Origin of the sequence: Planococcus sp. MSAK28401 (assembly GCF_018283455.1) — a bacterium.
GTDB classification, from domain to species: domain Bacteria; phylum Bacillota; class Bacilli; order Bacillales_A; family Planococcaceae; genus Planococcus; species Planococcus alpniumensis.
Genome location: NZ_JAAMTH010000001.1, coordinates 3056595 through 3114265 on the forward strand (window position 1 = coordinate 3056595; position 57671 = coordinate 3114265).

General features: G+C 46.9%; 52 protein-coding genes and 1 riboswitch (1 of these 53 only partly in view). Of the genes, 15 read left to right on the forward strand and 37 right to left on the reverse strand.

What is annotated here, in order from left to right; all coding sequences use genetic code 11:
- Positions 1 to 59: 59 nt before the first annotated feature.
- From G3255_RS15440 to G3255_RS15465, 6 genes are all read right to left on the reverse strand, one after another.
- A complete protein-coding gene (locus G3255_RS15440; protein WP_249222346.1) occupies positions 60 to 1412 on the reverse strand; it encodes a DHA2 family efflux MFS transporter permease subunit in 1353 nt (450 codons plus the stop codon).
- A 171-nt stretch (positions 1413 to 1583) separates the two neighbouring features.
- Positions 1584 to 4658, reverse strand: coding sequence for an efflux RND transporter permease subunit (locus G3255_RS15445; protein ID WP_211655282.1), 3075 nt, complete (start codon positions 4656 to 4658; stop codon positions 1584 to 1586).
- A 106-nt stretch (positions 4659 to 4764) separates the two neighbouring features.
- Complete coding sequence (locus tag G3255_RS15450) at positions 4765 to 5010, reverse strand: hypothetical protein (protein ID WP_211655283.1); 246 nt, start codon at positions 5008 to 5010, stop codon at positions 4765 to 4767.
- 151 nt (positions 5011 to 5161) lie between these two features.
- Positions 5162 to 6328, reverse strand: coding sequence for a TraB/GumN family protein (locus tag G3255_RS15455; protein ID WP_211655957.1), 1167 nt, complete (start codon positions 6326 to 6328; stop codon positions 5162 to 5164).
- A gap of 129 nt (positions 6329 to 6457) precedes the next feature.
- On the reverse strand, positions 6458 to 7300 hold the full coding sequence (gene ypfJ, locus G3255_RS15460; protein WP_211655284.1) for a KPN_02809 family neutral zinc metallopeptidase: 843 nt from the start codon (positions 7298 to 7300) through the stop codon (positions 6458 to 6460).
- 59 nt (positions 7301 to 7359) lie between these two features.
- Positions 7360 to 7956 carry an SAM-dependent methyltransferase gene (locus G3255_RS15465; protein ID WP_211655285.1) on the reverse strand — a complete coding sequence of 199 codons (597 nt, stop codon included), beginning with the start codon at positions 7954 to 7956 and terminating at the stop codon, positions 7360 to 7362.
- Positions 7957 to 8106: 150 nt separating this feature from the next.
- Positions 8107 to 8285, forward strand: a riboswitch (Lysine riboswitch).
- 126 nt (positions 8286 to 8411) lie between these two features.
- Between G3255_RS15465 and dapA the strand changes: the two genes are divergently transcribed.
- Positions 8412 to 9302, forward strand: coding sequence for a 4-hydroxy-tetrahydrodipicolinate synthase (gene dapA, locus G3255_RS15470; RefSeq protein WP_211655286.1), 891 nt, complete (start codon positions 8412 to 8414; stop codon positions 9300 to 9302).
- Between the two features lie 42 nt (positions 9303 to 9344).
- Here dapA and G3255_RS15475 read toward each other — a convergent pair whose 3' ends face one another.
- Both G3255_RS15475 and G3255_RS15480 read right to left on the reverse strand, forming a co-directional pair.
- Positions 9345 to 10181: an STAS domain-containing protein gene (locus G3255_RS15475; protein WP_211655287.1), complete on the reverse strand. Its 837-nt coding sequence runs from the start codon at positions 10179 to 10181 to the stop codon at positions 9345 to 9347.
- Positions 10182 to 10312: 131 nt separating this feature from the next.
- On the reverse strand, positions 10313 to 11320 hold the full coding sequence (locus G3255_RS15480; protein ID WP_211655288.1) for a cell wall-binding repeat-containing protein: 1008 nt from the start codon (positions 11318 to 11320) through the stop codon (positions 10313 to 10315).
- Between the two features lie 299 nt (positions 11321 to 11619).
- Here G3255_RS15480 and G3255_RS15485 point away from each other — a divergent pair, with 299 nt between their 5' ends.
- Positions 11620 to 12450: a DUF2382 domain-containing protein gene (locus G3255_RS15485; protein ID WP_211655289.1), complete on the forward strand. Its 831-nt coding sequence runs from the start codon at positions 11620 to 11622 to the stop codon at positions 12448 to 12450.
- A 55-nt stretch (positions 12451 to 12505) separates the two neighbouring features.
- Here G3255_RS15485 and G3255_RS15490 read toward each other — a convergent pair whose 3' ends face one another.
- From G3255_RS15490 to G3255_RS15510, 5 genes are all read right to left on the reverse strand, one after another.
- Positions 12506 to 13144, reverse strand: coding sequence for a Yip1 family protein (locus tag G3255_RS15490; RefSeq protein ID WP_211655290.1), 639 nt, complete (start codon positions 13142 to 13144; stop codon positions 12506 to 12508).
- Positions 13145 to 13293: 149 nt separating this feature from the next.
- Entirely contained in the window at positions 13294 to 14181 is an 888-nt protein-coding gene (locus G3255_RS15495) for an SDR family NAD(P)-dependent oxidoreductase (RefSeq protein WP_211655291.1), read from the reverse strand.
- Between the two features lie 17 nt (positions 14182 to 14198).
- Positions 14199 to 15107, reverse strand: a complete 909-nt coding sequence (locus G3255_RS15500; RefSeq protein WP_211655292.1) for an SDR family NAD(P)-dependent oxidoreductase — start codon at positions 15105 to 15107, stop codon at positions 14199 to 14201.
- A gap of 240 nt (positions 15108 to 15347) precedes the next feature.
- Positions 15348 to 16097, reverse strand: coding sequence for an anti-sigma factor (locus G3255_RS15505; protein ID WP_211655293.1), 750 nt, complete (start codon positions 16095 to 16097; stop codon positions 15348 to 15350).
- Complete coding sequence (locus G3255_RS15510; RefSeq protein ID WP_211655294.1) at positions 16078 to 16656, reverse strand: RNA polymerase sigma factor; 579 nt, start codon at positions 16654 to 16656, stop codon at positions 16078 to 16080. The genes G3255_RS15505 and G3255_RS15510 overlap by 20 nt, the downstream gene beginning before the upstream one ends.
- A 387-nt stretch (positions 16657 to 17043) precedes the next feature.
- Here G3255_RS15510 and G3255_RS15515 point away from each other — a divergent pair, with 387 nt between their 5' ends.
- On the forward strand, positions 17044 to 18030 hold the full coding sequence (locus G3255_RS15515; protein WP_211655295.1) for a class F sortase: 987 nt from the start codon (positions 17044 to 17046) through the stop codon (positions 18028 to 18030).
- A 1564-nt stretch (positions 18031 to 19594) separates the two neighbouring features.
- Here G3255_RS15515 and G3255_RS15520 read toward each other — a convergent pair.
- Together G3255_RS15520 and G3255_RS15525 are read right to left on the reverse strand one after the other, a co-directional pair.
- Entirely contained in the window at positions 19595 to 20464 is an 870-nt protein-coding gene (locus tag G3255_RS15520) for a DMT family transporter (protein ID WP_211655296.1), read from the reverse strand.
- A gap of 219 nt (positions 20465 to 20683) precedes the next feature.
- A complete protein-coding gene (locus tag G3255_RS15525; RefSeq protein WP_211655297.1) occupies positions 20684 to 22045 on the reverse strand; it encodes a copper amine oxidase in 1362 nt (453 codons plus the stop codon).
- A gap of 130 nt (positions 22046 to 22175) precedes the next feature.
- Between G3255_RS15525 and G3255_RS15530 the strand changes: the two genes are divergently transcribed.
- From G3255_RS15530 to G3255_RS15540, 3 genes are all read left to right on the forward strand, one after another.
- A complete protein-coding gene (locus G3255_RS15530) occupies positions 22176 to 22682 on the forward strand; it encodes a DinB family protein (protein WP_211655298.1) in 507 nt (168 codons plus the stop codon).
- 96 nt (positions 22683 to 22778) lie between these two features.
- Positions 22779 to 23078: a hypothetical protein gene (locus G3255_RS15535; RefSeq protein WP_211655299.1), complete on the forward strand. Its 300-nt coding sequence runs from the start codon at positions 22779 to 22781 to the stop codon at positions 23076 to 23078.
- A gap of 159 nt (positions 23079 to 23237) precedes the next feature.
- A complete protein-coding gene (locus G3255_RS15540; RefSeq protein WP_211655300.1) occupies positions 23238 to 26411 on the forward strand; it encodes a bifunctional diguanylate cyclase/phosphodiesterase in 3174 nt (1057 codons plus the stop codon).
- A gap of 48 nt (positions 26412 to 26459) precedes the next feature.
- Here G3255_RS15540 and G3255_RS15545 read toward each other — a convergent pair whose 3' ends face one another.
- Positions 26460 to 27518: an LLM class flavin-dependent oxidoreductase gene (locus G3255_RS15545; RefSeq protein WP_211655301.1), complete on the reverse strand. Its 1059-nt coding sequence runs from the start codon at positions 27516 to 27518 to the stop codon at positions 26460 to 26462.
- A gap of 158 nt (positions 27519 to 27676) precedes the next feature.
- Between G3255_RS15545 and G3255_RS15550 the strand changes: the two genes are divergently transcribed.
- Positions 27677 to 28957 (forward strand): alpha/beta hydrolase, encoded by a 1281-nt coding sequence (locus tag G3255_RS15550; protein WP_211655302.1) that lies wholly within the window; start codon positions 27677 to 27679, stop codon positions 28955 to 28957.
- Between the two features lie 37 nt (positions 28958 to 28994).
- Here the strand turns inward: G3255_RS15550 and G3255_RS15555 are convergent, their stop codons facing one another.
- A complete protein-coding gene (locus G3255_RS15555) occupies positions 28995 to 29381 on the reverse strand; it encodes an RDD family protein (protein ID WP_211655303.1) in 387 nt (128 codons plus the stop codon).
- 115 nt (positions 29382 to 29496) lie between these two features.
- Here G3255_RS15555 and G3255_RS15560 point away from each other — a divergent pair, with 115 nt between their 5' ends.
- The gene (locus G3255_RS15560) at positions 29497 to 30108 is read left to right on the forward strand and encodes a hypothetical protein (protein WP_211655304.1); all 612 of its coding nucleotides are present in this window, start codon (positions 29497 to 29499) and stop codon (positions 30106 to 30108) included.
- 39 nt (positions 30109 to 30147) lie between these two features.
- Here G3255_RS15560 and G3255_RS15565 read toward each other — a convergent pair whose 3' ends face one another.
- The 6 genes from G3255_RS15565 to G3255_RS15585 all read right to left on the reverse strand — a co-directional run bounded on the left by G3255_RS15565 (position 30148) and on the right by G3255_RS15585 (position 36133).
- Positions 30148 to 31362, reverse strand: coding sequence for a DUF418 domain-containing protein (locus tag G3255_RS15565; RefSeq protein ID WP_211655305.1), 1215 nt, complete (start codon positions 31360 to 31362; stop codon positions 30148 to 30150).
- 184 nt (positions 31363 to 31546) lie between these two features.
- A complete protein-coding gene (gene abc-f / locus G3255_RS15570; RefSeq protein WP_211655306.1) occupies positions 31547 to 33169 on the reverse strand; it encodes a ribosomal protection-like ABC-F family protein in 1623 nt (540 codons plus the stop codon).
- 94 nt (positions 33170 to 33263) lie between these two features.
- Positions 33264 to 33398, reverse strand: a complete 135-nt coding sequence (locus tag G3255_RS20245) for a hypothetical protein (RefSeq protein ID WP_257721097.1) — start codon at positions 33396 to 33398, stop codon at positions 33264 to 33266.
- Positions 33399 to 33484: 86 nt separating this feature from the next.
- Positions 33485 to 34147: an HAD family hydrolase gene (locus tag G3255_RS15575; protein ID WP_211655307.1), complete on the reverse strand. Its 663-nt coding sequence runs from the start codon at positions 34145 to 34147 to the stop codon at positions 33485 to 33487.
- A 195-nt stretch (positions 34148 to 34342) separates the two neighbouring features.
- On the reverse strand, positions 34343 to 35413 hold the full coding sequence (locus G3255_RS15580; protein ID WP_211655308.1) for an aldo/keto reductase: 1071 nt from the start codon (positions 35411 to 35413) through the stop codon (positions 34343 to 34345).
- Positions 35414 to 35521: 108 nt separating this feature from the next.
- Entirely contained in the window at positions 35522 to 36133 is a 612-nt protein-coding gene (locus G3255_RS15585) for a TetR/AcrR family transcriptional regulator (protein ID WP_211655309.1), read from the reverse strand.
- 224 nt (positions 36134 to 36357) lie between these two features.
- On the opposite strand from G3255_RS15585, the gene G3255_RS15590 reads away from it, so the two are divergent.
- Together G3255_RS15590 and G3255_RS15595 are read left to right on the forward strand one after the other, a co-directional pair.
- Positions 36358 to 37080 (forward strand): ABC transporter ATP-binding protein, encoded by a 723-nt coding sequence (locus G3255_RS15590; protein ID WP_211655310.1) that lies wholly within the window; start codon positions 36358 to 36360, stop codon positions 37078 to 37080.
- Positions 37077 to 38105 carry an ABC transporter permease gene (locus tag G3255_RS15595; protein WP_211655311.1) on the forward strand — a complete coding sequence of 343 codons (1029 nt, stop codon included), beginning with the start codon at positions 37077 to 37079 and terminating at the stop codon, positions 38103 to 38105. Before G3255_RS15590 ends, G3255_RS15595 begins: the two co-directional genes overlap by 4 nt.
- A 52-nt stretch (positions 38106 to 38157) precedes the next feature.
- Here the strand turns inward: G3255_RS15595 and G3255_RS15600 are convergent, their stop codons facing one another.
- Positions 38158 to 38514 carry a hypothetical protein gene (locus G3255_RS15600; RefSeq protein ID WP_211655312.1) on the reverse strand — a complete coding sequence of 119 codons (357 nt, stop codon included), beginning with the start codon at positions 38512 to 38514 and terminating at the stop codon, positions 38158 to 38160.
- Between the two features lie 75 nt (positions 38515 to 38589).
- Positions 38590 to 39702 carry an MBL fold metallo-hydrolase gene (locus G3255_RS15605; protein WP_211655313.1) on the reverse strand — a complete coding sequence of 371 codons (1113 nt, stop codon included), beginning with the start codon at positions 39700 to 39702 and terminating at the stop codon, positions 38590 to 38592.
- Between the two features lie 541 nt (positions 39703 to 40243).
- Between G3255_RS15605 and G3255_RS15610 the strand changes: the two genes are divergently transcribed.
- The 3 genes from G3255_RS15610 (at position 40244) to G3255_RS15620 (ending at position 42845) form a co-directional block, all read left to right on the forward strand.
- Positions 40244 to 40789: a plastocyanin/azurin family copper-binding protein gene (locus tag G3255_RS15610; RefSeq protein WP_211655314.1), complete on the forward strand. Its 546-nt coding sequence runs from the start codon at positions 40244 to 40246 to the stop codon at positions 40787 to 40789.
- Positions 40790 to 41066: 277 nt separating this feature from the next.
- A complete protein-coding gene (locus G3255_RS15615) occupies positions 41067 to 42080 on the forward strand; it encodes a DNA/RNA non-specific endonuclease (RefSeq protein ID WP_249222143.1) in 1014 nt (337 codons plus the stop codon).
- Positions 42081 to 42278: 198 nt separating this feature from the next.
- Positions 42279 to 42845, forward strand: a complete 567-nt coding sequence (locus G3255_RS15620; RefSeq protein ID WP_211655315.1) for an aspartyl-tRNA synthetase — start codon at positions 42279 to 42281, stop codon at positions 42843 to 42845.
- Positions 42846 to 42991: 146 nt separating this feature from the next.
- On the opposite strand, the gene G3255_RS15625 is transcribed toward G3255_RS15620, so the two are convergent.
- The 6 genes from G3255_RS15625 to G3255_RS15650 form a co-directional block, all read right to left on the reverse strand.
- Entirely contained in the window at positions 42992 to 43426 is a 435-nt protein-coding gene (locus tag G3255_RS15625; protein WP_211655316.1) for a DUF4357 domain-containing protein, read from the reverse strand.
- Positions 43427 to 43537: 111 nt separating this feature from the next.
- A complete protein-coding gene (locus G3255_RS15630) occupies positions 43538 to 43774 on the reverse strand; it encodes a glutaredoxin family protein (protein ID WP_211655317.1) in 237 nt (78 codons plus the stop codon).
- Positions 43775 to 43994: 220 nt separating this feature from the next.
- On the reverse strand, positions 43995 to 46415 hold the full coding sequence (locus tag G3255_RS15635) for a DEAD/DEAH box helicase family protein (protein ID WP_211655318.1): 2421 nt from the start codon (positions 46413 to 46415) through the stop codon (positions 43995 to 43997).
- On the reverse strand, positions 46408 to 46734 hold the full coding sequence (locus G3255_RS15640) for a nucleoside triphosphate pyrophosphohydrolase (RefSeq protein ID WP_211655319.1): 327 nt from the start codon (positions 46732 to 46734) through the stop codon (positions 46408 to 46410). The genes G3255_RS15635 and G3255_RS15640 overlap by 8 nt, the downstream gene beginning before the upstream one ends.
- 65 nt (positions 46735 to 46799) lie before the next feature.
- Complete coding sequence (locus tag G3255_RS15645; protein ID WP_211655320.1) at positions 46800 to 47132, reverse strand: hypothetical protein; 333 nt, start codon at positions 47130 to 47132, stop codon at positions 46800 to 46802.
- 231 nt (positions 47133 to 47363) lie between these two features.
- On the reverse strand, positions 47364 to 48533 hold the full coding sequence (locus G3255_RS15650) for a DNA cytosine methyltransferase (RefSeq protein WP_211655321.1): 1170 nt from the start codon (positions 48531 to 48533) through the stop codon (positions 47364 to 47366).
- 188 nt (positions 48534 to 48721) lie between these two features.
- Between G3255_RS15650 and G3255_RS15655 the strand changes: the two genes are divergently transcribed.
- Positions 48722 to 49159: a very short patch repair endonuclease gene (locus G3255_RS15655; RefSeq protein ID WP_211655322.1), complete on the forward strand. Its 438-nt coding sequence runs from the start codon at positions 48722 to 48724 to the stop codon at positions 49157 to 49159.
- Between the two features lie 346 nt (positions 49160 to 49505).
- Positions 49506 to 50672 (forward strand): hypothetical protein, encoded by a 1167-nt coding sequence (locus G3255_RS15660; protein ID WP_211655323.1) that lies wholly within the window; start codon positions 49506 to 49508, stop codon positions 50670 to 50672.
- A gap of 302 nt (positions 50673 to 50974) precedes the next feature.
- Here the strand turns inward: G3255_RS15660 and G3255_RS15665 are convergent, their stop codons facing one another.
- The 6 genes in view from G3255_RS15665 to G3255_RS15690 are tightly spaced (at most 4 nt apart) and all read right to left on the reverse strand, a layout consistent with a single transcriptional unit that may run on beyond the window.
- Positions 50975 to 51895, reverse strand: coding sequence for a PD-(D/E)XK motif protein (locus tag G3255_RS15665; RefSeq protein ID WP_211655324.1), 921 nt, complete (start codon positions 51893 to 51895; stop codon positions 50975 to 50977).
- A 4-nt stretch (positions 51896 to 51899) separates the two neighbouring features.
- Entirely contained in the window at positions 51900 to 53258 is a 1359-nt protein-coding gene (locus G3255_RS15670) for a DNA cytosine methyltransferase (RefSeq protein ID WP_249222144.1), read from the reverse strand.
- Entirely contained in the window at positions 53251 to 53925 is a 675-nt protein-coding gene (locus G3255_RS15675) for a DUF6339 family protein (protein ID WP_211655325.1), read from the reverse strand. The genes G3255_RS15670 and G3255_RS15675 overlap by 8 nt, the downstream gene beginning before the upstream one ends.
- The gene (locus G3255_RS15680; RefSeq protein WP_211655326.1) at positions 53922 to 54887 is read right to left on the reverse strand and encodes a hypothetical protein; all 966 of its coding nucleotides are present in this window, start codon (positions 54885 to 54887) and stop codon (positions 53922 to 53924) included. Before G3255_RS15680 ends, G3255_RS15675 begins: the two co-directional genes overlap by 4 nt.
- Positions 54884 to 56938 carry a hypothetical protein gene (locus G3255_RS15685; protein WP_211655327.1) on the reverse strand — a complete coding sequence of 685 codons (2055 nt, stop codon included), beginning with the start codon at positions 56936 to 56938 and terminating at the stop codon, positions 54884 to 54886. The genes G3255_RS15680 and G3255_RS15685 overlap by 4 nt, the downstream gene beginning before the upstream one ends.
- A protein-coding gene (locus G3255_RS15690; protein ID WP_211655328.1) for a Z1 domain-containing protein crosses the window boundary here: on the reverse strand, positions 56928 to 57671 show its end. The gene runs 2079 nt beyond the window's last position; only the last 744 of its 2823 coding nucleotides appear in the window; its start codon lies beyond the right edge, outside the window — the gene reads right to left on this strand; its stop codon occupies positions 56928 to 56930. The genes G3255_RS15685 and G3255_RS15690 overlap by 11 nt, the downstream gene beginning before the upstream one ends.

Below are 57671 nucleotides of genomic sequence, written 5' to 3' on the forward strand. Positions count from 1 at the left end.
TCAGACATCTTACCAAATCTAATAGGATAAGTAAATACACATATTGTGACAGCTTCTTATCATCCTTCGCTATGCTCCTGGTGTTTTGGGTTTTTCATAAAGAATGCCAATACAATACCGATTGCACTCAATACCCCGGTCACCATAAACGAAATGTTAACGCCGCGGATCAGCCCTTCTACGCCGTAGCGATCCGGATCGAGCGCGGCGCTGGTCATAATGGTTACCAGCAGCGCCGTACCGATTGAACCCGATACTTGGCGCATCGTATTGCTCATGGCCGTGCCGTGCGGAATGAGGTGGTCCGGCAATTGATTGAGCCCCGCTGTCGTCACAGGCATCATGACGAGTGCGACGCCGAACATACGGATAGCGTGCATGACGGTCAGATAGACAAACGCCGTCTCGGCCGTCAGCACCGTAAACTGGAAGGTCGAGCCGGTGACGATCGACAGTCCGGCCACCGCCAGCCATTTGCCGCCGACTTTATCGAAAATACGGCCCGCAATCGGGTTCATGAGCCCCATGATGATGGCACCTGGCAGCAGCATGAGCCCGGATTCAAGAGCAGTAAACCCGTGCATGTCCTGCATATAGATCGGCAAGATCGTCGCACTGCCGATCATCGTCACGAAGACGATGATGCTGAGAATCGTCGACAATGTAAACAAGCCGTATTTAAAGACACGGAATTCCAAGATCGGCTGCTTGAGCCTGCCCTGCCGGCGGATGAAGAACCCTAAAGCGACAGCCCCGATGCCGATCGATGCGATGACTGAAACGCTGCCCCAGCCCGCTGCCCCCGCACTCGAAAAGCCGTAAAGCAAGCCGCCGAACCCTAGGGTCGACAGCATGATCGACAAAATATCGATTTTCGGGAAAGTTCGTTCCGTTACATTGCGCAGGAAGAAATACGCCAACGCCAAATCAATGAGTGCGATCGGGATGACGATATAGAACAACGAACGCCACGGGTATTGCCCGACCAAATATCCGGATAAAGTCGGCCCGATTGCCGGTGCGAAGGAAATGATCAAGCCGAACATGCCCATTGCCTGCCCTCGCTTTTCAATGGGGAAGATGACGAACAATACAGTCTGTGCGAGCGGCATCATGATGCCGGCCCCCGAGGCCTGGACGATCCGCCCAATCATTAAAGTGCTGAAGCCAGGTGCGAGTGCACAGATGATTGTCCCGGTGGCGAACAAGCCCATAGCGACAAAAAACAAATGGCGGGTCGTGTATTTATTGATTAAAAAAGCAGTGATCGGAATCATGACGCCATTGACGAGCATGAACACTGTGGTCAGCCATTGCGCCGTGTTGGCGGTGATATCGAGATCTTCCATTATATGCGGCAAAGCGGTGGCGAGCAGCGTCTGATTGAGTATCGCCACAAAAACGCCGGCCATTAATACCGCGAGCAACGGTTTCCTATATTTTTCTTCTAACTCCAAAGTCCCCAAGCGCATCGCCCCCTTTTTCAAAAATTGCCCTTTCTCTCCTGCTTACCCCATCAGGCAAGCTTTACTCTGCCCACAAAAACAAAAAGCCGCAAAGTCCGAAGACCTTGCAGCTTTCCATCAGGCAGCTTGTTTCTTGCTCTTACGGTTGAACAAGTAATACAAGGCTGGAATCATGACTAGTGTGAAAATTCCCGAGAACATGAGACCCGCAATGATCGTCACAGCCAGTGGTTCAAACAACGGGTCGCCGGAAAATGCGACCGGCAAGAGTGCCACAATCGAGGTCAAGGATGTCAGCACGATTGGTTTGATGCGTGCATATCCCGATTCGATAATCGCTTCTTCGATATTGAAGTCTCCCGTCAGACGGCGCGTTTCCACGAAGTCGATGAGTACGACCGCATTCCGCACGACGATCCCCGTCAAGGAGACGATCCCCATGACACCAAGGAAGCTGAGCGGCGTCTGCGTCAAGAATAATCCGAGGATGGCACCCGAGATGCCGAGGTAAACGGCAATCAACACAAGGAACGGCAATCCAAACGATTTGAACTGGAACGCGATGACCAAATAGACCAGCAAGAGCACGACTAGGAACAAGATGCCGATTTCAGCGAAGAACGCTTCTTGATCGGAGTTCTCGCCGCCAGTGGATAGTTCATAGCCCGCTGGCAAATCAGCGCGTGCATTGTCGACGACATCGAGCATCTGCGCTTCGAAATCATCCGCTTCACCGAACGCACGGAGCGTGATGGCGCGGTCTCCTGATCTATGCGGAATCTGTGCAAGTGCCGTCGTTTCCTGTGCCGTCAATAGCTCGTCCAGCCCGATCAATTCAGGCGGTCCTGGCTGGGCAGCAGGCGGCCCTGCTTCGCCGCTTGCAGCTGAACTGGAAGCCGGCAAACTAAAGTCAGCAAGGTCGATCGGTTCGCCTTCTGTGATGCCTGCTTGCTTCAAGACGACATCGTAAGGCGTTTGCCCTTCATACAATGTATAAAGCGGGACGCCTTGTGTCAGAAGCTGCAATTGATTGGTGACCGTCGATAAGGCGATGCCATTGTCTTCAAGTGTTTCCCGTTCCGGCACATACTCAATGGCCGGTACGGCTGCACCGAGGTTATCGGTGACGACGGTCGCACCGTTTGCGAGCATCTCTTCTTGGAGCGTGTCACGCAGTGCAGCGAGTTCATCGATATCTGCGCCCGTCACCGTCACGGTTACCGGTGCACCGACTGGCGGCCCTTGGACAATCGTATCTAGGAAAATCTCCGCATCCGGGTAGCGTTCGCGAAGTTCCGGCTGCCATTTATCGATAAACGCGGAAGCGGAAGTCGCTTCGCGGTCGATGCGGAATGCCACTTGGCCCGTATTGGCACCCGTGTTGTCCATGGATGAAGCAAAGAGGTTCGGAAGGCCTTCACCCGTGAAGATAGTCGTTTCGTTGACATCCTCGTCTTCTGCAGCGACTTCTTGTGTCACTTCCTGGATAAATGCATCGGTTTCTTCGATGGTCGTGCCTTCCGCAAGACGCACATTCATCGTTACTTCTTCACGGTCTGCTGCCGGGAAAAATTCAAACGGTGTGAACAAAGCCAGTGACAGCAAGGCAGTCGAAATAACCAATCCACCGATTCCTGTCAGCCAAGGGTGTTTCAGAACACCTTTCAGTACTTTTCCGGAATACACCTGTGCAAGCTTTTCAAGCGGCTTGCCGAGGAAGCCCGGCGTATCGGAAACCTTGCGTTTTTTGCGTTTCGTGCGCAAATATTGCATCATCGGCACGAGTGTAATCGACAACACTGTCGAAGCCAAGATGGTCGTGATCAAAATACTCGGCAGTGCTTTAATGAACGCACCGTTTCCGCCTGATAACAGCAAGAGCGGAGAAAACGTTACGACAATCGCCAAACTGGACGACACGATCGACGGATAGACTTCTTTGACACCATTGATGGCTCCTGTCATTGCATTATCGCCCAGCTTGTAGCGCCGCTGGATATTATCGTTGACGACAATGCTGTCATCGACCAATATCCCGATGGCGATAATCAAGCCGATAACTGAGATCTGGTTTAAATCGACGCCAAGCGACGGAATCGGGATGAGCCCGATCAAGACGGATGCAAGTACCGTCAGTGCGACAGCAAACGCCCCGAAAAGTGTCAATCCGGCGGTCGTAACAATTAATACTGCCAGTACCGCAATCAACAGAGAGACATAAAGCGAGCTGAAGATTTCATTAACATTCTCAGCTTGAGATACATAGCGTTCTGCCGAAATGCCAGCAGGCAAGTCTTCATTAAAGCTATCGATCACGTCGCTGACACGATCATCGACAGACGGCACATCCTGACCAGTCTGCAAGAAGACCGTATAGGAAATCGCCGGCTCTCCTTCGAACGTGACGATGTCTTCGGCTGGAGTTTCAGCCAATTCGACCGATGCGACATCAGCTAGCGGGACGGCTGCTTGGCCGACTTGCAGCTCACGCAATTTTTCAATGCCTTCGCCTTGCTGCACAGTCAAAACGAATTGCTGCTCGCCGTCGCTGTGGGTGCCAAGAGACAGCGGCTGGTTCGCTTGCTGAAGGCTTTGCAGCACTTCAAAAGGCTGCAATTGATTTTCTGCGAGCGCATCCCCATCGAGTTCGATGACAACCTGCTCGCCGTTCAATCCTTTAATTTGCGTACCGGCCACACCGGACACCGCTTCCACTTCATCCGACAAGTCGGCAAGCGGTTCTTCAAGTTCGGCAAGTTCCGCTTCGTCTCCGTGGAATAAATAGGAAACCAACGGGAAAGTCAGGTCCAACTTCTCGACGCTGATATCCTGTGCTTGATCCGGAAAGCTGCCGGATGCGCGCTGTGCCTGCTGCTGAATCGTATTGATTAAGCCATCAGGTTCGACCCCGTCTTCGATTTCCAGTGTAATGATGGAAGCCGAATTCGCCGAGATGGAATTCATCGAAGCAATGCCATTGATGCTTTGCAACTGCCTTTCAATCGGATTCGTGATGCTCGTTTCCACTTCTTCAGGCTCTGCACCGGGCAAAATAGTGGAAATCAACACAAGCCCGGGAGGCGTTTCGGGAACTTCACGCTGAGGCAAGGTCAAGAAAGTGTAAACCCCGACCAGCATGAGGATCAAAATCAAAAAGATGAATAACTTACTGCGTTCGAGTATATACTGCATAAGGATTTGCCCCCTCCGATTATTGTATAACTATTGTATAACTACTAATCAGAAAGCACCACTTAAAACACTCGAAAACCGGCCGAAAATTTCGGCCGGTTCTCAGTTAAATTTTTTCAGGGCGACGCTGTTTTAGCAGGTATGCCCCGATAAACATTAAGAGAGGCGGCAAGATGCTTAATTTGAACACCCAGCTGTCATCCCCCATGAAGATGAGGCCCATCGGCAAAAGTGATGCAAGCCCTCCCCAAAACAACGCTTTCCACGATCTTTTCCAAACTCCGTACAATCCGAGCAGCAGTGCAGCAATCACCAGCGACCACAATAAGATCCCCATCAACAGGAAATCCATCTCCATGCGCCTCCGTTCGGTTTTATACTTTAGTTATACTCCTTTTTCTGATAAAAATCATTCATTTTCGATATTTTTCGCACATTTTATTATGTGGAATTACTAATAAAAAGCTTCCGCGGAATTCCCCGCAGAAGCTTCACAACACGATTTATAAGTTTTCGAAAAACAGCCGCAGAACGTCCGCGCCGCCGATGAATGTGCCGAGCGAACTGCCGAGATTGGTCAATACGATGACCAGCAAGACACGTGTCACTTTATTGTCCCAAAAGCCTTTAACCGTGAACACATCCTTCGATAAGGTATCGAAATCGCCCACATTCGGGCGCCGGACAAAGGCTTGTGTGAGCCCTGAAAACCAGCCAGCCGCAACGAGCGGATTGAGCGAGGAAATCGGTGCAGCAACAAAGGCGGTGAGAATCGCAAGCGGATGGCCGAATGCCACAGCAGCTCCGATAGCGGCAAGCGTGCCGTTCCAAAGAATCCAGCTGATTGCCTGGTCAAAACCAGCCGCTGGGTTTGCATAAAACGTATACCCAATGATCGACAAGATGAGCAGCGGGATGGCCCAGCCGATGATTTTCGGCCAGCTCGATTTCTTCGGCACTTCATTAAGCGCCTTCAAATCCTGCTCTTGATGAATTTCACGCGTGATGCCCGGGATGTGCGCGGCACCGAGCACCGCGACGACCTTGTTCCCAGGAGCTTCTTTGATTTTCTGCGCCAAATACTGGTCCCGTTCGTCGATGAGCGGCTTTTTGATACGCGGAAAGGCTTTGGTGAAATCATCCATTACAGCATTCAAGGTGTCTTGCTGCTTCATTTTTTCGAGTTCTTCTTCGGAAATGGATTCCTTGCTGAAGATGCTGAAGAACACAGACGAAATCAACTGGACCTTGCCCATCAAACCGATATTGCCCCAGATGCGTGAAAACGTTACTTGGATATTGCGATCGGCAAGGACCAGCTCTGCTCCGGTCTCTTCTGCTGAACGGATGCCTTGGATCATTTCCGAGCCGGGTTTGATGCCGAACTGGTCGGCCAAACGGTTTTGGAACGAAGAAATCGCCAAGTTCATCAATAACAGGCTTGCCTTCTTGTCTTTGATGATCTTAAAAATATCGGTTTCTTTCCATTTTTTGTCCTGCATGACCGATTCATAGCGCTGGGCATCAAGTTCGATGCACACCGAATCCGGCCGTTCGCGTTCGACGACTTCCTTGACTTGCTCTGCGCTCAGTTTGGAGACATGTGCGGTGCCGATTAAAATCACTTGTTTGCCGCCCACTTCCAGCCGGGTAATATTGTCTTCTGTCATTATCTCTTGTGTCATGAGTGTACTTCCTTCATAGAATAGGATTTCTTCTTCATTTTTCATTGCGATGAAAAAGACTGTCTATTCTTTATAATGAATCACCAAGCGCAAAATATCAATCTTTTCGAAAGCTTATAATTCCGTGGCGTCGAAGGTATTGCCGCTATTCAAATCACCGGCGCGGAAGCCTTTGTAGAACCATTCCTTGCGCTGTTCGGATGTGCCATGGGTAAAGCTTTCCGGAACGGCGTAGCCGCGCGTGCGCTTCTGGATCGTATCGTCGCCGACCGCGCTAGCCGCAGTCAAAGCTTCTTCCAGGTCGCCTTCTTCCAAATAGCCCATGCCTTGAGCATGATGCGCCCAGACACCCGATAAATAATCTGCCTGCAATTCCAAGCGCACTTGCAATTGATTGTATTCGGTCTCGCTCAGTTGATTGCGCGCTTGCTGGACATCTCCAAGCACGCCAAGCAAGTTCTGCACGTGATGGCCGACTTCATGCGCGACGACATACGCCATCGCAAAGTCACCGGGTGCATTGAACTGGCGCTCGAGTTCATCGTAAAAGCTCAAATCGATATACAGCTTGGAATCCGCCGGGCAATAAAACGGCCCCGTTGCAGAACCGGCCATGCCGCACGCTGACTGGACGCTTCCAGAAAACAGCACCAAAGTCGGCTCGACATACTCCATGCCTTCTTCAGCGAACACTTCCGCCCACACCTCTTCCGTATCTGCGAGGACAACCGATACGAAATCGGCCAGTTCTTCTTCCCGCTCACTTGCCACATACGGCTCCGAAGTAGAAGCTCCTCCGCCATCTCCGAGTATCGCTCCCGGGTCGCCCCCGAGAAACGCGATTAACAGAACGATCAGCAAGCCGCCGATTCCGCCGCCGGCAAGCACCGGCCCGCCGACACCGCGCCCTCTCCTGTCTTCTACATTCCTGCTGCCCGCTCGCCCTTTCCATTTCATAACCGAAACCCTCTTTCTGCATTCACTTTTATAAAGTTATACCCATTTCACCGGAAACCTTAATCCCATCTCGGCAAGCGGTAGACTAAAAATCGTTCGCGCGGATCGTCCGCCTCTACCGGCAGCTCAATGTCGCTGATCAATTCAAAAGCGGTGCGCCGTTCGAGGAAATCGGTGTATTCGATTGCCGGATAAAATAAAATTACTTCGATTTCCCGCGGGTTCTCAGCAGCAGAGGCCAAAATCCGATCCACCACAGTCATGAACACCGGATCGGAAAACGGATTGAAAAAATAAAACCAGCGGTCATCCGGCTGGATTTCATAATCCTGCGCGTAGCCGTTGATGAACTTGATGTCCGCCTTCCCCTTAAAGCGCTTTAAATTCCGCAGCGAGGCCTCATGAAGCGACGGATCAACTTCCACTCCTGCAGACGCCGTCCCGAATATATGATGCGCAAAGAAATTCAAGCGCCCTTTGCCGCTCCCGAAATCGACCAGCCTGCCGCTGCCCTTCAGCGGATGCGCCTTGAACAATCTATCCAGCCACGCATAGGGCGTCACTTCGAACCGGTGCTCATGCATCGAGGCATTAAAGCCCATCTGCTCGCCATCCGTTTGGATATTCAATTGCCGGTCCATTTGTTGATCGTCCATGTGATTGCCTCCTTTGATCTATTGAGAGCAGTTCAAGCCGTAGCTTTGTATTCCCACATTTTGCAAAATAAAAAACGCTTTTTCTCTTGCCATTCCTATTTCTTTCTGTTATATTACAGCTAATTCAATAATTTCTTGCTTCCTTAGTGGAGCGAGGATAGAGGCGCAAAAACCATCAGTACGCAATCCGAGGAGTATGAGCTCTTAGGACGATTGCCGAAAGGGGGATTTGCCGAAGCGGCAGGATGCTCATATTCCTGTGCGCTGGTTCTGCACTGAAGAAGTGCCGGACTGTCATATAGGAAACTATATGGAGGGCTATCTGACGAACAGGAACGATTGGTAAACATTGTTTCTAACGGCAGCAACGGGCCCCCGTTGCTGCCTTTTTGTTTACTCCGGACCGGCCCCCACCTCTAACTTTTGAAAAAAACTTAGAAAAGGGTGTGTTCTCTATGAAATTCGGTCAAGTGATCACTGCGATGGCAACGCCATTCGACTCAGACGGTGAAATCGATTTTCAGGCAACAACAAATCTCGTGGAATATCTAATCAATAACGGTTCGGACGGCATCGTTGTCGCCGGGACGACCGGTGAATCGCCGACTTTGTCGACAGATGAAAAAGTGGCGCTGTTCGTCCATGTCGTCACCGTGGCAGACGGGCGCGCGAAAATCATCGCAGGCACCGGCTCGAACAACACGCGCGCATCGGTCGCCTTGACCCAGCAAGCAGAGCAAGCAGGCGTCGACGGCATCATGCTCGTCACTCCTTACTATAACAAACCCTCACAAGAAGGCATGTACCGTCATTTTGAAGCGATCGCAAACGCGACGGCGCTTCCGGTCATGCTCTATAACATCCCGGGCCGCAGTGTCGTCAATCTATCGGTCGATACGATCGTCCGCTTATCGCTTATCGACAATATTACCTGCGTGAAAGAAGCAAGCGGAGATTTGGACGCCGCTTCTGAAATCATCGAACGCACAAGCAGTGACTTTGCCGTCTACAGCGGCGATGACAGTTTGACTTTGCCGATGCTTTCTATCGGCGGAACGGGCATCGTCTCGGTCGCATCGCATATTATCGGCAATGACATGCAGGAGATGGTCAAATTGTTCCGCACGGGCGATACAGCGGGAGCTGCGGCGCTTCACCGAAAATTGCTGCCAACGATGAAGGCCTTGTTTGCAGCACCGAGCCCGAGCCCGGTCAAAGCCGCATTGAACCTATCGGGTGTCCCGGTCGGCGGCGTGCGCTTGCCGATGCTCGCGCTAACAGAAGAAGAAACCGTCACTTTGCAGCAATTCCTGCCGTCCGCTAAACAGGACGCGGTCACCAATTAAAAAAAACTTCGCAGATCCGTTTCAGGGTCCGCGAAGTTTTTTTCAGTTATAGACGTGTTCCATGGCCCGCTTCAAGCTGCCGCCAATATTCAAGGTCCGCACATCCACGCCGAGTGTGGTCAAGGATTGCGCCGTTTCCGGCCGGATTCCCGTCAACACCGCTTCGACGCCGATCAGCCCGAGCGATTGGATGATTTTGATGACTTGTTCGGCCACCATCGTATCAACACGGATTACTCCAGACAAATCAATGATCAAGGTGCTGATTTTCAATTCACTTGCCGATAAGAGCGTGCGCTCCAAAATATAATGCGCCCGGTCGATTTCGATGCTGCCGACAAGCGGCAAGATAGCAACCGAATCACTGATTGGAACGACAGGCGCCGACAATTCCAGAAACTCCTGGCGTGCTGTCGCCAAATTGCGTTGATAGGAAGTCGTATACGCATGTGTATAGGAATACGTTGCATGATCCAGAAGCGCATGCAATAATTCTGCCGCGTCATACGTTATTCCCGGGGAAATAGCCAAGCGTCGGCCTTCGCTTTTGATCAAAGTCGCAATGTGCTTCCGGTACAATGCCGTTTCAGCAAGCGCCACATCCAAGGTCATGCCCTGCTCCAGAAAAAAGTTCCCGGTGGCGGTTCCCCACCGTGCCATATCCGCCATGATTTCTTCCTGGCGGCAGCTGTTCTGCATCGATTTTCCGAGCAGCTCGATGAAACGCGCCCGTTCCTTCAATACCACCTCTGACAACTCCCGGTTACTTTCCAGAACTTCTTTTGCCACAGCCGCATGCCGTTCTTCCTGAATCAATTCCGCAATCATATATTTTTCTTCTTCCACTCGTTTACCGAATAACACCATTTCTTTTTCCATTGGTACCTCCGTCAATTGCTGCATTGTTCATTTCTTGCAACGGATTCATTATACCTAATCTTCTATACAAGAAATAGCCTTTTGCTTTTAATCAGAAAAAATGCCCGCCGAGTGGCAGGCATTTTCAGGCATTAGTTTGCGAAAAGCTGTTTCAGAGTTGCAGAAGAAACGGCTCCTTCGCCACCAAAGATTGTGTAGAAGGAATCTGGCGTTTCGAAATTCTTGATTTGCTGTTTAGACGCTTCAGATGGCGTTTTTGCCGTTAGAACTAATGGTCCAAAGTACGAAGCGGCCAAAGAACTTCCTGACAACGCATCCGGATAATTGGCGCCAGTTGCGATGAAGATCTCGCTTTCATCTAGCAACAACCCATTTTCCAGTGCAAATTCGTTAAATTCCTTGTTTGTCTCATAGCGGGTTGCACCTGCGAGACGAATCGGTTCTTCCATGAACAATTCTTCAACTGTCGGCTTGACTGCACCTTCGCCACCAACAATGATCGGCAATTCCGGCTGGTTTGCTTCAATATAATCTGCAACAACTGTCGGGACAGTGCCATTTGCTGGGACAAGGATAATTGGATCAGCAGAAAGTGCTGCTGCTGGGGAAACCGATAATGAGTCAGCAAAGTTTGCGCCTGTTGCTACATATAGAGTGTCGCCCATGCCTACTTCTTCAGCAATGTTAACAGCCGTTTCATAACGGGTTTTTCCGCTGATACGCTCAACTTTTACCCCAAGGTCTGCGATTTGTTTTTTAACATTTTCAGAGATAGCGCCTGTACCGCCAACCAAGACAACGTTTTCTGCGCCCAAACGCTTCAATTCAGCCGCGAATCCTGCAGGCAGTGAGTCTCTTTTCGTCAAAAGCAGAGGAGAATAGTGGAAACCTGCTAGCGGTGCTGCAGCTAACGCATCCGGAAAATCAGCGCCAGTGGCTACTACAACTGTCTCAACACTGTCATCTTCCCAACCATACAAAGAAACTTCCAAGCTTGTCTGGTAGCGGTCGCTGCCGGAAATGCGATCTGAATTGCCTTCTGTCAATGTTGCTGCAGAAGCAGCGCCAGTCGGTAAAACTGCTCCAAGAGCCAAAGCTGCAGTCAATGCTGCAGTCGTCAAAACTTTGCTGTAACTCATTATTAATCGTTTCCCCATTCTGTAATGTATTCATTTCTTTTCCAATTATATGATATTTTACGAACATTACAATAGGTTTACAAAAATATTTTTTATTAGGCATAAATACTTTTTCACCATTCAGATTTAAATAATATTTTTGCAACTCCCTATATTCTTCTTTAAGTTTTGGCCCATTGCTCCCATGTACTTCTCAGCACGCCGGAAACAATGCTTTAGGTTTATGACCTCTCGCTTTCCGGGTACATAAGCCATAACGCAAACACGGCAAAACATTGACCTTACAGGAGGATGCTATTATGCAAAAACATGGCCATAAATTAATCGGCACATTCGATGTGCAGGCGGAAGTAATCCATGAAATCGGCGAATTAAAAACACAGGGATATAAAGAAGAGGATATTTACGTCGTCGCTTTGAACGGCCAGCAACTGCAAATGGTACAAGGGCAGACGGATGTCCATTTGAATACGGATGAGGGCGATTTCATGGACAAGTTCAAATCGTTCATTTCCGGGGAAGACCCGACAAAAGATGCGCTCAAGCAGATGGGCCTCTCGGATTCTGAAGCGGACGAATATTACAACCAAATCCAAAGCGGCAAGATCATACTTTACGTCGACAGTGAATACGGCATGAATTACCAGAACTTCGATGCCGCCGCAGCCAGCTTATCTGGAGATGGTTATGCAGAGGAAAATCATAAAAAAACCGAAACGCCCGATTTGAGTGACGAACAACAGATGAAACTTCACGAAGAACGCCTGGCGGTCGATAAGAAATGGGTCGAATCCGGAAGCGTCGACATCCATAAGAACACGGTCGAAGAACGACAGACACTTGATGTTCCGTACGAACGGGAAGAAGTCGAAGTCGAACGCCGTCCAATCAATCAAGAGTTGTCCGAATATGAAGCGAACGGCCGCTCCGCCGAGACATACGAAAAAGACGGCCTTTGGCACATTCCCGTCATTGAAGAACGCCTGGAAGTGCGCAAAGTAAAATACGTCAGCGAGGAAATCATCGTCCATAAACGCAAAGTACAGGAAACAAAGCATATCAGCGAAACAGTGCAGCGTGAGACAGTTGATATTGATGAGAACAACGTCCAGCGCTACGAAAAACCGTAAACAAAAGAGCTGTCGCTTCTGCGCGACGGCTCTTTTGTTTAGTTATTATTAATGTTTAAAATGCGGCAAACAGGAACATCGCTAAAAAGGTAATGATGACAACTGTGAACAGCACGGATGGAATCACTATTACGAAAAATCCTTTCCACGCTGAAAATCGCTGTGCTTCTCCCACGCCTTTACACTGGATTACGAAGGTCCAGATGCCGATGACAACTGTGACAGCCAGCAGCACCAGGCCAATTACCATGCCAAGTCCAGTATCCGGTTCCGCTACACTAGGTTCGATTTCCGTATAGAATGTCGAAGGCGATGTGAGCAGCCAAATCAGCCACATCGGCAATAGCCAAATTTGTGGAATACTCGAAGTGACGACTGCACGGAACATTTCAGAATACGTTCCGACACCGCCGAATAGTTTTCCGAGCAAAATATAGATGCCCGAGACGATCCCGATCCCTGCGGTTACAGCAAGTGGCCCAAGCAATAAAGACCCGAAGATTACTGCCACTGCTGGAAATATTTGCTCCTCGCTCGACGCACCGGAAAGCCCACCTGTGAAACCAGTCAAAATAAGAAGTATTACAATAAAGCTCGTCGGCTTTTCTTCAATCACATAGCGCACCGTCTCGCGGGGGCGCGTCCATATGGCCGTAAACGGATTCAATTCAGTATACGCAGTTGGTTCATTCATACCACAACCCACCTTGTTTTCCTTTTTCTGTATACTTCATAAACTATTCCCCCTTTTATTTCCATCTAATCACATTCTCCTACACTTGTAAATGACTGGAAGGAGGATAGCTAGCTAATGCCAATAAAAAAAGCCTAAGCAACTGCGGCTTAAGCTTTCGGATTTTCGTCATCACGTTCTTTTATTTCCTCTTCCGGCTCATGAAGTATTCCGCTATGCGGTGCTTCAAGCGGTGTTTTCTCTAAATTCAGCTTGATAAATCTTGCCGAACGCTTCTCCAACATCTTCGGCGCAATCCGCGTCAATAAACGAACGGTTTTCATCTTCCGTCCGACTTCAACGACTTCTTTCGGTTCATCGATCAAATCGATGATGACCTTGACCGCCTGCATCGGATCGTCCATCGGTTTCATGTCGACCACAAGGCCCGAGTAGTTTCCAGTGTGTTCGAACCACGGCGTGTCGGTCGCCCACGGGAGCACGGAACACACGTGGATGTCGTGATACCCTTCCAGTTTCATTTCTTCATTGAGCGCCGAACTGAACCCAAGCACTGCATGTTTGCTTGCGCTATAGCCAGTGAAATAAGGAAATGCGACATCGCTCGCTACCGACCCGATATTGATCAAGGTGCCGCTGCCGATTTCCTTGAAATGGCGCAGCGCAAAATGGCTGCCGTTGACTGTGCCTTTGACATTCACTTCCACCATGCGCGCAAGGTCTTCAAGTGGGATATCCGTGAACGGGCCGATCACACCGACGCCAGCGTTATTGATCCACACATCGATTTTCCCGAAACTGGTCAGTGCTTCCTCGAATAGCCAAGCGACGTCCGCTTCACGGCTGACATCCATCGTGACCGCAATGGCGTTCGGACCGAGTTCACTTGCAAGCGCTTCGATTAAGCCGGTGCTCCTTGCCGCTAAGACCAAATTTGCGCCTTCCCTTGCCAATTGCCGTGCCACTTCTTTGCCAAGTCCGCTGGAGGCGCCGGTGATGACGATCGTTTTGCCGCGCCGTGATTTTTCCTGTGCCATGCCGCCTCCCCCTTTCTTCACTGTTCTTCTTGTTGTTCAAAACGTTCGCGTAAATCTCCTGATACTGCACGCCCATCTTCAACTGGCTCATGCAAGCTGCCGGAAGTTAATTCCGCAGCCGGTGCTGATTCAATCATCTCTTTGAGTTCCTGTCCGCCGAGCCCCTTCGCCACTGCCGGCAAGAACTGGCCGAAAATGGCCGCCGCTTTCCCCTTGCCGCCAACTTCCTGGTTTTTTCTCGGTTCATCGATCAAACCGAGAATGGCATCGATCACTTTGGCTGGATCGTCCGGCGGCCCGACCAGGATTTCATGACCCGAATAATTGGCTGCGTGTTCTGTCCACGGCGTGTCAGTGACCCACGGGTCGATCGAGCAGATATGGACATCCGGGTAGTCTTCCAGCCGGAGCTCTTCGTACAACCCGTTAGATAATCCGCTGACACCGAATTTACTGCCGGTATAGGCCGCTCCATAAGGCATCGGAACCTTGCTGGCGAATGACGAGACATTGATCAGAATGCCGTGCTTCTGCTCTTTGAAGCGGCGCAGCGCGAAATGGCTGCCATAAATCGTGCCGAGCATGTTCACTTCCACCGTCCGGTTCAAATCGCGCAGCGGCGTATCGATAAACGGCCCGTACACGCCGATTCCTGCGTTATTGATCCACACATCGATACGCCCGAAATTATGCATCGCGGCCCGGTGCAGGCTCTCAACATCCTTCACACGGCTAACATCGGCTGTTACCGGGATAACTAATGGACCGAGCGAATTCGCGAGCTCCTCAATCAGCCGTGTCCGGCGGGCAGCAATGACCAATTTCACTTGTTCGTGCGCCAACCGTTCCGCCAGGCCACGGCCGATTCCGCTTGATGCTCCTGTAATGACGACGACTTTGCCTTGATTTGAATGCTTTGCCCCCACAGTGCTCGCCTCCTTCTTAAAAAAGCGCAGAATTTTGTAGATTTATACCCCTTTTAAACATCCAAAAAACAATTTAATACAGCACCGGCAAAAAACAATTCCAAAGCTCTGTTTTTTTTCCACCTTCATCCAAACTCCGAAGTCAAAACAAAGAGCGGCACAGGTTCTTGCCACACAAAAAGAGCGGCACCGGATAAGTGCCGCTCTTAATAAATATTCTACATTCAAGCGGAAACGCTTTTACGCTTCCGGATCAATCGCTGCGCTCAGAACGATTTCGCCCTGTGGCGCCGTATTTCCACGGTTGGGTTCCAATGTGACGGCGATGGTATCCCAGCCTTCGGTATTTTCATCGAGACTGAAGAATACCGCGCCTTCGTTTTCCTGACTCGGCGTGAATGCACCGGTTGGAATCGGCTGGCCATCTTTCAACAGCCATACTTGATAGACTTGGTCTCCGCTCGTCGGTTCCAGCTGGTTTGCCTGAACTAGGAGGTTCAATGCCCCTTCTTCATGGACCAATGCAGCTGTTCCTGTTCCCTCAAATGTTTCGCTTGCCTGCAAATCCACTGTTTCAAAAGCGACTTCAGGTGTCGTTGGTGCGTCTGGCTGATCGCTTAGCTCGTAAAACGCGTAGGCGTTTCCAAGCAGCGAGACGAGCAGCGCCGCCGCGACGAGCGGTGTCCACTTTGATGTTCTGAATCCCCGCTTTGCCATAGTGGCAGGAGGCGTCGGTCTATCACGCTTTTTCGGCTCGTCTGCCAAAGGCGCTTGCTGCTCTCCCTCATCAAAGACCGCGTCTAAAATCCGCGCCTTCATGCCGGCATCCGGTGCTACCGGATCTGCAAGGTAAGGGAGTTCTCCTGTCGCATCCACAATGTCACGACATTCCGGACACTCCGCTAAATGTGCTTCAAACTGTTTTTGCTCTTCTTCATTCAACGTGCCATTCAAATAATCGATCAATTGGTCACAATTCACGTTTGTCATCCAGAACTCCCCCTTCCTGCACCATTTGCAAGGATGTCTTCAATTTCTTTAATGCTAAGCGGATCCTGCTCTTTACGGTTCCGAGCGGAATACCGCATTTTTCTGCGATGGTTTCATGCGTATAGCCTTTGAAATAAAATAGATGTACCATTTTCTGCTGTTCCTCCGATAAATGCCGGACGGCTTGATGGATCTGTTCGCTCTTCTCTTGCCATTCGGCCGTTTCTTCAACCGAAGAGTCGGTGCTTTCCACTTCCGCAATTTCATCCAACGGAACGGATGGTTTTTTCTGTTTGCGAATCAAATCCACTGCCGCGTTGCGCGACATCGTCACCAGCCAGGCAACAAACTTTCCTTTTCCTTCGTCATAGCTGCCAACCCCGCGCCACACTTTAACGAATACTTCCTGCAGCGCTTCCTCTGCCAAATCACGGTCTCCCGTCATTTTGCATAGATAGGAAAATAGCATCTTTTCATAGCGGTCATACAATTCTTCGAGCGCGTCCTTATCCTTGCCCCTGACGCGCTCATAAAGCAATGCGTCTGAAATTTTTTCCATGCCGTGTCCCCTTTGTTACAGATTTCGTATTCTTAGCTTACTATATTCCGCGGCATTTCGCTTAATTGACTTTGTTTGCTTGTTATCTATTCAACGCAGAAGAGGTCCAATTAGTTCACTTTCCCTTTAATTTTATTCCAATTATCGAACCTAGTGATTACACAAAAGGCTTACATGCAGCGATCGCGAATTTTTGAAAACATTCTATATATTGAAGTGATCCAAATTGCCGGATTCTGCGTTATATCTTTATAAGCGTTATACTAATGGAAGTGATGCAGCTAAGCGCTTTACAAAAGCTCACGAGCTTTCGATTGTGCAGCTGCCTGAAATGACTCCTTAATAATGAAGCAATCAATCGTCGGACAACGAAAGGTGGATGTGCAGATGAGACAATATTTAATCATGGGATTGGCCACAGCGCTTTGTATCACCTTATTTTTCATTTTAGATCCACTGAATGGAAATAATAATCCCGCAAAACCCGAAAGCAAACAGCAAGACACCGTCCAAACGGCAGCTAAACCAGCAGAACAGAAAACACCGAGCGAACGGCTAGACACACAATACAAAGACAAGATCGCTGAATTCCCGGTCCGTCCGGAACAGCAGGAAAAATTATCGGAACTGCGCCAAGAGCGGATGGACAATCTTCAAGGCATGAAGCCGGTGCGCATTTCGATTCCTTCCATCGGCATCGATGCAGCGATTGAAGAAACCGGCGTGTTGGACAACGGCGAAATGGGCGTGCCGGAAGACGTCAATCAAGTTGGCTGGTTCGAACCTGGTTTTAAAGCCGGGGCAGAAGGAAACGCTGTACTGGCAGGACATGTCGACAGCCTTACCGGTCCCGCTGTCTTCTATGAATTAGATCAACTGGAAAAAGGCGATCAATTCACACTGACAGATGCAGACGGGCGCGAAATGGTGTTCGAAGTCCGCGGCACCTCGAGCTACATCACGGACGAAGCGCCAGTTGAAGAAATTTTCGGCCGCTCGGACCAGCGCATGGTCAACCTGATTACCTGTACCGGTGATTTTAACCGCGACATCGGCTCGCACGAAGAACGCCTCGTTGTATCAGCTGAACTCATCTCCGATTCTGCGATGAAACAGCAGGCACCCGGTGCTCCTGACAACCTGAAACTTACTGCCACTGCCTTGTCATGGCATGCCGTGCGCGATGATGCCGTCATCGGCTACCGCGTCTACGAGGAAGACCTCGAGAGCGGCGAATCCAATCAAATTGCTACCGTATCATTATTCGAACGCAAAAGCATCCCGCTCGAAGCGGACGAATCCAAGCGTTATTATGTGGTATCCGTGAACGTCGACTTAAAAGAATCCAAGAAAGCTTATATACCTGAAGAATAGCGAATCCCCTGTCCGGCGTTGCCGGGCAAGGGATTTTTTTAATGTAAGACAGGAAGTATGAAGTGAAAAGAAGTGAGCTGAAAAGCTTCCGCTTTTCGACTGCGTTTCAGGGGCACGCTTGGGGTTCGCAGGATGCGAATCATGCAGCTGAAGAGATGGAAACATTTATATGAAAAAGAAGAGATGGGAAAAGCTCTCGCTTTTCGACTGCGTTTCAGGGGCACGCTTGCCGAGGGGCGGGTGTTGAGCCAATGTGCCAAAGAACGCGGCACATTTGTCTCGCCAGCCCGCGCGGTCCCTCAGGCGTCGGCCCCTTCCACTCCGTCTCTAGTTTTAGAAGTAAAAGAATTTTTCATGTACACTCAATTAAAAATGTGGAAATGCGTCATACTTTGCACCTCATGTCTTTTGTAGCAAAGAGAATGAGATTTTTTGGCCTAATCTTCAAACAAGCTATTCGGTTCAAGCACCAATTCGTCAGTTGCCACATCTCAGGAAGCGATTCCCCCACTAGCCGGCAACTAAATAAAGAAGCAGAACAATTTAAACAGTAAACGTCCAATGAAATCTTCTAGCCGCCGAGCGTAAAGGGGTGAGCCGATGCCGTAAGACAGGCGCTCTTCCTGGCTTATGGCAAGAGGCCAACCCAAAGCCCGGCGGCGACTACTAACCTGAAGCTTCAACAGAACAGCGAAACAATGCCACTTGCAAACCCTAGCTATCCTTAAACACGACTAGTCCAGGAAGCGATTTCCCCACTAGCCGGCAATTGCATATAGAAGCAGATCTGATTAAACGCACACGAATCAACGAAATCTCCCAGCCGCCATGCGCCCAGGGTGAGCCGACGCAGTAAGACAAGTGTTCTTCTTGGCTTATGGCTAAAGGACAACCCAAAGCGGGGCGGCGACTACCAACATGAAACCCAAATCGAATCCCGAAACAGCTTCACACGTAAACTCTCACTAACTCAATTCCTTTACTGCTCAGGAAGCGATTCCCCCACTAGCCGGCAACTGCATATAGAAGCAGATCCATTTGAACAAACTGCACACAACGAAATCTCCAAGCTGCCATGCGCCCAAGGTGAGCCGACGCAGTAAGACAAGTGTTCTTCTTGGCTTGCTGCTAAAGGCCAACCCCAAGCAAGGCGGCGACTAACAACATGAAACCCAAATCGAATGCTGAAACAGCTTCACATGTAAACTCTCACTAACTCTATTCCTTTACTGCTCAGGAAGCGATTTCCCCACTAGCCGGCAATTGCATATAGAAGCAGATCTGATTAAACGCACACGAATCAACGAAATCTCCCAGCCGCCATGCGCCCAGGGTGAGCCGATGCAATAAGACAGGTGCTCTTCCTGGCTTATTGCAGGAGGCCAACCCCAAGCAAGGCGGCGACTACCAACATGAAACCCAACTCGAATGCCAAAACAGGTTCACATGCAAACTCTCACTACCTGCTCCACACTCGTCCCGGAAAGCGATTCTCAGATTCCAGCTTCAGGCAATAGAAACTCACCGTCCCCACAACCTTCAGCTCACCCCAAGCGAAGAAGGATCAACTCCCTTTCTTAAAGCTCAGCGTCGTAACCGTCAAAAGAATAATAACCATGCCGATTATTTGGACAATGGCCAACTCGTCGCCGAGCAAAATCAAGCCAAATAACGAAGCGGTCACCGGCTCCACCATCGCAATGATGGAAGCAGTAGAAGGCGCGGTCCGTTCGATACCGATTGTATAAAGCGCAAAAGACAGGCCTGCGCCAACAATCCCGATCGCAATAAACCACCCCACATCGCTAGAACTGAACACTGAAGCTGCTTCCTGGAAATCGACAAACCATGCCAAAACGGCACAGAAAGCAATAAAAGCCAGTGTTAACACCATTTGCGGCTTGCCTTTTTCAGAAGCATTTTTGAATCCGAAAATGAATAACGCATAGGACAGCCCTGCGCCTAAGCCGGTGGCGACGCCAATGAAATTGACAGCGGAAGATCCAGTATCATAGGCTTTGGTCAATAGCACGATGCCGGCAAGAACACTGAAAATGCAGCCCCATTTAAACCACGTCGATCGTTCCAAGCGAAACAAAAAAGAAATAAGCAGAACAAACAAGGGGGCAGTATACATCAAGGTCGCAGCGATCGGAACGCTGGTCGACTCGATACTCAGAAAATAAAACGTAAAGTTTCCCGCTACCCCAATGCCCGCTACAATCGACCATAAGATTAAGCGAAGGGAAAAATCCCTTTTTTCAGTCTTGCTTAACAAAAACCAGCCCGCAAAACAAACCAGGCCAATGGAGCCACGGTAAAAGGAAATGACCAACGGATCCCAGCCTTTACTCAATAGGATATCCGCCAAGCCTCCTGTAATCCCCCAACAAACTGCCGCCAAAATGATCATCGTGATTCCTGCATATTTCATAACAGCCCCACCTATTCACAGTATTGTCGGCCGATACATGTTCCGCCATGCACTGCCCATTTCCCCTACCATTGCCAGCGCATGTTTCCCCTAAACTTTTTCCAGTTAATTAATTTCAAAATTTCCTTGTCAACACGTCCCATCCTGACTTTCTAGCTTTTTCCATAGAAAAAACCGGGGAGGCATTAGCCTCTCCGGTTTTCAACAATTTTCGCTATATTATTGTTTTCTTGTGCGGACAGCGACTGTCGTGATTAACGCTGCGAGCAATAGTCCAGCCAATACCCATAGGTAAGGAGCTGTTGAGTTAGCGCTCATTCCGCCCATTCCTGTTGAAGGCATTTCAGACGGCATTGCTCCTTCGCCGAATTCTTCAGGGAATTGGTCAGTGATCGCTGCAGACAATCCAGCAGCTGGCATTGTCATGTGTGCGTAAGCTTCACGAATTGAAGCGTAAGCTGTTTCATAATCTCCAGCTACGTAGCTGTCGAATGCTGTCAGCAATTGCTCAACATGCTCTGTCAAGCCTGCTTCAAGTGCATCAGCCGGTACGCGGCCTTCTGTAGCTGAATCCAAGAATGCTGCTTGGTCCACAATGTATTGATCCAATTCAGCTCGTGCTTGTTCTTGCCCTTCTTCGTTGCCTTCACCTGTTGCTGTTACATAGTCAACGAAATAGCCGATATGGGATTTCCATGTTTCTTCAAACTGCGCTCCAGCTTCTTCGCCGTAAACAGAACCGACTGCTGCAGAAAGGTCATCTGCGTTCGCCAAAAGGGCTGCCGCTGCCTGGTCGAAGCTTTCCGCTCCATCAGCACCGTCTTGCATCGCCATTGCCGCAAGTCCAGCGTGTTCTGTAAACGTCATATTCAATCCTGCACGCAGGTCTACTGCTGGTGTATCAGGGTTTGTGTTATCGAACTTCTCAGGGAACTGGTCCGTGATAGCGATCGACAATGTTTCTGCAAACATGCTCATGTGGTGGATGGATTCGCGCTCCCACTCATAAGCTGTTTCGAAGTCACCTTCTACATATGCATCAAATGCACCGATCAATTGGTCTACGTGTACATCAAGGCCTTCTACGACTGCTTTTTCAGACAAACGTCCTTCTGTAGCAGTATCGAAGAATTTCGCTTGCTCTACTTTGTATTCTTCAAGTTCAGCGAGGGCTTGCTCTTTGCCTTCTTCATTGCCTTCTGCAGTTGCTGTTACATAATCAACGAAATAGCCGATATGTGACTGCCAGATAGCATCGAATTGCTCTCCGCCTTCTTCACCGTAGACCGAAGCGACTGCCGCTTTCAAATCTTCAGCGTTTGCCAGTAATGCGCCGGACGCCTGGTCGAAATCTTCTGCTCCATCCACGCCTTTACGCATCGCTTCAACTGCAAGGAAAGCGTGCTCAGTTAATACTGTATCGAGTGCGATGCGAAGTTCCGCTGCTTTCGTTGCTGTCGGCGCCTCCATCTGCTGAGTCGATTCACCGTGTCCGCCTCCGTGGCTGTCTGCAAGTGCTGCTGTCGGTACTAGTAGGGATAAGCTTAGTGGTAGTGCCACCATTAATTTGTTCATTTTCATCATCCATCACTCCTCAGTTGTTTTTATTGTTCTACTAGCTCAACGGAAGGGAGATCAGTTTAGATCACTTTTTTTAAAAAAACTTTTTAAATTGCCAGAATCCATTTATTTCACGGAAGACATCAATGCTATGCTAGATGAAAATGAATGGACAGGAGCGACACTTATGCAGCCTTATTGCGCACAAGTATTTCATCAATTGGAACTGCTCGTTAACTCGTCGGGCGAATTGATCTCTTCTATAGAAGAAAGCGACTGGGAGGTGCGGCCGACTGCAGGAAAATTTTCGGTCGGCGAACTCATCGGCCATCTCGCGCTTATCTGCGAAGCAGACTTGCGCATTGCAGGTGGAGCCGGCGAATCCGAAATGCGTGCATTCTATAGTGGCAAAACGCCACATTCGAAAGAACAAGCCCTTATTGAATTGGCGCATGGCTTCGAATGGCTCAAAACCGCTTACCTTCCATTAGATGAAAGCCAGCTCCAGAAAATCCACATCGCGTATTGGGGTGTCAGTTACAGCCGTTTCGAATGGCTGCTCGAAACGCTGGTCCACCTCGCCCATCATCGCGGGCAATTGCATTCCATGATCGTCCATGGCCTCGGCAAGCAGCCAAACGTTCAACTGTTTGAATAAAGCTACAGAATTTACCAGTAGTTAGCATACATTTTTTTGGTTTTGGGTATGGACAAAGACCTAGTCGAAAATTCAAAGAAAGCCAGGTGCATTTAAATGTCTACATTAGAACACCCTGATCTATCTCGCATTCAAGAACTCGATCCGAATACACTCGGTGAAAAATTCCCCGTTCGTCGCCGAATCGTCGAAACTACGCTGTACTCAGCTTACTTCGTCCCAACTCAAGGAACACAAGGCCCGCCTTATGACATTCTCGTCATCGACCACCTTCCCGTCACGCCGGTTACTGCTTTTATCTGGTGCCGGCGCATCCAAGGCACCGGAACGAAAATGGAAGTCGTCAAAGAAATCACAAATGCACTCGACTATATGCGAAAGCGGCGTGATAGCTAAGCCCACTGCCTGCAACTCATAACAGCTTTTTATTTTCTTTTAACGATTGCCATAAATTTCTTTTAAATATAACTTTTATGGGTATTTTCTCTGTACTTTTGTACCGCTTAAATGGGGTATAATAGTCCTCACAATATGATTACGAAAGGACTGTTTCACATGCCTCTCGAATTTGCGCGCCTGGTTTTCATGGCTTTTTCCGTCTTGACGGCCACCGCCGCTTCCTATATCGCCCTCCTATTGATTGGCCGCATCGCCGATCGAAGCCGCAAACATCCGCTATGGTGGGTCGGCGGCAGCTCGCTGGTGTTTGGCACGGGTATTTTTTCTATGCATTTTATCGGAATCCTTACCTATCATTCTGCAGCGCCGGTCCAATACGACCCCATTTTATTGAGTATTTCACTCCTTGGGGCGATCGGTGCCGCTTTTCCGGCTTTTTATGTATTGCAGACCTCCCATCCGCCGAAGAGCCATTTGTACTTTAGCGGATTTGCCATTGGGTTCGGCGTTTTGTTCATGCATTATATCGGCGATGCCGCCGCCCAAGTACCAGGGGACCCACAATTTAATCTCATGCCATTTTTATTATCCATCGCCGTGGCATTCGTTTTTTCTTTTGCCGCTTTGCGGATTTTCTCCCGCAACCGCAAACGGCCGGACTCGCCAGGAAGAAAATTCCAAAGCGCTATTATTCTTGGGCTGACGATTTCCGCTGTCCATTATATCGGGATGCAGGCGGTCAGCTATTCTACTTTACCGACAGGAACAGCTTCCTTTAACGATATGGGCTTGGCTTTTGTTATATCAGCACTGATTCTATTATTGCTGGCCATTGCCGGTTATTTGGCGTTCCTTGACCGTAAACAATTAATCAACGAACAACTTTATTTGAGCAAGATCCGCGAAAGCGAACGGCGTTTCCGCAAACTTGCGGAAATGTCTACAGAAGCAATTGCCATTCACAGCGGCGGAAAGCTATTGTATGTCAACAATGCCTGCTTGCAAATGTTTGATGAAACCGATGCAGATAAATTGATCGGCACTGCCGTACTCGATTATGTCCACCCCCAATACCGTGAAATAGCGAAGTCACGCATTGCCTCCATGAATCAGGGGCTCAGCACTCCGCCCGCAGAACAAGTATGGGTTACGCCGAAAGGCACAACACATGAAGTCGAAGTGACCGGCATGGGGATAGAGTTCGAAGGTGAAGCAGCCGTGCAGCTATTGATTCGTGATATTACAGAACAAAAGAAAGTTGCACGCGAACTTGAATACAATCGCCAACGCTACGAATCGCTGTTTCAAAACAATTCGGATGGCATCTTTTCCTTGGATCCTGCTGGAAAACTTGTTGATACGAATGTCTCTTTTGAGCGCCTGCTCGGCTATAGCAGCGACGAACTCACCTCAGTGCCATTGCGTGAATTGATTGAAGAATGCCAACTGGATGCCACGAGAGTAAAGTTCCTGCTTGCGCTTGAAGGCATCACGCAACATTATGAAACACTCGGCATCCACAAATCCGGCCATCGTATTTCCTTGCGCGTCACCCACATGCCAATCGTGACGGACGGGACTGTCACCGGGGTTTACGGCATTGCCAAAGATATTTCAGCCGAAAAAAGAGCCCTCGCCCTCTTAGCGGAGAGCGAAGAGAAATACCGCTCGTTGTTCGACTATAATTTGGACGCCGTTTTTGAATTGGATAACTCCGGACACTTCGTCCACGCCAATTCGATGACAGAGGAATTGAGCGATTATACGCGTGATGAACTGATCGGACTTACATTCGCTCCGCTCATTGCAGAAAATCTTGAGCGTGTGCAAGGCTTTTTCCTCTTGGCTCTTTCAGGGGAAGCTGTCAATTTCGAACAGCGCATCAAACGGAAAGACGGGGAAATCATCGAGGTGGATATCAATGCCGTGCCAAAACACAGGAACGGCGAAATCGATGGCGTCTTTGCCATCGTCCGTGACATTACGGAAAAAAAGGCGACCGAACAGGAAATCAACCGCCTCGCTTTCACCGATCAGCTGACAGGGCTTCCGAATCGCCATTGGTTTTATCAAAATATCCGCGAGGTTTTGGCACGAACTCAAGCGCAGAACCAGAAAATCGCCGTGCTTTTAGTGGATTTCGATGACTTTAAAAACGTTAATGACCTGCTTGGGCATTTCGGCGGTGACCAATTCTTGAAAATTGTCGCCAACCGCATCCACTCCTGTCTTGGTCCCAAGGACGCCATCTCACGTTTTGGCGGCGATGAATTCATTATCGTCTCGGAAAATACGACCGAGCCTCAAGCCCATGCGCTTGCCCAAACGATTCTTCGCGTAATGCGTGAGCCGGTTCAACTGCTCGGACAGGAATTTTCGGTGACTTTAAGCATCGGCATCGCTTTCCAGAAAGGTTCAGAAAGTGACGGAGAAGAACTGATTAAGGAAGCCGATTTCGCGATGTATTCAGCAAAGGAAAACGGAAAGAATAATGTACAGGTATTTACGCACGAACTCGACAGTCAAATGACACGCAAAAGCCAGATGGAACAAGCGCTGAAAAAAGCAATCGATGAGCAGCAATTCGCGCTCCACTACCAGCCGCAAATCAATTTGGCGAGCGGCGAAGTCATCGGCTACGAAGCGCTGCTGCGCTGGCAATCGCCGTTCGGCAATGTACCGCCATCTGAATTCATCCCGATCGCAGAAGAAACCGGTTTGATTGTGCCGATCGGGGAATGGGCGCTCCGCCAAGCTTGCCGGGACAGCAAAGAGTTTTGCGCACTTGGCCATGCGGCGGAGAAAATTTCGGTCAATGTCTCGGCGCGCCAATTCAAGGACCCGGACTTCAGCGAAAAAGTGCAAGCCATCTTCGAACACGAACAAGTCGACCCCCGGCGCTTTGAAATCGAAATTACGGAAAGCGTCATGCTCGACATCGAACAATCTTCACGCATTATCTGCGAGCTGAAAGCGCTCGGTTTGCGCATCGCCATCGATGATTTCGGCGCTGGCTATTCGTCGCTGAACGTTGTCAAAAATGTCGAAATCGATACCTTGAAAATCGATAAATCCTTAATCGATGAAGTGCTCATCAACCGGCGCAACTTGTTCATCCTCGCCGCCATCATCGAGGTGGGGAAAAACCTCGATGCCTGCATCGTCATCGAAGGCATCGAGCTTGAAGAACAGGCAGAGCTGTTGAGACCTTTCGGCATACTCGGACAAGGCTATCTATTCAGCCGGCCGCTGCCGCCGGGCAGTCTCGATGACTTCCTCAGCGAGTCCGATTATATTACGGCAAGCACCCCAGCAAAACTCTTAGAATAATAAAAAAGGCGCGCAGCTTAAACGGCTGCGCGCCTTTTTTGTGTCCGGTTAATCTTTACGCGTGTATTTGCGCACTGCCGGCAAAATCTCTGTCGACAAGAGTTCGAGATTGCGCTCGAGGCGCTCCATCGGCACACCGCCGAAATCCATTTGGGCGATATAGCGCTGATGGCCATAGAGTTCGTGCTGATACAAAATCTTTTCGATGATCTGCTGGGGGCTGCCGATGTTCATGACGCTTTCTTTCGTCGCGCCGTGCTGGAACGCTTCCTGTGGATAACCGCGGCCATTGGTTTTGACCATTCCTTTATCCACATGTGGATAATATTCCGCAAGCGCTTGTTGAGTCGTTTCGGCGGCGTTGAAGAATCCAGCCGTCGCAACCGGCAATTGAGAAGCGTCGTGACCAGCTTCTGTTGCGGCATTGCGGTAAGCATCGATGGTCATCTTGAAAGTTTCCGCAGGGCCGCCGAGCGTCGCGAGCATCATCGGTACACCGGCATGCCCCGCTTTGACGGCGCTTGATGGATGCCCGCCGACCGCACGCCAAATCGGCAGCCTGCCGTTTTCCGGGCGAGGTAAAATCTGTGCATCTTTTAATGATGCGCGGAAGCGGCCGTTCCAATTGACGGTTTCCTGTTCATTAATTTCAAGCAAGAGCTTGAATTTCTCTTCGTACAATTCCTCGTAATAGCGGATGTCATAGCCAAGCAAATCGAATAGCCCGACACGGGACGCCCGCCCGGCAATGATTTCCGCACGTCCTTCTGAGATCAAATCGATCGTCGCGAAATCCTCGAAGACGCGCACCGGATCTGAGGTAGAGATGATTGTTGAAGAGCTTGAGACTTTGATTTTTTCAGTTGCCTGCGCGATTGCCGATAGGACGACCGAATGCGCTTGCGTGGCGAAATATTCCTGATGGCTTTCGCCGACGCTGAAAAAGTCGACGCCTGCCTGTTCAGCAAGCTGCGCGAAGCGGATAAGTTCGCGAATCCTCTCCCCTTCCGATTGCCGTTTTCCTGTATGCGGGTCCGGCAAATGATCGCCGAGTGTATAGATGCCGAACTCGAGGCCGTTGTTCGGATTGATGCGGTATTGTTCCATGTTCTCCGTCCTTTCGCCTTGCGTTTTCCCAATCCTTTTCAGTATAACGGTACGCACGACGGTGTGGAAATCATCCATTCGGCTGAAAAAGGAAGGAGAAGAACGCTCGTCTGCTGAACTAGTTATAGAAGAAAGTTACAGCATTAGGAGGACTGCAGATGAAAAAATGGACAGCTGCTGCATTGATACTTGCGGGAATCCTGCTCGCTGCCGGATGTTCCGGCGATAACGACGAAGACACAGCCGAAAGCGAAACGGCTTCGAAAATCGATGGGTTTTGGCAAGGAGCGATTGAAGTTCCGGGACAGCCGATCCCGTTTTCCATCGAATTCGCTGGAAACGAAGGCACCTTGAGCATTCCGCTGCAAGGCATCGAAAATTATCCTTTGTCGACAGTTAAGTTTAATGATCCGGAACTGGCTTTTGACGTCACCATACAAGGCGAACGGTTAGTGTTCGAAGGCGAACTGAACGCAGAAAAAATCACCGGCCAGATGACGCAGCAAAACCAAAACTTTCCGTTTGAACTCGAGCGCGGCGAAAAAGAACAAGCCGCCGACCCCGAGAAAATCATCGAAACGGAAGTCGAGGGCGGCATGATGCAAGCGCTCGAAGAAATTCCGAAAACGGACGGCCCCCACCCTGTAGCGATCCTCATTGCCGGTTCCGGGCCGACCGATAAAGACGGCAACTCGCTGACGCTCACCGGCAAAAACAATAGCTTGAAAATGCTCGCTGAAGAATTGAAAGCCGAGGGCATCGCCGTGATCCGCTACGACAAGCGCGGTGTCGGCGACAATGCCACACTCGCGAAAAATGAGTCCGAGCTGCGCTTTGATGATTATGTGGAAGATGCCGCTGCCTGGATCCGCTTTGCCAAAGAAGATGAGCGCTTTTCGGATGTTGCGGTTATCGGCCATAGCGAAGGCGCGCTCGTCGGTCTCGTCGCAGCTAATCAACAAGGCGTCGATTCCTATGTGTCGCTGACCGGCGTCGGGCGCACAGCCGATGAACTGTTAAGAGAACAGCTCAGTACTTTGCCTGCCGCACAACAGGAGGAAGCCGATGCGATTCTCGAACAACTCGCACAAGGCAACACGGTGGACGACGTAAGCCCAGAACTGCAGCAAATCTTCCGCCCGTCCGTTCAGCCGTATCTGCAGTCATGGATGGCGTATGACCCGATCGAACAAGTCGAAAAACTCGACGCGCAGGCATTATTTGTCGGCGGCACACGCGATTTGCAAGTGCCGGCACGGGATGTGGAACTGCTGCACGAAGCGAAACCCGGTTCCGAACTGTTAATTGTCGACGGCATGAACCACGTATTGAAATCCGTACCGGATGACCAACAAGCGAATATGGCGGCTTACTCCGACCCCGAATTGCCGCTTGCAGACGGGCTGGTGGACAGGATTGCGGAGTTTTTAAAAAACTGACAAAAAGACGGCACCCAAGTGGATGCCGTCTTTCGATTTACTGGTTAAGTTCACGTACCAAGGTATGAGCGTATCGGTCATGCGGCATTTGTGCGTCCATGTCCTGCCCGCGTTGTTTGAACCATTGAAGGGTCATGACCGAATCGCGGTGTGCCACACGTTTCAGGATCTGCTCTCCCGTCAGTTCGCCGCCGTCTGCGTTTTCGATCTTGATGCCAGCGACCTTTTGTCCGATAGTCTGTCCACACGTCTTCAATTGAACGTATTCAAGTCCCCAAAACACCACGGTCGGCGTAACGAGTGCATGCACCCATTCCTGTTTGACCTTTTTACGCAGCAGCGGCTCCACGACTCCGTTCACCGCACCCGAGATTGCCAAGTCGATGGCGAGCGCCTTGCCGCGTTTTTTCATCAACGCATCCATGTTCCATTCCCCCTTATTGCTGAATACATTCATTATAGCGTTTTGGCTCGGCAAAGACAGCAAGGGCTGTATACGTTATGATAAGGAAAAACCATGGAAAAACGAGGTGACACGCATGGCATTTCTAGTGATTTGGCTGTTGATGATTGCATACGCTGTCTTTTTTGCGCCTTCGGGTACCGGCGGCATCGAGTTTGGCCCGCTTCTGATGGGCGATTGGGAAGGGGTAGACCCGCTCATACTCGCCGTCTTCAACTCGCTCGGCATCTTCCCGCTCGTCTTTTTGACGCTTCTCGTGCCGAATGACCGCTTCCGCTGGCCGGCGTGGCCGTTCGCACTCGTGTCGTTCGGGGTCGGAGCGTTCTCGCTCTTGCCGTATTTCGCATTCGGCGACAAGCCGCCAGAGAAAAAGCGCCGCGGGCCAAATTGGCTGCACCGAATCCTGCGCTCGAAAGCGTGGCTGATTTTTGTCGCCGCCATCAGCATCATCAATTTCCTCACCGTCTTCCGCGGCTTTTCAATAGAAGCCTACGCAGAAGCGTTCCAAACATCGAGTTTGGTATCGGTCATGACCATCGACTGGCTCGTGCTATGGGGCTTGTCGGTCTACGCCACCTACCGCTTCTTGCCGGAGGCGAACTTCAAACAATTGGCTTTATTGCCGGTGGTCGGCCCTGTATTGGTGCTGCTAATGAACCGGAAAAAGCAAAAGGAAGAAACCGTTTAATGGTTTCTTCCTTTTTATGTGTAACGTTTTACGGTTACATTATAGTTTCTCCAGTACCTTGTCTGAAGAAAATTGCACCGGCAACACTTCTTTCGATTTTCCTTTTAGAGATAAATAAGTTCCTACTCTTAACAGATACTCAATCGGTCCCTGATTGAAATAATTCAAATACATGCTGCTCGCTGCCATTTGTAAAGCGTATACACCAATAGCAAGCAAAAAACCAATCCATAAATGGCTGTTGCCAAACAAACCTAATCCGTAGCCATAAAAAATAGAAGTCATAAGAACCGACTGCATCAAATAATTGGTTAAAGATAGTTTGCCCACAGCTTCAAATAACCCCATAATTCTAGACGACTGATATTTATGATACATCAACACAAAGAAAGCCACATACCCGATTGCTAAAATAAAGCTTCCGGTAGTGAACAAACCGTCCGTTATGGGATGGCCTTCAATTAAATGAGGAATCTTTAATGCAACCCCCGCAGGAATAAGCCAAACCGCCACACGATATTTCCTTGAATAAGATTCGATATCGGTGAACCAATCGCTTTTCGCCACGATCATCCCTAATAGAAACATGAACAAAAAAGAAAGTTGGCCAATTAAATACATCCCAAACATCAGGCCAATCGGAAAATCAAAAAAAGCCGGTAGCTCTGAAGCAAACTCGTTGATTTCACTATACGAACCTTGGCCATAAACCGCTTTTGCCTCCACCAGGTAACTACGGACACCTTCTGTCATATCGCCACCGAATGCGATTGCTCTAAGGTTTTCTTCTATAGGGAAAAATGATGCTGAAATAGTCAAAATTGAAACGGCCACAAAGCTTTTCAACAAGAATTCCCTTGTTCTCCCCAAAAAGAAAATCAATAGAAAACAAGACAAGCCATAAAAAACAAGAATATCCCCTTCCCAGATAAACGTCGCATGAAGCAGTCCGATACCAATCAGCATCAATGCCCGTCTTAAAATATTTCTTTTAATACCCTTACCTTTATTCATTAATGAATCCCGCAGTTTAATTAAAGAAAAACCAAATAAAAAAGTGAAAATGGGCATCGCACTGTATTCAATAAACACTTTAATGAAATAATAAATACCTAGACTCGGTGCATCTAACTCATAAAAAGAAATATATCCCTTTCCAATCACGCCATATTGAAAAATTAAAAGATTTGCCAAAATGATGCCCAATAAACTAAACCCTCTTAAAGCGTCTGCTACCCGTATTCTTGATTTCATCCGAGCCCTCCCATATTTGAATGCACTTTATTCCAATTTATAGCAAAATCTTAAAAAATGGAAGAAGATTTAAATCAAAATTTAAAAAAGCTGCTATTAGTTCCATTAAGATAACAAACGTTCCCAAGCGCTTAGCTGGGAACGTTTTTATTGGATTATAAAATTTTGAGATATCGATTTTTGGTTATTGCATTGCACCTATGCGCACTTTTTGCTTGTCCACAGCCCACTCATATGAACCTTCATGCAAGGTTAGGGTTTGGTCTTCAATCCAAGCGATTTTCGTGAACAGCTTCTGCAAGAAATAACGGTCGTGGCTGATCGCGATGATCGTGCCGTTGAACTCCTTCAAGGTTTCCTCAAGCACTTCACGCGATTCGATGTCGAGGTGATTGGTCGGCTCATCCAATATGAGCACATTGCAGTCTTCCTGCATCAGCTGCGCAAGACGCAAACGCACTTTTTCGCCCCCGCTGAGATCCTTGACGCGCTTGAAGACGTCGTGGCCATAGAACAGGAATTGCGCGAGCAAATGGCGGGCGTCGCCTTCTGTTATCGACAACTTGTCACGGAATGCTTCAATGACACGCGCCTCTCCGTCGAACGCCTCAAATTGCTGGGCGAGATAGCCGATTTTCACATTGCTGCCGCGGCGCACTTCCCCGCCGACCGGTTCGATCTCGCCCAATAAAATCTTCAGTAAAGTCGATTTTCCGGTGCCGTTGTCTCCGACAATCGCCAAGCGGTCCTGCCAGTAAACGGACAGCGCGACATCGGCAAACAGCACCTCATCGCCGAAGCCATGGAACACGTCCTGCAGTTCGAATACCCTCTTGCCGCTGCGGTCCTTGGCTTGCAATTTTAAGTTCATCGCCTTTTCTACCGACGGCCGCTTCACTTTTTCCATGCGCTCGAGCATCTTCTCCATCATTTTTGCTTTGCGGAACAAATCTGGATTCGGCGGCGAGGCTTCGTTTGCCCACTGGCGCAGGCGGCGTATGGATTCCTTGATCTTCTGGATTTTCTTCTGCTGTTCTTTATACGCCGCAAATTGCTGCTCCATCTTCGCCTGCTTATTGCGCAAATAGGCATCGTAATCGCCTTTGCTTTCCCACATCTCGCCGTCTTCGATTTCATAGACTTTATGCACGACGTTATTGAGGAACTGCCGGTCATGCGAAATGACGACGACCGTGCCGCTGTAGTATTCCAAGTAATGTTCGAGCCATTCAATCGCCGACAGATCCAAATGGTTCGTCGGTTCATCGAGCAGCAGGACAGACGGCTTGCGCAAAATGAGCTGCGCGAGCATCACTTTCGTCTTCTCGCCCCCGCTCAGCGAATCAAATCGCTGGCCCGTCAGATGCGCGACGCCAAGGCCGTTCGCCACGGCTGCGATCTTGGATTCCGTTTCGTATCCGCCAGCCTCCATAAACTGCTCCTGCAGCTCGCCGTATTGCCGCAGCACCCGTTCGTCCGCCCCGTCCGACAGCTGGATTTCCAGTTCGCCAAGCCGCCTCTCGATCCCGTGCAATTCGCTGAAGCTTTCGTTCAAGACTTCATATACGCTATATCCCGGATAGTCCGGGATTTGGTGCAGATAGCCGATTTGCGTGTTCTTCGTCCGGATGATGGTGCCGGCATCCGGCTCTTCCAGTCCCGCCAGCAGCTGGAATAAAGTCGTTTTGCCCGAGCCGTTGCGGCCGACAACTGCGATCCGTTCTTTCTCATTGATTTCGAGTGATAAATTGGCGAAGATTTCATTGCCGCCGATGGATTTTGTTAGTTGTTGTGCTGTGATTTGCATAGTTTACGCCTCCAGGGCGCAGCTGAAAATCGGTACAAAAAAAGACCGCCCCGTATCGGGCAGTCTTTTCTACTGGTGAAAAGAATGTCAGATATCAGCTGCGCGTGATTTTGAAATTGACTAAAAAAGGGCAGACTTCTCCCGTCGGCGTCAAATCAAACGTAATGACACGTGTGAAATACAAAGCTTCCTCCATTTTCACACCCATCACCGCAGCACATTTCTCCATTCTTGTCACCTCCGTTTCGTTTAATTGTCTTAATATTACCACATTGATTCAAGGAAGGGAATATCCAAATCTGCTATTTTCCCTGATTATCCCTTAGCTGGTACCTGCTCTAGCAGAGCTTTCAGTTCGGGTAACCCATCAATCACGGCGTCTGCTTCTTTCAATTCCTGTTCCTGCGCAAAATCAAAGCGGCAGCCGACCGCAAACAAACCGTTCGCTTTCGCCGCACGGATATCGGACAAACGGTCTCCGACGACCGCGCCTTCTGTCACACCGTATTTCTCTTTGATCATGTGCACGAGTTCTCCTTTATCGAGTGTCACGGTTTGCTCGATGCTGAACGTTTCCGTCACCCATTCGTCCAAGCCGTAATGCTCGACGATTGCCGCCAAATAACGCACCAGCCCGTTGCTCGCAATGAAAATCCGGTAGCCTTCCGCAGCTAGTTCAGCGAACACTTCCCTAGCGTTAGGGTAAAGTTCTCCTTTGCCTTCACTGATATTTGCGATTAATCGCTCCAGAAAATACGCATCCATCTCGCGCTTGGTCTCTTCGGGCTTATCCGGCAACAGCGCTTCCCATACTGCGGGCAGCGGCACCCCCATAATCTTTCGGTACGCTTCGATCGGCGCCGTGCCTTGCCACTCGCCCCGCTCGCGAAGAACCGCGAACGCTTCTTCCAAAGATGGCTCCAAAATCGTGCCGGTCTGGAACAAGGTGCCGTCCATATCAAAAATGACTGTTTTCATTGGTTCTCCCTCATTTCTGTTGTTAATTGTATAACGAAAAAGAACATCCTTGTGTTGCACACTCTATGCATACTGGAGAAAAAGGAAGAAGATTAACAGCCCCATTGTTAAGAGCGCTGTCCGTTCCATCTTTACTGAAACGGTATAAGCCAAAAAATAAAACCCGGCATGCAATCGCATGCCGGGTTTTATGGATTATTTTTTAATGCCCAAGGTTTTTTTATAAGCGTCCAAATATACTTGTTCGGACGGGCTCGCTTGGTCCGGCCCACTCATCGCGCGGTGCCAATGCGGATAGAATGGCGCCGGGCGCGCTGCCGCTTCGATCAAGTCGTGTTCGTCGCGCTTGAGCTTGATTTTATAGGATTCGATATTTTCTTTCAGCTGCTCTTCGTTGCGTGCTGCGATGACGATCGGGCCGACGTTCGGGCGGTCGCGCACCCACGCATAAGCGATTTGCGGAACAGTGGCGTTATGGTTTGCGGCCACTTCTTCCAGCGCATCGATCACCGTATACAAACGCTCCTGGTCATAAATCCAAGGCTCCGGCCAGCCCCCGCCTTGGCGGGTATCTTCCGGCGCTTCCTTGTCGCGGCCAATCTTGCCGTTCAATAAACCTTCACCGAGCGGGCTCCAGATCATTGAACTAACGCCAAGCTCCGTACCTGCCGGAAGCAGTTCATATTCCGATTCGCGCGCTTCTGGCGTGTAGTAGATCTGCTGGGTGACGGGCGGAATCAGGCCGTTCTCCACCGCATACGTGTGCGTCTTGGCAAGTGCCCAGCCGCTGTAGTTCGATACGCCCCAATGGCGGATCTTGCCGGCTTTGATCAAATCGTTCATTGTTTCGACCGTCTCTTCGACCGGCGTCTGCCCGTCCCATAGGTGGACGAAATACAAATCGAGGTAATCCGTGCCGAGCCGTTCGAGTGATTCATCGATCGATTTCATCAAGTTATTGCGGGATGCCCCGCGTTCATTCGGATGGCTGTCGAACGGGAAACCGGTTTTCGACGAAATCAGCACTTTGTCGCGCTTGCCGCGAATGGCTGCGCCGAGCACCTTTTCTGCATCGCCTTTCGAGTACAGGTTCGCCGTGTCGAACATATTGATTCCCGCATCAATCGACATATCGATCATGCGGTTTGCTGTATTTTCCTGAATGTTTCCTGTCGCTTCAAACCCATTTGTCCCGCTGAACGGAATCGTGCCGAGAATGTATTTCGGGACGCGCAGCCCCGACTTGCCCAAATTAATATAGTCCATTGAAGAAATCCTCCTCATTGATTGTCAGTTTTCAACTCATGAGGATTATTTACCCCTTCCAAAAATGCTTAAACTAATAAGCCCAGACCGTTTCCCTGCCAGCAAGTTTCAGGCCTTGGGGTTGAGGCCCGCCGCAAAGAATGGGCCTTTGATCGTCATCGTCGAGATGATGCGCGCGATTTCTTCCGGCGGTTCCCCCGTATCGCCGTTCAGCCATTCCTGGATGACGCCGATATAGGCTGAGGCGATATAAGCCGACAGGTAATGCGGCGGCACGAGTGAATTGCCGGCACCAACCAAGACGTCTTTATTGCGCTCGAACAGCGCCTTGCTCAAGAATTCCTTCATCTTGATCTGGAAGCTGGCATCGCCTTTTGGCCCCAGCAATGCTTTCATCAAGCTTTTATTGTGATGGAGAAATTCAAATAGCGGCACCGGCACGGCGAAATCCTGGATTTGCTTCATGCCTTCAATGAGCTGCGGAATGTTGCGGATGATCTTGACTTCCATTTCCTCGATCAATTGCTGCTGGCATTTGTCCATCAAATCGTATTTGTCCTCGTAATGGCTGTAGAACGTGCCGCGGTTGATGTTCGCCCGTTCGGTAATGTCCTTGACACTCATTGCCTCAAACCCTTTTTCTTCAATCAATGCAATCAACGCTGACCGGATCGCCTGCTGCGTCCGGATGACGCGTAAATCGGCTGGTTTGCCACTCATTTTTCATTCCTCCCTCATGTGTTTTCCAACACTTTTGCCCCAGTTGTCGCTTAAGCAACACATTGCCTGCTTTTGATTATTGTTCCCTTATAGGCAAGGAATTATACTAAAGCCAAGAACTAAAACGACAGCTTGTTTATTATCTTAGCCGCAATTAAACAGGAAGAACAGCACAGTTTAATGCAAGCACTCACAACGCTCCAGCAAACAGAGGAGGCAACCACATGGACATCCAGCTCTCGCACGTCAAAAAAAGTTTTGGCGACACGGCCGTCATCAAAGATGTGAGCTTCACCGTTGCAGCAGGGGAAATCTGCTGCTTGCTCGGCCCGTCCGGTTCTGGCAAGACGACCTTGATCCGCTTGATGATCGGCGCATTGCCGGCAGACAGCGGCACAATCCGCTATGGCGACACCGAAATGCCGAATATGGCGATTCTCAAACGGCTCGGCTTCATGCCGCAAAATGATGCTTTGTATGAAGACTTGTCCGCACAGGATAATTTAGCCTTTTTCGGCGGCCTCTACCATCTCCCGAAAGCCACGCGCAACGCACGCATCGCCGAAGTGCTCGATATGGTGGAACTGGCCGATCACAAACAAAAACTGGTGAAGAATTATTCCGGCGGCATGAAAAAGCGGCTGTCGCTCGCCATCGCCATTTTGCACAAACCGGATATCCTGTTTCTCGACGAACCGACCGCCGGCATCGACCCGGTCCTGCGCCGAAAAATCTGGGCACAGTTCCAAGCGCTCAAAGCACAAGGCACGACGATCATCGTCTCGACGCATGTCATGGACGAAGTCATCGAATGCGATAAAGGGGCGCTATTGTATAACGGCACGCTCATTGAATACGACAGCGTCGACCGACTGCTCGAAAAAACCGCAAGCGGCCGCATCGAGGATTTGTTCTTCGCCGCTTCAGAAAGCGAGGCGCGCCCATGATTCAGCTAGCGAAACGCGTCATCCGCCAGACCGTCAACGACAAACGCAGCGTCATGCTCATCCTTGTCGCGCCGCTATTGATCTTGACCTTGGTGTACTTCCTGCTCGGTGATTCGGATTATGTCGCTACGGTCGCCATCGACCCGGACGCTGTGCCCGCTCCCGTCATCAATGCGCTGGAACAACAGGAACTGGAGCTGGTCGACATCACCGCCGACGAAGCCGATCAAGCACTCGATTATTTGCAGCAGCACGAAGACGTCGACGCCGTCCTGCGCTTCCCGGAAAATTCCGGCATGGACATCACGCTTTATGAGCCTTCGACAAAAGGCGCCACGGCCATGAGCGAAATCCAGGAGGCAATGGCTGATATCAATCCGTCAGCTGAAACCACCGTCAGCTACGTTTACGGCACTCAGGATCAAAGCTTATTCGATTCGCTTGGCTACGTCTTTCTTGCGTTGTTCTCGTTCTTTTTCGTGTTCATCATCTCCGCGATGGCACTGGTGCGCGAGCGCAGCCGCGGCACGCTCGAACGCTTGATGATGACGCCGATCCGGCGCGGCGAAGTCATTGCCGGCTACACACTCGGCTACAGTGTTTTTGCCGTCATCCAAGCGATCATCATCGTCTTGTACGCGATATTCGTGCTGCAGCTGAGCAATGAAGGGAATATCGGCTGGGTGCTGCTGACGATGGTGCTGCTCGCCGTCACCGCCGTATCGTTCGGCGCCACCATTTCCATTTTCGCAGGCTCCGAGCTGCAAGTTGTCCAGCTGATTCCGTTTACCATCATCCCGCAAGTGTTCTTCTCGGGTCTCATTCCGCTAGATTTGATTCCGTATCATCTCGGCAACTTGTCGTATATCATGCCGATTTATTACGGAGCCGCTGCCATCAAAGGCATCATGGTCTATGGCGACGGGTTGTCGGATATCTGGGGCTATCTCGCCGGGCTCACCACTTACGCGCTTGTGCTGTATATCATCAACACGCAAGCCTTGAAGAAATTCCGAAAACTATAGAAAAAAGCGGACGAAGCCTATGCCTCGTCCGCTTTTTCATGTATTCAAAAACTTATTCCGCCCACAAGATTTGGTACGAGCCGCTCGGTTCTTGTTCTAAGCGGCAATTATCGGACAGGATCGGGCGGAACGCTTCCACTTGCGCTTCATCCATGGAAATGCCCGACAGCCCAAATTCGGTCTCTGTGTAATCAAGATCCGCTTCCTGGTCGAACTTGATGCGCAGCAAATTTTTCGCGCCGTTGATCGTCAGGAATTTCACTTGGTAGCCGTCGCGGAATACCGCCTCAAGTTCTGAACCGAGCGATGCGAAATCATCGTTTTTCAGAAGGTCGCCGATTTCTACGCCTTCCCGGCGAACCTTTTCAATCCGGATTGCGTCCGGCATGGAAATTTTGGTCAATGTCATACTATCCCTCTTTCCGAATTTCTAGTGATGCACCCATTTTAGAAGAATGGCGCGTGAATCTCAAATCGTGGGAACTCATTGCTCCCACCAGCGTGCAGGCGTGTACGAATCGAGCGTTTCCAAAGAAAGCGTCTCGCCGATTTTCGGCGTCAGCAAATCCATACCCACACGCTGCGCTTCTTTTGATGCCCGCTCGATCGGGTCTGTCCAGCTGTGAAACGCCAAAGTGAACGCCGCCCAGTGAACGAGCATCATCTTCCTCCCCCGAACGTCGAGCGCCGCCTGCACCGACTGCTCCGGCGCCATATGCGAAGTTTCCCAGCGCGGGTCGTACTGGCCGCCTTCCATCAACACGAGGTCGAACGGGCCGTAACGTTCGCCAATTTCTTTGAAATGGCTGCCGTAGCCGCCATCGCCGCTCGTGTAAAAACGGGTCTCGCTGCCAAGCACGATCCAGCCGCCCCACAGCGTCGAATTGCGGTTGAACAAGCCGCGCCCGGAGAAATGCTGCGACGGGGTCAACACAAGCGTCAAACCGTTAAACGCCGCTTCGTCCCACCAATCCAGTTCGGTGATACGTCCCGCTTCCACTCCCCAGCGCTCAAGATGCGCCCCGACGCCGAGCGGCACGAAGAAATGCCCGACTTTACTTTCCAGCGCACGGATCGATCCGTAATCCAAGTGGTCGTAATGGTCATGCGTTAGCAGCACCGCGTCGATTTCCGGCAGCCGCTCGACAGTCTCCAGCCAGTCCATGCTATAGCGCGCGCTTCCGGCAAACGCCAAAGGAGACGCCCGTTTTCCGAGCATCGGGTCAACAAACAGCTTGAGCCCGTCGATGCTCAACAAAAAGGTCGAATGGCCGAACCAAGTCACGCTGTCTTGCGCGTCGTCGATGGCTTGCCAGTCAATGTCCGCTACCGGCAATTTTCCCAAAGGATTGCGCTGGACGTCACCGGTGAGCACGGAATCCTTCAGCATCGACAGGCCTTCTGACATGCGGATGACAGGCTCTATCGAATCCGCATTGGCGAACTTTCCTTCCCGGTAATTGCCCAATTCACTAAAGCGATCTCGCTGGCGTTTATCCGGGGTCGACCCGAGCGGCGCGTAGAGCTTTAAAAAAACGCCCGACAGAACGGAGACGGCCGCAGCGCCGGCAACTGAATACAGCATCAATTTTTTCATGGCTCCTCCAATGTCGAAATGTATTTCACTGCAGCAAGCAGGATTGTCTGGTTTTCACCATAGCTTTATTTTCCCTATTTGGCTATCGGCTCAAACGGTTTTTTGCAGATTCTCATCACTGTGGGAGTATAATGGCCGTACATAGAAAAATTCGAGCGGCTTCCACTATTTCCTGGAGGTGATTCCCATGCTAAAACGTTTAGCCATTTGGCTTAGTGTGATCATCGCTGGGTTTTTATTGTTCGCTGCCACACAGATCCCGTTCCAATTGTTGTAGTTCAGCGGCTATAGCGGAGGATGCTTAGCGCTACCTTTATCCGCTTATACCAGCAGATTGCTACCTCGATCGTCGAACACGCCTTGTGAAGCATGGCCGTGGCCATGTTGGTGATGCTCACCTACTCTTGAAAACGCTGTATCGAAAAAAAGAATTCATTCCTCGGTTCGCCAAAAAATCGCCCCCACCGCCATAAAAGTTGATCTATTTCGCTTGCCGCTGCGTTTTATAAGCAAGAAGCAACTACAAGGAGGAGGAAACAACATGGCCAACAAAAAATTCACTTTACTGCTCGCTGCCGGAATGCTGTCACTCGCTGCGTGCGGTCAAGACGACGCTGCCAACGAAGAAGAAACGCAAGCTCCTGCACAAGAGGAAAGCACGGAGATGGAAGAAATGCCTGAAGAAGAACCGATGGAAGACATGGAAGAAGACCCGGAAACGGAAGAAGATTCGACAGAAGAAGAGCCTGCTGAAGAAGCTGCCGAGGAAGAACCTGCAGAAGACGCCGAAAGCGGCGAACAGGCAAGTGCCCCTGAAGCCATGAGCGGCGAAGCTTCCGACTTATTGTCGAACGGCGAAATGACCAGCTTTGTGTTCAATGAAGCCGGGGAATACGCGATTTACTGCGAACCGCATCCAGTCATGCAAATGACCGTCATCGTCGAAGAAGGCGCAGAAGCGATGGATAAAGTCTCTGTCGACATCGCCGATTATGAATTCGGTGAAGACACGATCACCGTCGCACCGGGCACGACCATTGAATGGACCAACCAGGACCAAGTGCAGCACAATGTCGCGTTTGAATAAATCTCTTTACACAAAAACAGCACGGACACTAGGATTCCCAGTGTCCGTGCTGTTTTTTTATGAGAATTTATCTATAGAAAGGCGCTGGCTGGTACTGCCTCGAATCAAGTTCGACACCTTTAGAGAATCGGAATATCGGAATGTTCTCCACATTCAATGTAAATTATTGGTACAATAAATAAAAGTAGAGGATATTTCTTCTTTCATTCACCGCCCCGTATCAATTGAAACGGATAAAACCTTAACGAACGCCATACAACTAGAGGAGTGTCTCCAATTGAAAAAGAACATGAACTATTTGATCGTTCTGCTACTGGCTATCTTTATGGCCGGTTGTACCGAAACAGAACAAGCGGCAACTCCAGAAACCGCGGTGCAAGAACAAGCCGCTGTTGAAACGGAAACGCCGGAAGAAGCGGAAGCCGACACCGAAGCGACAGAAGCAAGCAACGAGGAAGAAACTGCCGCAAGCGACACGGAACAAGGCGACACGACTGTTGAAGAAGAACCGGAAGCAGAAGAACCAGCCCCAGAACCTGCGCAAGAACAATTCGAAGGATACGAACTCGTTGAAGTGGACGGCGGCGATTTGTCGGGCCATCGCGAAGCGAATACCGTCGTCTCCATTGGCTTCGACGACCGTGAATACTGGGCTTTCACGAATGAACACGGCCAATTGGAACGCGTCACGGCGGACGAAATCATTTTGCAAGATGACACGAGCGAAGATGTATTAGATTCCGGCCGCTATTATTCCGACGAAGCCAAAGTGCCAGGGGTCGAGAGCGACATCTTGGACGAAGGGCACGTCATCGCGGATTCACTCGGTGGCGTCTCGAACGCCTATAACATCACCCCGCAAGAAAGCACGCTCAACCGCCACGGCGACCAGGCGTATATGGAAGACGTCATTCGGGATGCGGGCGGCGCCACGGATTTCGAAGCGATCATCACCTATCCCGACACCGAAACGCAAGTGCCTTCCAGCTACCAATACAGCTACACCGTCAGAGGCAACGAAGTGATCGACACATTTGATAACGTCAACCCTGATGAAGTCAACGCCTCCCTCGGTTTGACGGAAAGCGAACCCGCGGAAGCGGAATCAAGCGCTCCGGAAACGAGCAGCCCAGCCGCAAGCGGTGACGTCTCGAGCGTCGACGCAAACAGCAACGGGCAAGTGACGATCCAGGAAGCGAAAGACGCCGGCTTCACTATGCCCATCATGAGCGATCATTGGCTGTATCCGCATATGCGCGATAACGATAATGATGGGATGGTTGGGGAATAACTTTCGGAAGAACACTGACTGCCTGGGAACGACTAGAAATGAGAACTCACCTTTTCACTTAAACCATAGCACCCCAATACGTAAGGTTTTCAACAACCTAGTTTATGCGAATTGACGGTGTTTTTTTTTATTCTTCTCATTACCTTGCATCAGCGAATTCAAAATCCACATTCTACCCAAATGAAAGGAGATCTAACTATGAAAAATAATTCTAAGCGACTCATTTCGCTACTCGCATTGAGCCTGATCGCATTATCTGTATTCATTGTATGGTCGATTTCAGAAAGTGAGGCTTCTTACGAAAAACCTCAAGAAGCATTATTAGCTGAAAACGAAGACTTAGTGTTAATTCCCGCTTACATAACCCAAGATGAAGCGTTGTTCTTTTTTATTCGAAACGAAACTAATTTAGGTGCAGCGATGGTTTACAAAAACCTATGGGGATGGAAATCTGACTTTCTGACTTGGAGTTCTTTCAATTCGATCACGACTGGAGAAAAAATCGGTGGTTATCAAATTCATGGCGATGAGGTTATCTTTGGTTTAATGGAAGAAGGAGACAAGCGTGTTGTGATGCTGAACAACACCCCTGCTCCTGCTATTCCTTTAGAACTTTCATTGCCAGATGATATGGATAATGATCATTTGAGCGATTTGTCTCTGTGGTATTTTGAAACGGATGAGCTTGTAAATGAAAGCAGTTTAACCCTTGTGGAGCGAAGCACAAACGAAGAAATAGATACATTGCACATTCCTCCGTATTAAATTTGAACCGATGCTCTAGGGATAAAAATAAAAAAGAGCTTAACCAAAAGCTGGTTAAGCTCTTAAAATTTCAAGGCTTGTATGAACGAGCTGTCTGGTCATCGCTACACTATTGCCTCTTGTACAATGCGTACCATCTATAGACCTCAAATCTTCTTCCAATCATGCGTACCCTTCGCCCAGCCGCCGATCGCGACACCCATCGCAATCAAAGGCGACGCGAATTCCACATCTTCCATCACCAAGTACTGGTGGCTGAGCGGCATCAATTTCCCCGACAGCAATAGCTCTTCTCGCAGCTTCAAATAACGCTTCGGGCATTTCGGCGTAGTCGAGCCCGCAAACTTCGAGCCGCGCTGCACGACAAACTGCTCACCTTGGTAAAACCCGCTCGCATCCGCCCCGCGTTTCGACGTGATGTAGAATAATTCAGGCGGCGTCTCATGATAAAGCTTCACCATTCCGCTATCGAACGGATCGACCGCCTGCTCTTCCCCGGTCGCCGGATCCATCTCAAAAAAGCGGTACACTTCCCCAAACTCCGGATGCTCAATCGCCGTAACAAAAAACTCCTTTTCCATCAGCCTTCCCCCTATTCTAAGAAAATTGCCTTTCATCTCTTAGATAGATGGAAACTGCGAAAAAGGAGACAGGATGTTGAAAGTTTTTTAAAAAAGTTTGGTGTGAATACCTTACTGCTTCAATAAAGACTGAATGCGCTGCGGGTCGAAGCCAAGCACCCACTCGCCGTTGATGTTCGTCTGCGGAACACCCATTTGTCCAGTTGCCTGAACGAGGCGGCTCGCCGCTACCGGATCTTTCTGAACATTGACGTCTGTGTAAGCAATGCCGTTTTGATCTAGGAAGTTCTTCATCATGGTGCAATAAGGGCATGTGTTGGTTGAGTAAACAGTTACTTGGTTAGTCATATAAATTCCTCCTGTTTGAGTAGAATTATTTTATAAATTAAATATACCCTTTGGGGTATATTTCTTCAAGTAGATTGCTCACTGTTTTGAAGTAATCCCTTAAGGCACTTAGCAAAAAGGATTGGTTCTCACCCTCTCAGTTTTGTAGTATCTTCTTAATTTAATTAGTCAATTCAAAAACGGCAGGGTGAGTTTTATAATCGCTCATCCTGCCGTTATTTTAGTTTCTATTAATCGCTCTCCGCTCAAAATAAGCATGCAGCCGATATTCAGTAATTTCCTTTGTCCACTCATAAAGAATTCGCTGATGCTCATTACTTGGAGATACGTTCAATGAAAATAAATTATAATCAAACGTCACCAAGCCTTCTTTCGCACTGCCGCTCCATTTTGTCATCGGCATGCGCTCAATCAGATCTGCAATTTTCTTTTCATCGTAGTCTCTGAGCTTTCTGCCCTGCACATCATTGAAATCAGCATTCAAACGGTATTGTTTCGCTGTCAGGAACTCGTGGAAATACGGCGCAGCTTCCACTGGCGTAATCGGCTCCAGCCAGCTCTCCACGCCTTTCGACAACATATAACTCAAAACAACCATCTTATAGCTTTTGTTCATGCCAGTCTTCTCGACTTCCAAAAACCAATTCTGATGCTTTGTCCATACTTCAATCTCATCTGCATTCAGCTCCGCCGCATAAGCTAGCAAACCGAACCAGCTGCCGAACTCCTGCTTGATCGTCTTCGAATCCCCCGTACCTTGGAGATGAAATTCCAAATAAGTCGGGCGCCTGCCGAGCTCCCGTTTTAATTCACGGTAAGCAAGAACCAGTGCTTCTTTTCTAGGCGCGCGTTTTTTCCGCAGCTCTTCCAACAAATTGACGACTGCCAATTCTAAATTGAAATCGCAATTTGCAGGAACTAAAGGTTCGATACCTTGAGTTTTTCCTTTAGCTTGAGGCGCTGTATCAAATACCGAAAGCTTCAAATCGGCGTTGCGGTAATTGCCGATAAAATCGATAATTACGCAATGATCTTTTTCGTCCGCAATGCGCAGTCCCCGGCCGATCTGTTGGGTGTAAACCGTGAGTGACTCAGTCGGTCGAATAAACAGCAAGGTATCGACTTTTGGAATATCGACACCTTCATTGAACAGATCGACCGTGAAAATGATTTCTAACTCACCTGAATCCAATTGTGCTCTCGCAGCTTTCCGCTCTTCTGCAGGCGTACCGCCCGACAAACTCATCGAACGAATGTCGCGCTCCCGGAAAAACTGGTCCATAAATTGCGTCTGCCGGACCGTCGAACAAAAGACAATCGTACGCGTTTGTTTGTGCTTTTGCCACGCCTCAAATACCGCTTTAGCATAGTCTTCCCTCAACTGCGCTTGAAGAAGTTCCTCTTCGTCGTAGCGGTTCCCGAGCCAGCGAATCTTCGAGTAATCGGTATTATCGTATACACCGAAATAACGAAACGGCGCCAGCCAATTGCGTTCGATGGCATCGAGGAAATGAATAGAAATCGCAACATTGCCATCACATAAGGCATATACATCCTGATTGTCCATGCGGTCAGGAGTTGCCGTGATTCCAAGCAAAAACTGCGGATTAAAATGTTCCAATAGCCTTCTATAAGTCGGGGAAGCTGCATGGTGGAATTCATCCACAACGATTAAATCGAATGCATCCCGCTCGAATTGAGCCAAGTGATACTCACTTCCCAGTGTATAGATGGAAGCAAACAGAAAATCCGCGGATGTGTCTTTTTCAGTTGCATGGTAGAACGCAGACTTTTTATATGGGTGAACTTTTTGGAACGATTCTTTTGCCTGCTGGAGGATCTCCTGGCGATGTGCAACAAACAACACTCGCTTGAATTTCTTCGCAAAAAATGCCGCGAGATAGGTTTTTCCGAGTCCTGTCGCAAGTACAGCCATCGCCCGACTATACTCTTCTTCTATCACCGTATCGAGTGCATCAAGTGCTTCCTGCTGGGCAGGCCGAGGCGTTAATTCAGTTATGTAAGGTGTTTCTGTTTCAATAATTTCCTGGGGTTCTGATGACCCGAGCATAAGACCAGTTTCTTCCGCTTCTGACCAAACAGGGCTGATTGGTCGTTTGAGATTCGCTTTTTCATGAAGCATCTTGTATTCCTGGAGCGTTTCTTTGTTGAGAGGAATCGTCTCATCTGCGTAGAAATGTGCTAAAAACTGCTCAGCCGCTTCATCAAATACCGTCTCATCTACTGAGGTCGGAGCGATTAAATTCCATTCCACCCCTTCCGTCAAAGCGGAGCGGGACAAATTGGACGAGCCGACAATAAGATGCGAAGTTTCTTCACCGCGGAATAAATATGACTTGGGATGAAAGGAAGCGCCTCCGCTTTTCCACAAGCGAATTTCAGCAGACGGTAATTCATCCAGCAAAATCTCAAGTGCTTCCGGCTGCGTTACAAAAAGATAATCACCGATTAATAATTTGATCGGCACACCTCGGTCTGCCGCTTCTTTCAAGAACGGTATCACGATTCGCACACCCGATTTCATCGCAAACGCCGTAATCCAATTAATCTCTATAGCTTCTTGAGCTAAGCGATTCAAATGACTCACGAGCTGCGAAGTGACCAGCTGCAGTTTACTCATCTTCAACCTCGATTAAAAAGATACGTTCTTTAAAACCGCCGCGTTTTGCTGCTTTTTTCACGCGAACTTCTTCAACTTCTTCAAATGAGGATCCATTAAGTTCAGCAGCTGCATGAATCAGTTCGAGAATGTCTGCGAGCTCCTCTATTGCATCTTTTTTATTATCAGTTTCCTCAAATTCACGAAGCTCCTCTGAGAGTTTTTTCGTTACTTCTGTTTTATATTCTTCTTCTAACAAAATACGGGTTTCGAATTGAAGACATCTTTTTTTGATTACTTGCGGAATTTTGTCCCTTACTAGTTTGTTGTAAATCGGCATTTCGAGATCTCCTTTAAATCAGTCGTTAATATTCTTTTGAAAAATAAATTACTATAAAATAACATTTATTCAGATATTATACTACCATCCTTTTCTACATAATAAGTTTTCTTAATAGTATCGCATTCATTAAATATACTTTTAAGAGCAACTTTGTTTTTTATATTCGATTTTTCTATAAAATAATCTAGGCAATTTGACAACTTGGAGTTAGAAAGATGATTTAATTTATCATTAAAGGAAGAAGTTTGATTGTTAAAACTTGGACCTTCTTTGTCCCAGCTATGTTTCCAATGCACTACCCTTCCAGTATCTTCAAGGAAGGAATAACCCTTAATAGATATTGAGTTTGGATCTATAAATTCTACCTGTTCAATGACGTGTTTCCATACTTTCAATTTCTCTACCCCCATTTCAATATTTTCTACACTATATAATATCAGAATAATCAATCATTTTACGAATAAATTCAAAAAAAAAGTATTTTTTTCTTTTGCACATATATTTTATCAGAGCCTTTAAACCCCATTCTTAATATCATCTAATCAGTCTCTAGAGAAAAAGGGACTTTAGCAGTATGCCAAAGTCCCTTTTAAACTTCAATTTAACTCGTACAAACTTTTAATATATTAAATATCGAATACCTCTTGTTTAAATCTAGGTTCTACTTCATCAATCATAACTCTTTTCTTTCCGCGTAAGTTTTCAAGTTGTAGCTTAGGTGAAGCCTCTACAAAATCATACTCAATTTTTGCGAAGGTCTTTAAGATGGCTTCAAACACAACTTGTGCACCAAGCGGCGGCACAGCCATACCAATCTGTTTGCGTACAGCTTCTTTATTGCCAGCGAACACAAAGTCGTCAGGGAAAGTCTGCAAACGTGCACGTTCTCTGTTAGTCAAAGCACGCAGTTCTTCCCAATGATACATATGCGTTCCACCACCACCACTGCCTGTTACCGTGTACGCCGGGCGTTCTGGATCTAAACGTTTATAAATTGAACTCATACGTGCACCCTTAACTTTAAGTTGCACTTTCTCAGGAATTCCTGGATACCAAGCGTTACTGCCTGGCGGTATGTAGCTCAACATCTCTTTAACTTTAGCCGTGTGTTTCGGCATTTCGTGGTTCGTAGCATCTTCTGGTATAGGCGGATTTAGGATCGCTTCGGATGCCGTTTTGTATTCAGTCGATGCAAGCGTAGTTGGCGCCGGCACTTTGAACACAATTCCTTCTTCGACTAGATCGTTTCGAATTCCTACAATGATAATTCGATGTCTTGCCTGTGGTACCCCGTATTCTTGAAACTTATATAAATGAGGAGTTAATGCATATCCGCACTCTTCAAGTTCAGTCAAAATTTGAATAAATGCTTTTCCTTCATTAGCTCCTTGGAGTCCGCCAACATTCTCAGCCACGAAAAACTTAGGTTGGTAGTCCTTTAAGACTTTAACCCCGTAGGTATATAAAGGCCCGAACTTGCCGCCTAATCCTTTTGTTTCGCCAACAATACTAAAGTCGTTGCAAGGAAAACCGAAAGCAAAACAGTCAATGTCACCGAGAATTGTTTTATCACCAATCGGCAATTCTTCAACAGGTCCCCAATGTACAGATGGATCATCTGGATTTCCACATATATTTAAACGAAAAGTCTCACATGCTGTAGCATCATAATCGTTCGACCAAAGGTGCTCAATTCGAAATTCTTCTCCTGTTTCAGGATGAATAACCTTTGCATTCTTTGCTGCTAAACTCAGCCCACCTGGACCGTTAAAAAGTTCACCTTTTTTAAATATCATAATAAAAATCGCTCCTTAGTGGAATTATGCGAAAGTATGTTCTTGCATACCCCTATGCTTATTAATTATACACTTTAATAAAAAAAAAACATCCTCATGTATATATTTGTTGGTCTCGTTAAATCCTATTTTCGCTTAGTGTATCTTTTCTTTGAAGGGGAATAATATAAAAAAGTGAGGGATAGGCTATGGCAGATAAAATTACTAAAGAACAGCGCCGGAAAAACATGCAGGCCATTAGGTCTCAGTCAAATTTGGAAAATAGGGTTTCTCGTCTGCTTTGGAACAAAGGCTACCGTTTCCGTAAAAATGATCGAACACTTTTCGGTAAACCAGATATTTCTATAAAGAAGTATAAAGTTGTAATTTTTATCGACTCGTGTTTTTGGCATGCGTGCGAGATCCATGGAAACAAACCTAAAAGTAATAAAGTTTATTGGGACAGGAAGCTTGCAAGAAATAAAGAACGGGATTTGGAAGTAACTGCACATTACGAAGAAAAAGGATGGTTTATCAAAAGGGTTTGGGAACACCAAATTAAGGAGGATCTTGAAAAAACAACTGAAGAATTAGCTCTTTTTATACAAAAAGCCAAAGAGCATTCTTCTTGGAAAAGAAACCTTTAGCTTTTTCTAGTTAGTAATTTTAGGAGCAACGTACTCCTGTAGCTATCTGAAATTTTTATACGTAAGACTAAACATAAACTAAGGTTTTCTACCTTGTTAACATAATCTAAATTTTAAAACATAATTTACAAAACTAGGAATATAGATCTGTCCTTCTACTTTTCCTCTTGTTTAAAATGTTTATACTAAATGAGACTTTTCGAAGCCAGCTCAATAGCAATACTCGCTTACTGGTATACTATAACCTCCTCATCTGTAAATATTTGATAACATGTACTATACTAAAATGAATAATTTTTTCAAAACCGTGTTTGAAAAATTAAGTTATCTATCATTGGAGGCAATTATGACTATATTAGATCTTTGGAAAACCAGTAGGAGTAGTTTCGAAAACAAAACAATTGAACAAATTTTGTCTTTTTCTGGAACCGGTAAACTTACTGATTCAAGTGAAACATCGATAGAGTTAAAACATTTTCTTGATCATATGCCAATTGATTATTTGGAAAGGTATGCTCACGATTGTTTAGATCAAAATTTCCCTAACAGCGGACTTGTATTGCAAGACATCACAAACCAAATAGGAAAAAGAATTGGTTTTGATGTGAAGTATGGTCTTTATCAAGGACGCAAAGGAAGCATCGGTTACGATGGTCTTTGGAAAGCAATCGACTCGCATAGTATTGTTGTGGAAGTAAAGACAACAGATGCTTATAGAATAAATTTAGATACAATAGCAAAATACAGAAAACAGCTGATTGCCCAAGAGTCTATTACTTCAGAAAAATCATCTATTCTTATAATAGTAGGAAGACAGGACACAGGAGATCTAGAAGCTCAAATTAGAGGTTCCAAACACGCCTGGGACGTTAGGGTCATAAGCGTTTATGCCTTAATAAAGTTAATGAAACTTAAAGAACAATTAAATACTAGACAAACATTTAATCAAATTAATGAATTGCTAAAACCACTAGAATATACGAGGGTTGATAACCTAATTGATATTGTTTTTAATGCTTCAGAAGATATTAATTCAAATGATGAGAATACAATAAACAAGGACTCGTCAGAAGATAATTTAACTAAAGAAAATCGGGCTAGTTACCATGATTTGTGCATTGCTCGATTAGAAGAAAAATATTCGACAAATTTTTTAAAACAAGGAAAGTCATTCTATATAGACAACACTAATAGTCAACATTTTGTCTGTATAGTTTCGAAAGAATATCCTAAAAAGGACAGTATTCGATATTGGTATGCTATCCATCCAAGGCATATTGAATTTCTTAACCAAAGCACCGCTTCAAATATTGCTTTTGGATGTGGATCAGAAAAGAAAATTATTATAATCCCAACAGAAATTTTCATTAACCACATTGATGAGTTTCGCATTACTACTAAAGATAATGGAAATTTTTATTGGCATATAGACATCATTGAAAAAGATAAAGAATATTTTTTACTTCTATCCAATTCTAAAAATCAAGTTAATGTGACAAAATATTTCTACTAAATTTAATTATCCTCCTCTATTAAAGGATATTTATAAAAAGAGCTATAGAATCGAATTTTTTTGTATTTAATGATAAGATCTTTTGCCTGCTCAACGGAAACGTAAACTATGTGTTCTCTAAGTACCATTCCTTGAACAAGTTCATAATCTACACACACAATATCACCCACGTATTTATTTTCTATGTATCTTTTCCATCTAAATGTATCTATATTTTTCCCTAGTATAAGATGTAGTATCATCTTCAAAATCCCCCAAATTTTCTTTAAAAAACAACCTGCCTTTTTAAGGCAGGTTGTTTTTTAAGCTAAAAATGCTAAATCAATGTCTTCAGACTCAATTCCTTTTAAATCAATTGAATACATTATTTTTACTATATGATCTAAAAATTCATTTGGGACTGCTTCTCTAAAGTTGATCAACGGAAATTTTTCGTCGATAGGATAGGACTTCATTTCATATAGTCGATATTTTTCTTCTCTAGATAAAGAGTTTTTCTCAAATCCTTGATTAATTAATGCTTGTTCTAACTTCGCTTTAGGATAGCCTGCTTTATCCAACAAATCCACTGTTTCATTAATCGACTTTCCATCTTCAGCTTTTTCGAACCTGCAAAAAATCAAAAATTGATTTCTAGCAGCATTTAACTGAAATTGATTAGAGATTTGAATAATATTGTCTGTTCTTAAGGTAGTAGACTTCACTTCATACATGCCTATGTTACTTTCTATATCTACCGTAGCTTGTAAATGCCCACTCCATACCGTAGAAGTGTTTATATTATAGAGCCATAATAAAGCAGTCAATTCCCCCAAGATACTATAAGGTTCTTTTGAAACAGCTTTATTCCCAATTAGTTGCTTGTAGCTAGACCACCATTCTACCGGATTGTTTAGAAGATGTTTTCTGTCTTCACCATCAGAACCAGGGTCTACTAAAATAGAACATATCGAAGCAAATTCATACCTGAATTCTTCATTCCCTGAAGTTAGACAAAGGAAATTTTTTTCTCCCTCATTTGTCACGATAAAGCGGGTTTGAAACACAGCACTTGAAAATCTTTCATTAACTTGGATATCAGGATCGATTTCTACTGCTACTCCATACTTGCCATAATCACGAAATACCCAGTAGTCATAGTCACCCTTACCAGCTTGTAGCTTAACCATTTTTCCTGGCTGAATATTCGATAAATAACTTCTTATCTCCTCTACATTACTCATATTCTCACTCCTTAAAATCATTAAGGCTATTTTTAACGGCCTCAGCTACTGCTTTCGATAAGAGAGGAGGGACCGCGTTACCTATTTGACGAAAAGCTTCGGTCATAGAGCAATTAAAGTAAAAATCATCCGGAAAAGATTGAAGACGGGCTGCTTCTCTCACAGAGATTCCACGAGCTTCCCAAGGATGTATATGACTATACGTGTCTGTGCTTAGATGAGCCACAAGTGTATGAGAAGGTTTAGAAGGATCTAATTTCTTCCATTTTGACAAAAACTTATTTATAGCATATGGAGGGACTATCGATTTCTTTAAAGCTTCATACAATTCCGGATGTGATTTTGCACGTATTCCTCGCTTTGAACATTCTTTTGCCAAAATTTTCATTGCTAGATCATGAGCATCACGATAATTGTCATTCGGTTTCATTTCTTCAAAGATCTTAAAATCTCGTTTAGTTCTTCTAAAGCCATGACCACTTACAGAGGTTCTTTCGTTATTATTGAAAGATCTCATTAATCGTTGGTACTCATTTTGAGGAGAGCTTTTGTATGGAAGAGTAATTTCTGGTTTATATAATTTATATACGCTGTTAGAAGTCGGAAATAATGATGGCAGATCAGACAAAGCGTCGCCAGCTGTCACCCAAAAAGGCATAGAATGATCGGCTTTTCTGGGCTCAATAAAATGTTTATTCTCCCTAAGCTTCGGTATCCTAGATCCGTTAACAGTTTTCACAGAATCATCTGGTTTTTGGTGCGTTGGCATCGGCATTTCAATTTTTGCCGTAAATTCTCTTTTAATCGCTATTACGAAAACGCGCTCACGAATTTGAGGTACTCCATAATCTGCTGAGTTCAGCAGTGTCCAAGAAGCTTCATAACCTCGCTCCTCTAAAATTTCACAAACTCTTTCAGGTACATTCATCCCATTGTAATTAACCGATTCAGGAACATTTTCCATTACCACTGCTTTGGCATCCACAGTGAGAGCTACTCTTAGAAAATCCTCGAATAAAAACCCTCGGCTGTCTTTAAATGCACTGCGATCTTCTCCCAATGAATTTAATTTAGCTCTGCCTGCTAATGAGTAAGCTTGACAAGGCGGACCTCCTATAACTATAGGATTTTCAGTTTCCTGCAAAAAATCTTTGAAATTCGCGGTCGTAACATCTCCGCATAAATGTTCGTTCTCTATACCTTTTTTCCAGTGCAGATTATAGGATGCAGTATTCGCAGCAGCATCGTTTAGTTCCATTCCTGCTTCTATATAAAATCCTGCCTCTTGAAAACCAAGAGCCAATCCCCCGCATCCCGAAAATAAATCAAGGACTTTTAATTGTTTAGCAGCTGTCTTAGTCAAAATAATCGAATAGCTCCTTTACGTAACCTCTCGTTCCTCCGTTATGGAGAGCCGGTTCAATCATTTTACCTCGAGTCGTATTTAATTTCATTACTTTACGGAAAATACCCGCGCTCCTTCCTTTACGGGATACCTCAAGATTTCCGTAATAATTCATAATTTCTCTGTAAAGATCAATTCGATATCCTAAACTGCCTATACGCTCAACAAGCTGTACAACATCATCGGTCGTATTGTTTTTTAAAATTTCTAATGTCTTCTCTTCTGAACCTTGCCATGAAAGGTGAATATACCACCATAAAGATTTAAAATATATCCGTGTTGGATGACTGAAAAATCTAGTTTCATTAGCAGTCCATCGGCTGTATACAACATCAGGAAGCAAAACTAGAGAAATGTATCTCCATTTTCCGTCTTGAGATGCATCCCTTTCAGAAAAGTTATATACTTCGTTTATTTTTTTATAAAAGTAAAGACCAAGCCGTAGATCATATTCATACATGGAGCCGTTCGATTCAGCAATGGTACTTTTAATAGATTTAGAATACTCTATAATATCTTTTCTAAATTCATCACTCCCTTTGGGGAAAGATAAATTTTCAAAATCTCTTTTACTTAATTCAGCAAACTTTTCCGCAGCATCTTTTCTACTTAGTTCTCCGATCAAAACCCTTCGCCTCCTACTCTAGACTCCCAGTCATTTCGTATCGAAGCTGCTAGTTTTTCTGGAGAAGATATATCCCAGTTAAATGTCGTTATAAAATAGAATATAGCCTCTCCAATGGAGCCGCTTTCGAAACCGTTGCCGTTCAAAATGTTCTGGCTGTCATCTTCTTTCATAACTTTTTCTACAATTACATGTAGTGCAGAACTGATTATCTCGGTCAGAACAGGGTTGTTCATCTGCTCTTTTTTACCACTAACAATATTGTAATTTTTATGAGCCATATTTAAATTGATAGCTATGTTTTCTTCCGTAAAGGAGTCACTCATAACATCTGTGTAGTTGAACGTTACGTACCAAAGCGGAGCTTCAGGAGCATGCACTTCAACAATTGGGAAAGCTGAACTTTGCCCGTCTATTACGAAGTTCTTGAAATCCAATACTCCTAACACAGTTCCACTATTCGATGCATATGAAGGACTAACTACACTGGAGGGTTCTTCTAAGTAAAGTACTAATTCGACAGTTAATTCTCCAAAAAGCTTTTTCTCTGAGAATTTTAAAGTATGCTCAAGAACACATCTTCCTTCTATGCTTCTGTCTATAACTTTTACTTTTTCAGTACCTCTCTGCTTCGAACTTTTCGAGTGCCACCTCAACGCGAATCCGACTTTCGCATCGTCCGTTGCTACTCCATTACCTCCAAATAAAAATTGAGGATTATTAATGTAACACTTGAAGTGTATATTCAAATCATGTTCGTTCACATCCCAAATTGCATCCTTATCTTCTATTAGAACAGTATTTTCATCTAAGCCCATTTCAAACTGAGCATCGTCTTCTAAAACTAGTTTTCGGATTTGGCCATTCAAAGTGTGGCTCAAAGAAACCGGCTCAGCTTCATACCCAATCTTCATAAATAATTTTTCATTCATCTCACGATAAAACTTTAATTCACTGCTCATGTATTTAGCACCTCTTTTGTAGCAACAGAAACTGCAGCTTGCACAAATGAATCATTTCTTGTAATTTTCATCTTCCCTTTAAGCTTCAACTTTTCGTTGCCAGTCCTAATCTCAATTCCGCTAATTACTTTGTTTATCTTGGTATAGTCATATTTAAACTGGAATTCTCTAAGTTTTTCAGCCGGATTTAAATACTTGTTATATTTAGCGTCATTAATTTCTTCAATGTAAATGTTTTCAACAGCAAGCGGGAATGGTGTTCCAATTCCCTTATCGCCTTCCCAACTGTTGCCTTTCATATGGCCTGTCTCAGAGGGTACAGTTAACTCAAATTGACCAATATGATTTTTCTCAACATTCAACTCGAAGACTATATCAAGTTTGTTGTTTTCGTTGATCTCTTGATCAATAATTTCGAATCCAGCTTTTCTAATTTGCGAGGTCCCCTTACCTCCTTTACCACCGCCCCCTCCTGCAGGTCCTGGACGTTTGCCGAAATTTTGTGGAGGTAATAATTTAGAAGCTAATGAACGGCTTAAGTAACTTCGTTTCCCTTTCTTAACTTCTGCACTGTCTTCGGCATAAGTTTGACGAATAGTTTTGTTAACATTATTTTGGATACGTGAAATAATCGTTATTTTTTTTTCCTCATCAATTAAATCTTTCCATGATGTATGATCGGCTTTTTCACTTCTGCGCAAGTATTGTTCGAGATTTTTATATTTTTTCATGTATTCACTTTTAAATTCACTTTCAGAGTTTGGAACAAATACTCCGATAATAAATTGGGTTTTGTCTGCCGAAGGAATATCGGCACACCATGCGCCATCTATTTCGTAGTTTACAATCATCCCTGGTTGTCTTAAATATAAAATCAAGGGCGGATTTTGCCCTTCCTCTACTGCTTCCAAGTTACTGTATAAATAAGGGGTATACTGGTTTTCCGGAGGAAGCATATTCAAATCTTTCATATCGAATTTGCTGTATGCAATCTTTCCTGCATTTCCCCCTGCTGTTTCTTTAAAATCGATTCTTAAATTTATATCTTCAACACTGAAATCTGCAATTGTGTTGGCTTTTGATGAAATCTTATTTTTTGTTTTACTCAAAGCTGCATTATACATTTCTTGAACTAGCTGAAAGTATCTCTCCATTGAGTTGAACTGTATCTTTTCACCTCCAACACGGGCATCTAACCAGCTTCCGTAAGGATACTTGGGATTATCAAGCCTTGGGCTATACCAGCGTTGGAACGCGATGGCTAGATAATTATCAATTTTATTATTCCACCAAATTTGCTGATCCTTTGGCAACAACCTCTCTTCATCAATAAAAGGTATAATAATTTTAGTTCCGGTTTCTTCATCTTTATAAGGGTCTATTGAAAAAACCTGTAAAATCTCTGCTATTTCTTTTTCATTTGTTAGCGGGACAGTTGCATCTTCTGCAGACTCTTGCCCCCACCAAGCGATCCCTCTTTTCGGTTTATTGTCCATTGAAGGGAGTAAGGCTTCCGGTTTACTCTCATCTTCGACCATAGTAGCAGCTAGTCTATGCTCGTATTCTCCGTTTTCTTTTTGAATGCGCGAGTAGTAAAAAACTAAACCAATTCCAAAGCGGAAATAAACAGTTTTCCCTAACCCCCACGAACCGCCTGCACCCTCCTTTTGTTGAGGTATGCTGATTTCATATACTAATTTTTGCAGATTTCCATACTCATTGTCTTCTACTTCTTCAGCATAAAATGGACCTGTTAAACCTACGGTGTTTGTATCAGCAATATACAAGGCTTTTGCTGATTTAGCTCCAAACCTTTTCTTTAGGCCTTCTTGGATGCCGTTCATATGACCAATTAAATCATCAGCATAAAAATCTTTAGAACCGATATCCACTACGACCGAATCTTCTCGTCCGGCTGAAGCATCTAAACTATTTTGCACTGCCTCTCGAATTAATAAATCGAGCAGAGGTGTATCATTATTTTGCAATAATTTTAAAAGAGAGCTGCCTCTCTCTGCCATTCGAGCATGTTTAGCTACTTCAATTTTCATTAAAATCACCTTCAGTTTCATTTTCTTCAATTCTCTTCAATTGCACAGTTAATTTTTTAGCTAAATTTCTATTCTTTTTGCCAGGGACAAGTATACTTATACCAATAATATCCTCATCAAACTCTAAATCAAATCTATTATGCTTCTTAGCATTATCAGCGGATGCTGTTCTAGTTGTAGACTTAGCGTCGACACGATAAATGAGTAATTGAGGCGTTTTTCCTAACCCTACTTCTTCTCTGTTGCTGTGTACTTCTTCAGTCTTCACACTTAAATCACTGATTTCCGAGCTCTTTTGTATGCCCAAATGTTTTAAATGATTCATATCAAAATCTTTGTATACATCTGAAGGATTTTTCAAAACCCCAATACTTACTCTGTCTCCAAACTTAGAAAATTCACCTTTTCGAGTACGCGCGACTTTACCCACGTTATAACTATTTAATTGCCAACCCTCTTCATTTTCATCAACCTTGCCCCGGCCTCCAACTATTACATTCCATCCAGTAAATTTTTCTTCCTTACTAATACTCTTATACCATTCAATAAAAGCTTCTATTTGATCGAATACAGGAGAGCTTTCAAAAACGTATTCGGTTAATATAGCTTCTACCTTTTCAAACGGCACATATTCCCACAACAGCCCTACTTTATCAAGCGTTACTTTAGGCTTATCTAGAGAATTCAAAAAATCTTCAGTTATTCTAATATTGTTTTTTAATACCTCTTTGTC

Excerpts from the sequence above, each read along its gene's own strand:
- G3255_RS15440 (WP_249222346.1), bottom strand. The coding sequence starts at position 1,412 with ATGGCCGGCGTTTTTGTGGCGATACTCAATCAGACGCTGCTCGCCACC.
- G3255_RS15445 (WP_211655282.1), bottom strand. The coding sequence starts at position 4,658 with ATGCAGTATATACTCGAACGCAGTAAGTTATTCATCTTTTTGATTTTG.
- G3255_RS15450 (WP_211655283.1), bottom strand. The coding sequence starts at position 5,010 with ATGGATTTCCTGTTGATGGGGATCTTATTGTGGTCGCTGGTGATTGCT.
- G3255_RS15455 (WP_211655957.1), bottom strand. The coding sequence starts at position 6,328 with ATGACAGAAGACAATATTACCCGGCTGGAAGTGGGCGGCAAACAAGTG.
- ypfJ (WP_211655284.1), bottom strand. The coding sequence starts at position 7,300 with ATGAAATGGAAAGGGCGAGCGGGCAGCAGGAATGTAGAAGACAGGAGA.
- G3255_RS15465 (WP_211655285.1), bottom strand. The coding sequence starts at position 7,956 with ATGGACGATCAACAAATGGACCGGCAATTGAATATCCAAACGGATGGC.
- dapA (WP_211655286.1), top strand. The coding sequence starts at position 8,412 with ATGAAATTCGGTCAAGTGATCACTGCGATGGCAACGCCATTCGACTCA.
- G3255_RS15475 (WP_211655287.1), bottom strand. The coding sequence starts at position 10,181 with ATGGAAAAAGAAATGGTGTTATTCGGTAAACGAGTGGAAGAAGAAAAA.
- G3255_RS15480 (WP_211655288.1), bottom strand. The coding sequence starts at position 11,320 with ATGAGTTACAGCAAAGTTTTGACGACTGCAGCATTGACTGCAGCTTTG.
- G3255_RS15485 (WP_211655289.1), top strand. The coding sequence starts at position 11,620 with ATGCAAAAACATGGCCATAAATTAATCGGCACATTCGATGTGCAGGCG.
- G3255_RS15490 (WP_211655290.1), bottom strand. The coding sequence starts at position 13,144 with ATGAATGAACCAACTGCGTATACTGAATTGAATCCGTTTACGGCCATA.
- G3255_RS15495 (WP_211655291.1), bottom strand. The coding sequence starts at position 14,181 with ATGGCACAGGAAAAATCACGGCGCGGCAAAACGATCGTCATCACCGGC.
- G3255_RS15505 (WP_211655293.1), bottom strand. The coding sequence starts at position 16,097 with ATGACAAACGTGAATTGTGACCAATTGATCGATTATTTGAATGGCACG.
- G3255_RS15510 (WP_211655294.1), bottom strand. The coding sequence starts at position 16,656 with ATGGAAAAAATTTCAGACGCATTGCTTTATGAGCGCGTCAGGGGCAAG.
- G3255_RS15515 (WP_211655295.1), top strand. The coding sequence starts at position 17,044 with ATGAGACAATATTTAATCATGGGATTGGCCACAGCGCTTTGTATCACC.
- G3255_RS15520 (WP_211655296.1), bottom strand. The coding sequence starts at position 20,464 with ATGAAATATGCAGGAATCACGATGATCATTTTGGCGGCAGTTTGTTGG.
- G3255_RS15525 (WP_211655297.1), bottom strand. The coding sequence starts at position 22,045 with ATGAAAATGAACAAATTAATGGTGGCACTACCACTAAGCTTATCCCTA.
- G3255_RS15530 (WP_211655298.1), top strand. The coding sequence starts at position 22,176 with ATGCTAGATGAAAATGAATGGACAGGAGCGACACTTATGCAGCCTTAT.
- G3255_RS15535 (WP_211655299.1), top strand. The coding sequence starts at position 22,779 with ATGTCTACATTAGAACACCCTGATCTATCTCGCATTCAAGAACTCGAT.
- G3255_RS15540 (WP_211655300.1), top strand. The coding sequence starts at position 23,238 with ATGCCTCTCGAATTTGCGCGCCTGGTTTTCATGGCTTTTTCCGTCTTG.
- G3255_RS15545 (WP_211655301.1), bottom strand. The coding sequence starts at position 27,518 with ATGGAACAATACCGCATCAATCCGAACAACGGCCTCGAGTTCGGCATC.
- G3255_RS15550 (WP_211655302.1), top strand. The coding sequence starts at position 27,677 with ATGAAAAAATGGACAGCTGCTGCATTGATACTTGCGGGAATCCTGCTC.
- G3255_RS15555 (WP_211655303.1), bottom strand. The coding sequence starts at position 29,381 with ATGGATGCGTTGATGAAAAAACGCGGCAAGGCGCTCGCCATCGACTTG.
- G3255_RS15560 (WP_211655304.1), top strand. The coding sequence starts at position 29,497 with ATGGCATTTCTAGTGATTTGGCTGTTGATGATTGCATACGCTGTCTTT.
- G3255_RS15565 (WP_211655305.1), bottom strand. The coding sequence starts at position 31,362 with ATGAAATCAAGAATACGGGTAGCAGACGCTTTAAGAGGGTTTAGTTTA.
- abc-f (WP_211655306.1), bottom strand. The coding sequence starts at position 33,169 with ATGCAAATCACAGCACAACAACTAACAAAATCCATCGGCGGCAATGAA.
- G3255_RS20245 (WP_257721097.1), bottom strand. The coding sequence starts at position 33,398 with ATGGAGAAATGTGCTGCGGTGATGGGTGTGAAAATGGAGGAAGCTTTG.
- G3255_RS15575 (WP_211655307.1), bottom strand. The coding sequence starts at position 34,147 with ATGAAAACAGTCATTTTTGATATGGACGGCACCTTGTTCCAGACCGGC.
- G3255_RS15580 (WP_211655308.1), bottom strand. The coding sequence starts at position 35,413 with ATGGACTATATTAATTTGGGCAAGTCGGGGCTGCGCGTCCCGAAATAC.
- G3255_RS15585 (WP_211655309.1), bottom strand. The coding sequence starts at position 36,133 with ATGAGTGGCAAACCAGCCGATTTACGCGTCATCCGGACGCAGCAGGCG.
- G3255_RS15590 (WP_211655310.1), top strand. The coding sequence starts at position 36,358 with ATGGACATCCAGCTCTCGCACGTCAAAAAAAGTTTTGGCGACACGGCC.
- G3255_RS15595 (WP_211655311.1), top strand. The coding sequence starts at position 37,077 with ATGATTCAGCTAGCGAAACGCGTCATCCGCCAGACCGTCAACGACAAA.
- G3255_RS15600 (WP_211655312.1), bottom strand. The coding sequence starts at position 38,514 with ATGACATTGACCAAAATTTCCATGCCGGACGCAATCCGGATTGAAAAG.
- G3255_RS15605 (WP_211655313.1), bottom strand. The coding sequence starts at position 39,702 with ATGAAAAAATTGATGCTGTATTCAGTTGCCGGCGCTGCGGCCGTCTCC.
- G3255_RS15610 (WP_211655314.1), top strand. The coding sequence starts at position 40,244 with ATGGCCAACAAAAAATTCACTTTACTGCTCGCTGCCGGAATGCTGTCA.
- G3255_RS15620 (WP_211655315.1), top strand. The coding sequence starts at position 42,279 with ATGAAAAATAATTCTAAGCGACTCATTTCGCTACTCGCATTGAGCCTG.
- G3255_RS15625 (WP_211655316.1), bottom strand. The coding sequence starts at position 43,426 with ATGGAAAAGGAGTTTTTTGTTACGGCGATTGAGCATCCGGAGTTTGGG.
- G3255_RS15630 (WP_211655317.1), bottom strand. The coding sequence starts at position 43,774 with ATGACTAACCAAGTAACTGTTTACTCAACCAACACATGCCCTTATTGC.
- G3255_RS15635 (WP_211655318.1), bottom strand. The coding sequence starts at position 46,415 with ATGAGTAAACTGCAGCTGGTCACTTCGCAGCTCGTGAGTCATTTGAAT.
- G3255_RS15640 (WP_211655319.1), bottom strand. The coding sequence starts at position 46,734 with ATGCCGATTTACAACAAACTAGTAAGGGACAAAATTCCGCAAGTAATC.
- G3255_RS15650 (WP_211655321.1), bottom strand. The coding sequence starts at position 48,533 with ATGATATTTAAAAAAGGTGAACTTTTTAACGGTCCAGGTGGGCTGAGT.
- G3255_RS15655 (WP_211655322.1), top strand. The coding sequence starts at position 48,722 with ATGGCAGATAAAATTACTAAAGAACAGCGCCGGAAAAACATGCAGGCC.
- G3255_RS15660 (WP_211655323.1), top strand. The coding sequence starts at position 49,506 with ATGACTATATTAGATCTTTGGAAAACCAGTAGGAGTAGTTTCGAAAAC.
- G3255_RS15665 (WP_211655324.1), bottom strand. The coding sequence starts at position 51,895 with ATGAGTAATGTAGAGGAGATAAGAAGTTATTTATCGAATATTCAGCCA.
- G3255_RS15680 (WP_211655326.1), bottom strand. The coding sequence starts at position 54,887 with ATGAGCAGTGAATTAAAGTTTTATCGTGAGATGAATGAAAAATTATTT.
- G3255_RS15685 (WP_211655327.1), bottom strand. The coding sequence starts at position 56,938 with ATGAAAATTGAAGTAGCTAAACATGCTCGAATGGCAGAGAGAGGCAGC.